The organism is Campylobacter concisus (genome assembly GCF_002092845.1).
Taxonomy (GTDB): Bacteria; Campylobacterota; Campylobacteria; order Campylobacterales; family Campylobacteraceae; genus Campylobacter_A; species Campylobacter_A concisus_AQ.
The window spans coordinates 1-50709 of sequence record NZ_LVXF01000004.1 but is presented as its reverse complement, the minus strand read 5'-3'; the positions used below and the strand labels follow the sequence as shown (position 1 = coordinate 50709).

Annotated in this window: 43 protein-coding genes and 3 pseudogenes; 37 read left to right on the top strand and 9 right to left on the bottom strand. The window is 38.8% G+C overall.

Features of this window, described 5'->3' with window-relative positions:
• Positions 1 to 444 (top strand): annotated as a pseudogene (locus A3854_RS02235) (UDP-3-O-(3-hydroxymyristoyl)glucosamine N-acyltransferase); the annotation flags it as partial.
• Positions 445 to 590: 146 nt separating this feature from the next.
• On the opposite strand, the gene A3854_RS02230 reads toward A3854_RS02235, so the two are convergent.
• Positions 591 to 1787, bottom strand: coding sequence for an acetate kinase (locus A3854_RS02230; RefSeq protein ID WP_084041141.1), 1197 nt, complete (start codon positions 1785 to 1787; stop codon positions 591 to 593).
• A gap of 1 nt (position 1788) precedes the next feature.
• Positions 1789 to 3156 (bottom strand): phosphate acetyltransferase, encoded by a 1368-nt coding sequence (gene pta, locus A3854_RS02225; RefSeq protein ID WP_084041140.1) that lies wholly within the window; start codon positions 3154 to 3156, stop codon positions 1789 to 1791.
• A gap of 68 nt (positions 3157 to 3224) precedes the next feature.
• Here pta and flgH point away from each other — a divergent pair, with 68 nt between their 5' ends.
• The 16 genes from flgH (at position 3225) to hypA (ending at position 18513) form a co-directional block, all read left to right on the top strand.
• Positions 3225 to 3932: a flagellar basal body L-ring protein FlgH gene (gene flgH, locus A3854_RS02220; protein ID WP_084041139.1), complete on the top strand. Its 708-nt coding sequence runs from the start codon at positions 3225 to 3227 to the stop codon at positions 3930 to 3932.
• 344 nt (positions 3933 to 4276) lie between these two features.
• Complete coding sequence (locus A3854_RS02215; protein WP_084041138.1) at positions 4277 to 5422, top strand: hydrogenase small subunit; 1146 nt, start codon at positions 4277 to 4279, stop codon at positions 5420 to 5422.
• A gap of 9 nt (positions 5423 to 5431) precedes the next feature.
• The gene (locus A3854_RS02210; protein ID WP_084041137.1) at positions 5432 to 7150 is read left to right on the top strand and encodes a nickel-dependent hydrogenase large subunit; all 1719 of its coding nucleotides are present in this window, start codon (positions 5432 to 5434) and stop codon (positions 7148 to 7150) included.
• Between the two features lie 9 nt (positions 7151 to 7159).
• The gene (gene cybH, locus A3854_RS02205; RefSeq protein WP_021091370.1) at positions 7160 to 7840 is read left to right on the top strand and encodes a Ni/Fe-hydrogenase, b-type cytochrome subunit; all 681 of its coding nucleotides are present in this window, start codon (positions 7160 to 7162) and stop codon (positions 7838 to 7840) included.
• On the top strand, positions 7840 to 8382 hold the full coding sequence (locus A3854_RS02200) for a HyaD/HybD family hydrogenase maturation endopeptidase (protein WP_084041136.1): 543 nt from the start codon (positions 7840 to 7842) through the stop codon (positions 8380 to 8382). Before cybH ends, A3854_RS02200 begins: the two co-directional genes overlap by 1 nt.
• Positions 8379 to 9851, top strand: coding sequence for a hypothetical protein (locus A3854_RS02195; RefSeq protein ID WP_084041135.1), 1473 nt, complete (start codon positions 8379 to 8381; stop codon positions 9849 to 9851). The genes A3854_RS02200 and A3854_RS02195 overlap by 4 nt, the downstream gene beginning before the upstream one ends.
• Positions 9835 to 12060 carry a carbamoyltransferase HypF gene (hypF, locus tag A3854_RS02190; protein WP_084041134.1) on the top strand — a complete coding sequence of 742 codons (2226 nt, stop codon included), beginning with the start codon at positions 9835 to 9837 and terminating at the stop codon, positions 12058 to 12060. Before A3854_RS02195 ends, hypF begins: the two co-directional genes overlap by 17 nt.
• A gap of 45 nt (positions 12061 to 12105) precedes the next feature.
• A complete protein-coding gene (nikR, locus tag A3854_RS02185) occupies positions 12106 to 12519 on the top strand; it encodes a nickel-responsive transcriptional regulator NikR (protein WP_084041133.1) in 414 nt (137 codons plus the stop codon).
• A gap of 16 nt (positions 12520 to 12535) precedes the next feature.
• On the top strand, positions 12536 to 12904 hold the full coding sequence (locus A3854_RS02180; protein ID WP_084041132.1) for a Na+/H+ antiporter NhaA: 369 nt from the start codon (positions 12536 to 12538) through the stop codon (positions 12902 to 12904).
• 95 nt (positions 12905 to 12999) lie between these two features.
• On the top strand, positions 13000 to 14259 hold the full coding sequence (locus tag A3854_RS02175) for a DUF2157 domain-containing protein (RefSeq protein WP_084041131.1): 1260 nt from the start codon (positions 13000 to 13002) through the stop codon (positions 14257 to 14259).
• On the top strand, positions 14256 to 14861 hold the full coding sequence (locus A3854_RS02170) for a GDYXXLXY domain-containing protein (protein WP_084041130.1): 606 nt from the start codon (positions 14256 to 14258) through the stop codon (positions 14859 to 14861). The genes A3854_RS02175 and A3854_RS02170 overlap by 4 nt, the downstream gene beginning before the upstream one ends.
• Positions 14862 to 15031: 170 nt before the next feature.
• Entirely contained in the window at positions 15032 to 15844 is an 813-nt protein-coding gene (hypB, locus tag A3854_RS02165; protein WP_084041129.1) for a hydrogenase nickel incorporation protein HypB, read from the top strand.
• Complete coding sequence (locus tag A3854_RS02160) at positions 15844 to 16083, top strand: HypC/HybG/HupF family hydrogenase formation chaperone (RefSeq protein WP_054196671.1); 240 nt, start codon at positions 15844 to 15846, stop codon at positions 16081 to 16083. The genes hypB and A3854_RS02160 overlap by 1 nt, the downstream gene beginning before the upstream one ends.
• Positions 16083 to 17171 carry a hydrogenase formation protein HypD gene (gene hypD / locus A3854_RS02155; protein ID WP_084041128.1) on the top strand — a complete coding sequence of 363 codons (1089 nt, stop codon included), beginning with the start codon at positions 16083 to 16085 and terminating at the stop codon, positions 17169 to 17171. Before A3854_RS02160 ends, hypD begins: the two co-directional genes overlap by 1 nt.
• 8 nt (positions 17172 to 17179) lie before the next feature.
• Positions 17180 to 18172 (top strand): hydrogenase expression/formation protein HypE, encoded by a 993-nt coding sequence (gene hypE / locus A3854_RS02150; protein WP_084041127.1) that lies wholly within the window; start codon positions 17180 to 17182, stop codon positions 18170 to 18172.
• Positions 18172 to 18513, top strand: a complete 342-nt coding sequence (gene hypA / locus A3854_RS02145) for a hydrogenase maturation nickel metallochaperone HypA (RefSeq protein WP_084041126.1) — start codon at positions 18172 to 18174, stop codon at positions 18511 to 18513. The genes hypE and hypA overlap by 1 nt, the downstream gene beginning before the upstream one ends.
• 244 nt (positions 18514 to 18757) lie before the next feature.
• On the opposite strand, the gene A3854_RS02140 is transcribed toward hypA, so the two are convergent.
• Positions 18758 to 21223 carry a YhdP family protein gene (locus tag A3854_RS02140; RefSeq protein WP_084041143.1) on the bottom strand — a complete coding sequence of 822 codons (2466 nt, stop codon included), beginning with the start codon at positions 21221 to 21223 and terminating at the stop codon, positions 18758 to 18760.
• Positions 21224 to 21296: 73 nt separating this feature from the next.
• Here A3854_RS02140 and mltG point away from each other — a divergent pair, with 73 nt between their 5' ends.
• The 18 genes from mltG (at position 21297) to A3854_RS02060 (ending at position 43471) form a co-directional block, all read left to right on the top strand.
• On the top strand, positions 21297 to 22241 hold the full coding sequence (mltG, locus tag A3854_RS02135; protein WP_084041125.1) for an endolytic transglycosylase MltG: 945 nt from the start codon (positions 21297 to 21299) through the stop codon (positions 22239 to 22241).
• 84 nt (positions 22242 to 22325) lie between these two features.
• Positions 22326 to 24500 carry an NADP-dependent isocitrate dehydrogenase gene (locus tag A3854_RS02130; protein WP_084041142.1) on the top strand — a complete coding sequence of 725 codons (2175 nt, stop codon included), beginning with the start codon at positions 22326 to 22328 and terminating at the stop codon, positions 24498 to 24500.
• A gap of 4 nt (positions 24501 to 24504) precedes the next feature.
• Positions 24505 to 25398: a lactate/malate family dehydrogenase gene (locus A3854_RS02125; RefSeq protein ID WP_084041124.1), complete on the top strand. Its 894-nt coding sequence runs from the start codon at positions 24505 to 24507 to the stop codon at positions 25396 to 25398.
• 8 nt (positions 25399 to 25406) lie between these two features.
• A complete protein-coding gene (locus A3854_RS02120; protein WP_021091402.1) occupies positions 25407 to 25718 on the top strand; it encodes a 4Fe-4S dicluster domain-containing protein in 312 nt (103 codons plus the stop codon).
• Complete coding sequence (locus A3854_RS02115) at positions 25715 to 26845, top strand: 2-oxoglutarate synthase subunit alpha (RefSeq protein ID WP_084041123.1); 1131 nt, start codon at positions 25715 to 25717, stop codon at positions 26843 to 26845. Before A3854_RS02120 ends, A3854_RS02115 begins: the two co-directional genes overlap by 4 nt.
• Positions 26835 to 27680, top strand: a complete 846-nt coding sequence (locus tag A3854_RS02110; RefSeq protein WP_084041122.1) for a 2-oxoglutarate ferredoxin oxidoreductase subunit beta — start codon at positions 26835 to 26837, stop codon at positions 27678 to 27680. The genes A3854_RS02115 and A3854_RS02110 overlap by 11 nt, the downstream gene beginning before the upstream one ends.
• Positions 27677 to 28228 carry a 2-oxoacid:acceptor oxidoreductase family protein gene (locus A3854_RS02105; RefSeq protein ID WP_084041121.1) on the top strand — a complete coding sequence of 184 codons (552 nt, stop codon included), beginning with the start codon at positions 27677 to 27679 and terminating at the stop codon, positions 28226 to 28228. Before A3854_RS02110 ends, A3854_RS02105 begins: the two co-directional genes overlap by 4 nt.
• A 302-nt stretch (positions 28229 to 28530) precedes the next feature.
• Complete coding sequence (locus A3854_RS09750; RefSeq protein ID WP_257639860.1) at positions 28531 to 29817, top strand: TonB-dependent receptor plug domain-containing protein; 1287 nt, start codon at positions 28531 to 28533, stop codon at positions 29815 to 29817.
• On the top strand, positions 29814 to 30716 hold the full coding sequence (locus tag A3854_RS09745) for a TonB-dependent receptor (RefSeq protein ID WP_257639859.1): 903 nt from the start codon (positions 29814 to 29816) through the stop codon (positions 30714 to 30716). The genes A3854_RS09750 and A3854_RS09745 overlap by 4 nt, the downstream gene beginning before the upstream one ends.
• 86 nt (positions 30717 to 30802) lie before the next feature.
• Positions 30803 to 31642, top strand: a complete 840-nt coding sequence (locus A3854_RS02095) for a class I SAM-dependent methyltransferase (protein ID WP_084041120.1) — start codon at positions 30803 to 30805, stop codon at positions 31640 to 31642.
• Entirely contained in the window at positions 31635 to 32645 is a 1011-nt protein-coding gene (locus tag A3854_RS02090) for a FecCD family ABC transporter permease (RefSeq protein WP_084041119.1), read from the top strand. Before A3854_RS02095 ends, A3854_RS02090 begins: the two co-directional genes overlap by 8 nt.
• Entirely contained in the window at positions 32642 to 33418 is a 777-nt protein-coding gene (locus A3854_RS02085; protein ID WP_084041118.1) for an ABC transporter ATP-binding protein, read from the top strand. The genes A3854_RS02090 and A3854_RS02085 overlap by 4 nt, the downstream gene beginning before the upstream one ends.
• Positions 33419 to 33429: 11 nt before the next feature.
• Entirely contained in the window at positions 33430 to 34188 is a 759-nt protein-coding gene (locus A3854_RS02080; protein ID WP_257639858.1) for an ABC transporter substrate-binding protein, read from the top strand.
• Positions 34112 to 34444: a hypothetical protein gene (locus A3854_RS09740; protein WP_257639857.1), complete on the top strand. Its 333-nt coding sequence runs from the start codon at positions 34112 to 34114 to the stop codon at positions 34442 to 34444. The genes A3854_RS02080 and A3854_RS09740 overlap by 77 nt, the downstream gene beginning before the upstream one ends.
• Before the next feature lie 396 nt (positions 34445 to 34840).
• Positions 34841 to 36703 (top strand): 8-methylmenaquinol:fumarate reductase flavoprotein subunit, encoded by a 1863-nt coding sequence (sdhA, locus tag A3854_RS02075; protein ID WP_084041117.1) that lies wholly within the window; start codon positions 34841 to 34843, stop codon positions 36701 to 36703.
• A gap of 9 nt (positions 36704 to 36712) precedes the next feature.
• Entirely contained in the window at positions 36713 to 37678 is a 966-nt protein-coding gene (gene sdhB / locus A3854_RS02070; RefSeq protein WP_054196659.1) for an 8-methylmenaquinol:fumarate reductase iron-sulfur subunit, read from the top strand.
• Between the two features lie 2 nt (positions 37679 to 37680).
• Positions 37681 to 38538: an 8-methylmenaquinol:fumarate reductase membrane anchor subunit gene (sdhE, locus tag A3854_RS02065; protein ID WP_084041116.1), complete on the top strand. Its 858-nt coding sequence runs from the start codon at positions 37681 to 37683 to the stop codon at positions 38536 to 38538.
• A gap of 226 nt (positions 38539 to 38764) precedes the next feature.
• Positions 38765 to 43471, top strand: coding sequence for a hypothetical protein (locus A3854_RS02060; protein ID WP_084041115.1), 4707 nt, complete (start codon positions 38765 to 38767; stop codon positions 43469 to 43471).
• A gap of 58 nt (positions 43472 to 43529) precedes the next feature.
• On the opposite strand, the gene htpG is transcribed toward A3854_RS02060, so the two are convergent.
• The gene (gene htpG / locus A3854_RS02055; protein ID WP_084041114.1) at positions 43530 to 45386 is read right to left on the bottom strand and encodes a molecular chaperone HtpG; all 1857 of its coding nucleotides are present in this window, start codon (positions 45384 to 45386) and stop codon (positions 43530 to 43532) included.
• Positions 45387 to 45632: 246 nt separating this feature from the next.
• Between htpG and A3854_RS09980 the strand changes: the two are divergent.
• Together A3854_RS09980 and A3854_RS09975 are read left to right on the top strand one after the other, a co-directional pair.
• Positions 45633 to 46529: pseudogene (locus tag A3854_RS09980) on the top strand (Cache 3/Cache 2 fusion domain-containing protein); the annotation flags it as partial.
• Between the two features lie 27 nt (positions 46530 to 46556).
• Positions 46557 to 47609 (top strand): annotated as a pseudogene (locus A3854_RS09975) (methyl-accepting chemotaxis protein); the annotation flags it as partial.
• Positions 47610 to 47751: 142 nt separating this feature from the next.
• Here A3854_RS09975 and A3854_RS02045 read toward each other — a convergent pair.
• From A3854_RS02045 to A3854_RS09455, 5 genes are all read right to left on the bottom strand, one after another.
• A complete protein-coding gene (locus A3854_RS02045; protein ID WP_257639861.1) occupies positions 47752 to 48426 on the bottom strand; it encodes a lysophospholipid acyltransferase family protein in 675 nt (224 codons plus the stop codon).
• Entirely contained in the window at positions 48407 to 49702 is a 1296-nt protein-coding gene (locus A3854_RS02040; protein WP_084041111.1) for an SH3 domain-containing protein, read from the bottom strand. Before A3854_RS02040 ends, A3854_RS02045 begins: the two co-directional genes overlap by 20 nt.
• A complete protein-coding gene (purQ, locus tag A3854_RS02035; RefSeq protein ID WP_084041110.1) occupies positions 49696 to 50361 on the bottom strand; it encodes a phosphoribosylformylglycinamidine synthase I in 666 nt (221 codons plus the stop codon). The genes A3854_RS02040 and purQ overlap by 7 nt, the downstream gene beginning before the upstream one ends.
• A complete protein-coding gene (gene purS, locus A3854_RS02030; protein ID WP_021091323.1) occupies positions 50358 to 50594 on the bottom strand; it encodes a phosphoribosylformylglycinamidine synthase subunit PurS in 237 nt (78 codons plus the stop codon). The genes purQ and purS overlap by 4 nt, the downstream gene beginning before the upstream one ends.
• Positions 50595 to 50602: 8 nt before the next feature.
• Positions 50603 to 50709 (bottom strand): phosphoribosylaminoimidazolesuccinocarboxamide synthase (locus A3854_RS09455; RefSeq protein ID WP_374057393.1); only part of this gene is annotated, 107 nt, incomplete at its 5' end.

The window sequence follows — 50709 nt, the reverse complement described above, 5'->3', positions numbered from 1 at the left end:
GGCTTTGGCTATGCGCATACAAAAACTGGTGAGCATGTGAAAATTTACCACAATGGCAATGTGGTTTTAGGCGATTTTGTCGAGATCGGTGCTTGCACGACTATAGATCGTGGCGTTTTTGAAAGCACGATGATCGCAAACTACACAAAGATAGACAATCTCGTTCAAATAGGCCACAACTGCGAGCTTGGAAATGGCTGCCTAATCGTCTCACAAACTGGCCTTGCTGGCTCAACAGTACTAGGCAGAAACGTCGTTATGGGCGGACAAAGCGGCTCAGCTGGTCATGTAAAAGTGGGTGACTTCGCGCAGATCGCTGCACGTGGAGGCGTTAGCAAAGACCTGTCTGGCGGCAAAAAATACGCCGGAGCTTATCCAATAATGGAGCTTTCAGATCAGTTTAAACTCCAAGCAAAAATTTTGAGATTTTTTAAGAAAAATTGATTGCAAGCTTTTGCGAGCTTAAAATCGCAAAAGCTTTTTATATCGTAGCCTAAAAATGCTAATTCTATTTTAAAATGAGCTAGACTTAAAATTTATATGTTGAGTTTGGCAAAACACAAATTAATCATTTTATTTTAAACATCTATTTATTTGGCTTTGTTCTCTTTTATTACTCTAGCCGTTTCTATTGCGATTTCTAGCTCTTCGTTTGTTGGTATGATGAGCGTTTTTATCTTAGCGTCATCCCCGTCTATGCATCTCTCGTCTCGCATGTCTTGGAAATTTAGATCGTGATTTATGTGAATGCCAAGATGCTTTAGTTCATCACAAATTTTTTGCCTTGTATTTGGTGCATTTTCGCCGATACCGCCAGTAAATATAAGTGCATCAACGCGTCCTAAAATGGCGTAATATGAGCCAATATATTTTTTCACTCGGTAGCAAAACATCTCAAAAGCAAGCTTTGCTCGCTCGTCGTTTTGCATTTTAGCTACAACCTCTCTCATGTCGCTTGAGCCACAAATTCCAAAAAGTCCGCTCTTTTTATTTAAAAAGTTATCGATCTCATTCCACTTTAAAACGCCGATATTTAGCAAGTAAATGACCACAGCTGGATCCATATCGCCGCTTCTTGTACCCATTATGAGCCCTTCAAGTGGGCTAAGTCCCATCGAGGTATCGATACTTTTGCCATTTTGTACTGCACAGGCTGAGGCGCCGTTGCCTAAGTGAAGCGAGATAGCGTTAAATTTATCAAATTCTATGCCAAGCATTTTGGCCGCTTGCTTACAAACATATCTATGTGATGTGCCATGAAAGCCGTATTTTCTGATGTGATGAGTCTTGCAAACGTCATAAGGTAGAGCGTAGCGGTAAGCGTACTCTGGCATGCTTTGATGAAATACCGTGTCAAAAACGACCACGTGAGGCACATTTTTGCTCTCTTTCATCGCGTTTTTAATGCCAGCAAGATGCCCTGGATTGTGAAGTGGGGCAAGCGGACTTATCTCCTCGATCTTTTTGATGACACTTTCATCAACGATCATTGAGCTAAAAAAGCTCTCGCCGCCGTGAACTATCCTGTGTCCGATGCCATCAAGCTCGCTTAGATCGTGCAAGGTGTGTGATGTAACAAAGAGCTCGTTCATCGCCTCAAGTCCGTCATGGTGGTCTTTTATAAAGCGTTTTATCTCGTAGGTTTCGCCATTTGCTTTTAGTACCGCTCTTGAGCTGGAGCTACCGATTTGCTCGACTAGACCGCTTGCTAGACTGGTTTTGGTATCCATTGCAAAAAGTTGAAATTTTATTGAGCTACTACCCGAGTTTAAAACCAAAATTCTCATATTATTCTCCTGCTTGTATGGCGCTGATTAAGATAGTATTTACCACGTCTTCAACGAGGCAACCGCGGCTTAGGTCATTAACTGGCTTTTTTAATCCTTGAAGTATCGGACCCACAGCTAGGGCGTTTGCACTTCGCTGAACTGCTTTATAACAGATATTTCCGCAGTTTAAATTTGGAAAGATAAAGACATTTACATGCCCAGCCACATCAGAGTTTGGCATTTTTTTACTAGCCACGCTTAGATCAACTGCCGCATCAAACTGAATAGGCGCAGCTATTTTTAAATTTGCATCAAGCTCGCTCGCCTTTTTAGCAGCCTCTTTTATAAATTCTACATCAGGCCCACTTCCACTATCAGCCGTAGAGTAGCTTAGCATAGCGATCTTTGGACTAATACCAAAGGCACTTGCTGTTTGAGCACTACTTAGCGTGATACTAGCTAGCTCATCTGCGCTTGGATTTGGCGTGACGGCGCAGTCAGCAAAGAGCAAAATTTCTTCTTCAAGTGCCATGAAAAATGCCCCACTTACCACGCTTACACTTGGCTTTGTTTTTATTATTTGCAAGGCTGGGCGGATCGTATCAGCCGTGCTCATCGTAGCGCCGCTTACCAAGGCATCGGCTAAGCCTTCATGAATTAGCATCGTAGCAAAGTAAATTTTATCTTTTGCAAGCGTATTTGCCTTGCCTTCATCCACGCCTTTATGTTTTCTAAGCTCATAAATTTTCTTTGCAAATTCATTTGTTAGCTCGTTTTGTTCTGGATTGATCACTTTGGCTTTGCTTAAATTTAGCCCCAAAGCGGCCGCTTTTTTTGAAATTTCATTTTCAAGTCCTAGCAAGATTATATTTGCCGCGTCTTTTTCTAGTACGATATGAGCCGCTTTTAAAATTCTCTCATCGTCGCTCTCTGGTAAAACGACGGTCTTGTTTGCCGCTTTAGCTCTTTTTAGAAGCAAGCTTTGAAATTTAAAAGGAGTGACGATCTGGGTTTGATAGTTTAAAATTTCATCGATCTTATCGGTGATTAGAAGCTTTGAGTTTGGATTTAGCGCTTTTAGCTCGCTTGCGTTTTCGTCAAAAATTGGAGCGTTTAAATTTCTGGCTAGTTTTAAATTTAGCTCGCTTTTGCCAAAGACGCTAAAGTCCTCACAGCCAAGAACTATGACAAAGTCGCTTTTGGCTTTTAGCTCTTCAAATTTATCAATAAATTTTAGAAAAAATTCTTTTTCATTTGAATTTATTAAGTTATTTTTATCGTTTTCATCTGGGATTATCTTAAAAATCTCAACTTTTTTGAATTTTGTAGCTATAATTTCTTGCAGATGTGCTAAATTTTTGTCTGTAAAAACGTAACAACTTTTCATTTGCGACCTTTTTAGGAACTTAAATTGCTTAATTTTAGCACAAAGATACTTATTTTAAGGCATTTTTTATGAACCATAAAACGATTTGGCTCGTCTTATCTGCGGGCATTATTTGCACTGGCTGCACACCAAGTGCTGATCCTCATATCAATATGAAACCCCCAGTTTATGTCGAGCAACTCCCTTCAAAAGATAGTGGCAGCGGTCAAAGCAACGCCGGCAGCCTCTTTGGTAAGGGCGAGAATCCTCTTTTTTCAGATAGAAAAGCGATGAATGTAAATGATATCGTGACTATCGTCATCTCAGAAAATGCAAGCCAAACTTCAACTGGTAGCAAAAGTACCAACAAAGATAGCACCATTTCGCTTGGTGGCGGTGTTTTCACAGCTGGGGCTGCACCGCTTTCAACTGTGGCTGATAATCTAAACAAATACGGCGATATCGGCTTTAAAGCAGGCGGTGGCAATAAATTTACAGGAAGTGGCACGAGCAACAGAAGCGAGAAATTTACCGCAACCATTTCAGCCAGGATCATAAAAATACTAAATAACGGCAACTATTTCATAGAAGGTAGCCGCGAGCTACTTATAAACGGCGAAAAGCAGATCATGCAAGTAAGTGGCGTTATCAGGCCTTACGACATCTCACAAAACAATGAAATCGACTCAAAATACATAGCTGATGCTAAAATTTTGTATAAAACAGAGGGCGAGCTAGACAAATCTACCAAAAAACCTTGGGGCACAAGGCTTATGGAGGCTATCTGGCCATTTTAATGCAACTTTAAAAGCCTAAATTTCATCCATTTGGGCTTTTAAAAATTCATATCTCAAAAATTTCTCTCGCCTTAAATATGCTAAATTTTTAAAAATTATTAAAAATTATAATTGATATTTACTTTCAGAATAATGTACTTAAAATATTGAAAATTCATCAAAACAAAATAAAATTTTTCAAAATATTATTTTTTATATTTTGAAAATATATCGCAAAAAAGGGATTTTAAATTTTTTAGTTAAAATTTATTTAATTATAAATACTAATTTTATAAAATAATTTTTTACTTCTTTAAACAAAGATATTATTAACAAAAGTAAAATTTTCAAGCAAAGGAGCTTATATGAATAATGACTTGCGTCAAAAGATAGATAGACGCTTAAGTGAGCTTAGTGCGTTGCCTAAGATGAAAAGCGACTCGAGTATTGCGCAGCTTTTAAAAGAGAAGGGCTTTACGAGGCGTGATTTTATGAAGTGGGCTGGTGCGATGACAGCTTTTATGGCTCTACCAAGTGCGATGACACCGATGGTTGCTCGTGCTGCTGAGCTTAGCGATAGGCTTCCTGTGATATGGCTTCATATGGCAGAATGCACAGGCTGTAGCGAGAGCTTACTAAGAACCGATGCTCCAAGCATAGATAGTCTTATATTTGACTACATAAGTCTTGAATACCACGAAACTATCATGGCAGCCTCTGGTTGGCAGGCTGAAGAAAATTTAGAGAGTGCGATCGAAAAATACAAAGGCAGATACATCCTGCTAGTTGAGGGCGGTATCCCAACTGGTGCGACTGAAAATTTTCTAACAGTTGGACCTCATGGCACAACAGGTAAAACACATGCTGTGAATGCTTCAAAAGACGCAGCTGCTATCTTTGCGATCGGCACCTGTTCTAGCTTTGGTGGCATTCAAGCTGCAAGGCCAAATCCATCAAATTCAGTGGGACTTTCAAAGGTAACTGATAAACCAGTTATTAATGTTGCGGGCTGTCCACCAAGTGAGAAAAATATCGTTGGCAACGTGCTTCACTTCTTGCTTTTTGGCACACTTCCAGCACTTGATGTTTACAATAGACCAAAATGGGCTTATGGCTTAAGAATTCACGATCTTTGCGAAAGACGTGGTCACTTTGACGCTGGCGAGTTTGTCCAAAACTTCGGTGATGAAGGCGCAAAAAATGGCTACTGCTTATACAAAGTAGGTTGCAAAGGTCCATATACATTTAATAACTGCTCACGCGAGAGATTTAACCAGCACACATCGTGGCCAGTTCAAGCAGGTCACGGCTGTATAGGCTGCTCAGAGCCAGACTTTTGGGATACGATGGGACCATTTGAAGAGCCTATGGCAGATAGACTCTTTGATACTGTTTTAGGTCTTGGAGCTGATAATGTCAGCGACAAAGTTGGCATTGGAATTTTAGCTCTTACAGGCATTGGCATAGCAGCTCACGCTGTCATAGCTTCTATGAGTAAAGATAAAGAATAAGGCGAAAAAATGAGTGAAAAAAGAATAGTAATAGACCCTATAACACGTATCGAGGGACACTTAAGAATAGAAGTTGTTGTAGATGAAAATAATATCGTAAAAGAGGCGTATTCTGGCTCAACTCTTTGGCGTGGCTTAGAGCAGATCGTAAAAGGCAGAGACCCAAGAGATGCTGGCTTTTTCATGCAAAGAATTTGTGGCGTTTGTACATACTCACACTATAGAGCAGGCATCATCGCAGTTGAAAATGCCCTTGGTATCAAGCCTCCATTAAATGCAGAGCTAACTAGAACGCTTATGAATGCAGCTTTATATCTTCACGATCACATCGTGCACTTTTATCAGCTCCACGGCATGGACTGGGCGGACGTAGTCTCCGCACTAAGCGCAGACGTACATAAAGCTAGCGAAGAGGCGTTTAAATACACTGATTTGCCATTTGCCACAGGAGCTGACAAGCTAAAAGAGGTAAAAGAGAGAGTTGAAGCCTTTGTTAAAAAGGGCAACCTTGGACCATTTGCCAACGCATACTGGGGACATAGTACATATAAATTTACGCCAGAGCAAAATTTAATCGTCCTCTCACACTACTTAGAGTGCTTAAGGATTCAAAGAACAGCAGCTCAGATGATGGCTATCTTTGGTGCTAAAAACCCACATCCACAAAGCCTAACAGTTGGCGGTGTGACTTGCGTGATGGACCTTATGGATCCAGCTAGAATGGGCGAATATATGAGCAAATTTGCTGAGATTAAAGAATTTGTAGATAGAGCTTACTATCCAGATATCTTGATGGCAGCTAAAGCTTATGGTAATGAGCCAAGCGTTCTAAACGATGTTGGTGTGGCAAATTTACTTTGCTACGATGAGTTTTTGATTGGTAAAAATGATCATCTATTTAAAGGTGGCTATATCTTAAATGGCGATCTTAACAAGGTTTATGATATCGATGAAAATAAAATCACTGAAGAGGCTACTAGGTCTTGGTATAAAAACGACAAAGCTCTTCATCCATATGATGGCGAGACTGAGGCAAACTACACTGGCCTTGTTGATGGCGAAAGCATAGACGCCGAGGGCAAACTAGCCCATAGTAAACTTTTTGATACAAAAGGCAAATACAGCTGGATCAAAGCACCAAGATATGATGGCTTGCCTATGCAAGTGGGTCCAATAGCAAGTATCGTTATAAACTACGCTAGAGGCAACGAGAGAGTTAAAAAAGTAGTTGATGAGTTCTTGTCAAAGAGTGGCTTGCCACTAAGCGCAGTTTTCTCAACTCTAGGCAGAACCGCTACTCGTATGCTTGAGGCAAAAGTAGTTGCAGAGCATACAATGGATGCATTTAATGCCTTGGTAGAAAATTTAAAATCAGATCAAGAGACCTGCGCAAAATATGTAATCGATAACAAAAAAGAGTACAAAGGAAATTTCCAAGGCAATGCCCCAAGAGGTGCGCTTAGCCACTGGTGCCGCATAAAAGATGGTGTTATCACAAACTGGCAAGCAGTCGTGCCAAGCACATGGAACGCCTCTCCAAAAGACGCACAAAATCAAATGGGAAGCTACGAAGCGTGCTTAGTTGGTTTAAAGATCGCTGATCTTTCAAAGCCACTTGAGATAATACGAAAAATTCACTCTTATGATCCTTGCATCGCATGCGCTGTGCATGTTATGGATACAAAGGGAAATGATTTGAGTACTTATAAGATAAATCCAAATTTGTAAGGAGAGAATATGTCACATAAAAATGCTGACAGGATCAGCGAATACGAATTCTCCATCGGCGTTAGGCTGACACACTGGATTAGATTTGCAGCGATCACACTTTTAGTTGTGAGTGGCTACTATATCTCGTACGTTTTTGTGAGTCCAGAGATAACGAGCGAGCCTACAAATTTTATGCAAGCAAAGTGGCGTATGGCTCATCAGATCGCTGGCTTTGTGCTAATAGCGGCGTTTATCTTTAAATTTTATCTATTTGTCTTTGATAAACACAGCAAAAAAGAGTGGATGAGTGTGGTTGATTTTCTAAATCCAAAAATTTGGATCGCGCAGATCAAATACTATCTTTTTATGGGGCCACATCCGCATTTAAGGGGCGTTTATAATCCTTTGCAGTTTGCCTCATACTTTTTCTTTTATCTTATTTTGACTCTTATTTGCCTAAGTGGTCTTGTGCTTTATGTTCATGTTTATCATGAGGGACTTGGCGGAGCGCTTTATGAGCCAGCTAGGTTTTTTGAAGAGCTTATGGGCGGACTAGCAAATGTTAGGACGATACATAGAATTTGTATGTGGGTCATTATGATATTTGTGCCGATTCATGTTTATATGGCAGTATTTAACGCTGTTAAAGGCAAAAATGGAGCGATGGACGCTATCGTTAGTGGCTATAAATTTGTAAAAGAACACTGATGAGAGTGCTGGTTCTTGGTATCGGTAACGTGATGTTTGCCGATGAGGGCATAGGTGTTCATTTTGTAAATTTGATGACTAAAAACTATAAATTTACAAGTTCTAAAAACGAGCTTACTCTAATGGACGGGGGCACTTTAGCCCTCGCCCTAACTCACATAATAAGCGAATTTGACTATCTTATCGTCGTTGATTGCATTAGCGCAAATGGCGCAAGCGTGGGCGATGTTTATTTTTTTGATTTTCTAAATGTACCAAATTTCATCAGCTGGGACGGCTCGGCTCACGAGATAGAGATGCTCCAGACCCTTCATCTAATGGAGCTTGCAGGCGATAGGCCTACGACTAAAATCTTAGGCATCGTGCCTAGCCGCATAGAATCATCAAATTTTAGCCTCTCAGATGAGGTTATAAACGCTTCTACAATTTTAGAAAAAACGCTGCTTGATCATTTAAAAGAGCTTGATTTTAAGTGTGAAAAAGTAGCAAATTTCACCCTAAATGATATCGTTGATGAATACGCTAAAAAAGGTTTAAAATGATACTTGCTTTTAAATTTACTTGCCACAAGGACGCTTCGTTTCTAGTGCCATTTTTGCGCTTGCTTGCTGGCGATCTAGCTCATAGTCTAAAGTGCAAAGATGATGAAATTTGTCTAAAGGTAAGTGGTAATGCCAGTGAGCTTGAGAGCGTAGCAAATAGAGCAAGCGCGCTCTTGCCATTTAGTCTTTTTATAAAGCACAGTGAAGTCTTGGCTGCAAGTGAGCTTGACGAAGATAGCAAGATAAATGAGATAAAATTTGGCGGCCTAACTCCGACTCAAGCGAGTGCCTTTTTGGCTAGCGAAAAGGCTATCTTAAATGAAAGTGGCGTGCTATGTGAGAGTAAATTTGAGGGTGAGATAACGCTTGGTAATTTTAATGAAAAGCTTAAAATCTGCCTAAATTTATTAAAAAACGGCAAGGGCGTTTGCGTAGAGCAAGATAAAAATTTATATGAAATTTCTCTTGGCGTAAATTTTGACGCAAATTTCTTGATGCCTGTAAATTTAAAGCAGCTACCAAAAATTTTTATTGCCGATGATAGAGCTTTGACATTTTTAGCTAGCTTTGAAAAGCCACTTTTGGCACTAAAGACAACAGCCATTTATAGGCAAAATCACGAGGACGCGTCGCTATTTTTTGACGTAATGGCACCAAATGATCTTTTTCTTTACGCCGTTTGCGAACAGCTAAATAAAGAAAATTTTAGCTTTTTAAGCATTAAGGTAAAGGAGCAAAAAAATGCTCTTTCAAGACTATCTTTGCTTGAAAGTAGCGCAGTTTTAAGCCCATTTTTCTATGCAAAAAACGAGGAATTTGAGCTTAGTAATTTTGGTGATATAGCTTTGGGGCTAAAATTTAGCAAATTTAGCGATGACGAAATTTGCCTGCTTTCAAAATCAAGCAAAACGCAGCTTCTATTTTTGCCAAAATTTAGTAGCTTTGAAGAAATTTACGAGCTCATAAGAGCCGATGAGGGCGGCGAAAGGCTACTTGAAAACTTCAGTAAAGAGCATACTTTGCCAAGTGGTAAATTTAGCTCAAACGCTAGCTTTTTCTCGTTATTTTGCATAGCTGGGTGCATACTTGGCTTAAGTGATGAGTTTAAAAAAGCAGGGGAGAATTTGCTTCTTATGGCAAGCGATTTTAGCGGTCAAAAGGGTGTTAGGATCGATTATAAGATGAAAGATGACTTTGGTTTAGACGGGGTTAAGTTTGTAAAAAGTATCATTTCGTTTGTCCTTGCTGGCGCTGGAGAGAAAAACATCAGCTTTGGTTGCACCGAGTCTTTGGCGCATTTTTTGAGCGATTTTAGCTATGAAAAACGAGATAAATTTCACATCAAAAATGTTACTTTAAGCGGGAATTTATTTTATAATAAGGTAGTTAGCAACTTGATAAAAAAGCACCTAAACCCAAATATAAAAACAAATTTTGACCCCGGATTTGGCGTTGAGATCAAGCTTTAGATATGAGATCAAGGGCTTAGTTCAAGGTGTGGGCTTTAGACCTTTTGTCTATACTTTGGCACACAAATTTAAGCTCGTTGGTGAAATTTACAACGACGATGAGGGCGTGAAGCTAAATTTTAGCGGTGATGAGGCTAGCTTTTTGGCTTTTGAAAAGGAGCTTTATGAGAAGCTGCCAGCCATTGCTAGGATCGATGAGCTAAAGAAATTTAAGATAGATAAAATTTATGAAAAGCTTGAGATCATCGCTTCAAAGAGAGCGACCAAACAAGCGCCTATTTTGCCTGATTACGCACTTTGTGACGACTGCTTGCGCGAGTTTTATGACTCCACAAATCCACGCTACAAATACCCATTTATAAACTGCACTAACTGCGGACCGAGATTTTCGATCATCAAAGCATTGCCTTATGATAGGGTAAATACGACGATGAACGAGTTTAAAATGTGTAAATTTTGCGAGAGCGAATACAAAGACCCGCTTAACCGCCGCTATCATGCAGAGCCGATATCTTGCCCAAACTGCGGACCAAAACTCTATCTAAAAGATAAATTTGGCAAAGTCTTGGCTAGTGGGAACGAATCGGCAAAAGAGGCGGCTAAACTCATAAACGAAGGCAAAATTTTAGCCATTAAAGGGCTTGGTGGCTTTCATCTAGTCTGCGACGCGACAAATGAAGCCGCAGTTTGCGAACTAAGAGCTAGAAAACACCGCCCAAGCAAGCCCTTTGCTCTGATGAGTAAAAATTTACAAAACGCTAGAAAAATAGCGCAAATTTCAGAAGCAGAGGCGAAGCTTCTTAGCTCAAATTTAAAGCCGATCGTCTTGCTTGAAGCAAAAAATGGCTCAAATATCGCAAAAAGCGTCGCACCAAATTTAAATAAGCTTGGCGTTATGCTCGCATTTAGTGGCATACATCTTTTGTTGTTTGACTATTTAGAACACGACATCATCGCAACTAGCGCAAATATCTCAGGCGAAGTTGTCATAAAAGACGAGAGTGAGCTAAGAGAAAAACTAGGTGATGTCATAGATTTTTATCTTGATCACGACCGAGAAATTTACTCGCCAAGTGACGATAGTATCGCATTTCGCGTTGGCGATGAAGTGATTTTTACAAGGACGAGCCGTGGGCTAAATCCAAATTTCATTCATACAAATTTCAAGCAAAAAGGGACATTTTTAGCCCTTGGAGCGGAGCTAAAAAGCTCATTTTGTATTTATAAAGACGGGCTTTTGATGATTAGCCCGTATATCGGTGATCTAAAAAACGTGGCGACTTTTGATAGGTTTAAGGACATTTTCACCCTTTTTGAAGCGACTTATAACCTAAAAATCGAGAAGGTCATAGCCGATTTGCATCCAAATTTTTTAAATACAAAATGGGCAAAGGATCAGGGCTTTGAGCTAGTTCATTTGCAGCACCACTACGCGCATTTGCTAAGCGTGATCTTTGAAAACAATCTAGCAGATAAAAAGTACCTTGGCTTTTGTTTTGACGGCACTGGATACGGGGAAGATGGCAAAATTTGGGGTGGCGAGGTCTTTAGACTAGATAAAAAGAGTTACGAGCGAGTTTATCATTTTGATGAATTTAGCCTATTTGGGGGCGAAAACAGCATCAAAAATATTTATCTAATCGCATATTCTATTATTTTAAAATACTCTCTTGAGGACGGAGCTGGTAAATTTTTAGTAAATTTTGATGAAAAAATGCTTGCAAATTTTAAAAAAATGGAGCAAAAAGAGTTAAACTTAGTAAAGACTAGCTCAGTTGGTAGGATATTTGACGCATTTGGGGCGATTATTTGTGGGCTTTTTCACTCGAGTTTTGAGGGCGAGAGTGGTATGAGACTTGAAGCACTTTATGATAAAAATTTAGATGTGTGTTACAAATTTAGTTTAAATGACGGAGTTATCGGCTTTAAAGATGCTTTTAAAAGTGCTTTAAAAGATGAGCCAAGAGTGGCTGCAACGGCATTTATAAATGGCTTGGCTGATATTATTTTTGAAATTTCAAAAAAAGAAAAAATGGAAATTTTACTAAGCGGTGGAGTTTTTCAAAATAAGACTTTACTCGAACTTATTTACAAAAAATTTACTAAAGTAAATTTGAAATTTTATGTCAATAAAAAATTCTGTAGCAACGATTCTAACGTAAATTTAGGGCAAATTTATTATTATTTATCCACATTTTCTAATAAGTGATGTATAATGATTATAAACGGTAATCAAACGAGAAAGGAGCAGAAAATGGATAGTGTTATACGTTTTAGTGTTTCTTTACCTAGTCAGTTACTAGACGAACTAGATAAAAAGGTTAGCGAACAAGGCTACGCTTCTAGGAGCGAATTTACGAGGGATTTAATACGCGAAAAGATCGTAAGTGATAGCTGGAAGGACGCTAGTGAGGAGTTGATCGGGGTTTTGACGCTCATTTATATGCATCATCACAACGATTTGGTGAATAAAAAGATGGATATAGAGCATAGCTCTGATGTGAAAATCATCTGTACAAACCATGTTCATGTCGATCACCATAACTGCTTAGAAACGATTTCAATAAGAGGCGAGGCTAGCAAAATTGAACGCTTTGCTGAAAGGATCGCCGGCTTAAAGGGTGTAAAATTTTCTAAACTCACAAGGGCAGCTATTCCTAGGTTTTAGTTTTTTAAGGGTCTTTATGGGTTTTAGGAATTTTTGGGATTTTTTTATAGGTGAAGCTAGCGGTGGTATCTTTCTTATCGCCGTTGCTTTAGCGACATTTATCTTTGAAAATATTTTTTTAAGCAGTTTTTATAACTCATTTTTACAAATCGATACAAGGCTAAATTTTGGCAGATCGCCGATACAAAAGCCCCTTATCCTTTTGGTAAATGATAGTTTGATGGCCGTTTTTTTCTTTTTACTTGGGTTTAGACTTAAGCGAGAAATTTTTAAAGCAAAGCTTAGGAGTCTGACCCAAGCTACCTTGCTAAAAATTTTTATCATCGGTGGCATTTTAGCTTCTGTATTTTTTTATATTTTAAATCACAATTATATTTTTTGTTGAAAGACTAAGGCAGTGTCAATGGATATAGATACGGCATTTAAGACACTGGTTAGAAATTTGGTGTTTTGTATATCTTATAAAAGAGAGTGTGAATAATGAACTTTTTAAATAGAATTTTTCTAACAAAAGAGCTGGATCGGTGGCAAAGTGACGGAATAGTCGATAAAGAGACCGCTATAAAAATAGCAAATTTATATGACATCGATCCTGACGCTCATAGTGACAAGATAAGTTTTGTCCTAAAGCTCGTAGCATATCTATTTTTTGCACTAGCCTTTTTTACGCTCGTTGGTGCAAACTGGGAAGAGATACCAAGACTAGGGCGTTTAGCACTTGTGTTATTTGTACTCGGACTTGTAAATTTTGGTGGAATTTACTATCTCGCAAAGGGAAAGGAAAATCTATCAACGGCGATGTTTTTTCTGGGAAATTTCTGCTTTGGTGCGGCGATTGCTCTTATTGCTCAAATTTATAACATTAGCGATGAGCCAAGCGGCGGTATCTTGCTTTGGAGTATCGGAGCGTTTGCGGTTTCTTTTACTAGTAAGAAAGGTGTATTGGTAGCCCAAAGTCTTATTTTTGCGACAGTTTGGTTTTTTATGATAGCTTATCAGGGTGATTTTGGCTTTGGCTTTATCATTTTTATAGCACTTGGCGCATATACGCTTTACAAAGACGATTCAAAATGGCTTGCTTTTGTGCTTTTTATAGATATTTTTATATATATCATTTCATTTTGCGGCTACATTAGCGGTTTTAGGGCGATATTTGATTATGGATTTTTGTTTGGACTTCCGATGGTTGCGATCGTATCGCTATCTTATGCACTTTTGCTTATTAGTATTTCGCCGCTACTAGATAAATTTAGAGTAGGGCTTGGCGCATTTACGAAAGAATTTGGTAAAAATTTTGGCGTTTTTGTGTTGTTATTTTGTCTATTTTTATTTGAAGAAAGAAATTTATTTGAAGTTGGAGATGAAGAGCTTTGGTTTGTGAAGTCGTTTTTTAAGAGCAATTTTGGCTTTGCTTTTATTCTATTTAGTGTTGCTTATTTTGCACTATTTTTTAAAGAAAAAAACAAGAGTGGTTTGCTACTTGGGGCACTGCTCGTGTCGTTGCCATTTGTCTTTAGCTACGGGCCTGGCTACGCAAATATATTTTTTTCGCTCGCAAATATCATAACAGCTGCGGTTCTTATCAAAAAGGGTGAGTTAAAACTTGGTCTTTGTATGATATTTTTGGTTGCAGCCGTGAGGTATTTCCAGCTAATAGGCGATTATATTGGTGCTACGGCGCTATTTATGGTGTTTGCTTTCATAGTGCTAGTTGTTGCTAGAAAAGGACGTAAAAAATGAAGATAAAAGTCTTAATAGTAGCTGTAGTTTTTCAAATTTTGCTTATTGGCATTATGCTTGGCTACGCGCTTATGCCACTTTATTTTGGGCAAGAGGTAAGAGTAAGGGTTAATCTTTATGATCCAAGAGATCTTTTTCGCGGAAACTATGTTGATTTAAACTATGAATTTTCAAATTTTCACTCAAGAAATTTTGACGAAAATGATGAAGATAACCGCTATATCGACCAATACGATGATAGAGTAAGAGATGGGGCTAGAGTTTATGCTGTTTTAAAGCCAGATATTAATGGCACTTATAGCTTTGCTAAATTTAGTATAAGCAAGCCAGAAAATGGAGTGTTTTTAGCTGGTAGATATGATGGCTACTCGCTCGTAAAATACGGCATAGAGCACTTTTATATGTCGCCTGATAGTGCAGCTAATACCGAAGATGAAATGAGAGAAGAGGATGTTCATGCGTATGCGATTTTGATGGTGATGGATAATGGCAAGGCTAGATTAAAGGATCTAATAATCCAAAAGAATGCCCAAAAAAATAGCAAAAAACTACTCGGTGATGAAAATTTTGATAAGTTGGATGAGATTAGGCAAAAAGAGTAAAGTAAATTTAGTCAAAATTCTTGTGCAAATTTCATTTATATTTTTAAATTTAAATAAAAATTTAAATAAATTAATTAATTTTGATCTATTTGCAAAAACTCCTAAATTTTAATTTTATTTTTAAATTTAAGAGTTAAAATCTCCATAAATTAATAAAAAAGGATGAAAAAATGTGTAAAGATTGCGGTTGTTCAATGGGTAATCACGCCCACGCCCACACTCACGCTGATGGCACCACTCACTCGCACCCACACACTCATGATGGGCATACGGACCACGCTCATGACGCACATGAACACAGTCACGAGACTCACGCACACCCTGTGCTAAACGAGAGTAAAACCATAGACGTGATAGAGAAAATTCTCTCTGAAAATGACAAAGAGGCCGCCCACAACAGAGCGCATCTTGATGAGAAAAAGATACTTTGTGTAAATTTGATGAGTAGCCCAGGCGCTGGTAAGACGACGCTTTTAGAGGCTACAATAAAGGCTGGTAAATTTAAAATAGGCGTTGTTGAGGGCGATTTAGAGACAAATCAAGATGCTGATCGCATAGTAAAAGCTGGCGCAAAGGCTCATCAGATAAGTACAGGTCAGACCTGTCACTTGGACGCATTTATGGTGCATGAAGGGCTTCATCACCTGCCACTAAATGAGCTTGATCTAGTCTTTATAGAAAATGTTGGAAATTTAGTCTGTCCTGCAAGCTACGACGTTGGCTCACACTTTAACGCTGTGCTTCTTTCAGTGCCAGAGGGCGATGATAAGGTCAGCAAATATCCAGTGATGTTTAGGGCTGCTGACGTACTTCTCATCACAAAAGCTTCGCTTGCGCCACACTTTGACTTTGACATCGAGCGAGTGAAAAACGACGCTAGAAAGCTAAATCCAAAGGTCGATATCTTTGTGGTAGATAGCAAAACAGGCGAGGGCATCGATAAATGGATAAGTTATTTGGAATTTAAAAAAGAGCTAAGATAATGTGTCTTTCAATCCCTTCAAAAGTAATAGAAATAGATGAAAACAACGTAGCTACCGTTGAGACTTTGGGCGTTACTAGAAAGGTAAGCCTAGATCTAATCTCTGAAGAGGTAAAAGTTGGCGAATACGTGCTAATCCACGTTGGATACGCCATGCAAAAGATCGATACGCAGTTTGCGCTTGAAAGCTTAGAGGTCTATCAAAAGATCGCTGATGATATGAATGCGGGGAAAATTTGATGGATCTTATCAATGACTTTCGCGATAAAAATTTAATCCTTGCCCTTTCAAAACTGATACAAAAAGAGAGCACAAAGCCCCTAAATATCATGGAAATTTGCGGTGGTCACACGCATAGCATTATGAAATTTGCACTGCCAAGCTTAGTTGGAGAGCATATAAATTTCGTCCATGGCCCAGGCTGTCCAGTCTGCGTGATGCCAAAGAGCCGCATAGATGAGGCCTGTAAGCTAGCTAGCATGGATAATGTGATCTTTTGTACGCTAGCTGACATGCTAAGAGTGCCTGGCTCAAAGACAAGCTTGCAAAAGCTTCGCGGAGAAGAGCACGACATAAGAGCACTTTACACGCCACTTGATGCGCTAAATATCGCTAAGCAAAATCCAGACAAAAAGGTCATATTTTTTGCGATCGGTTTTGAGACGACGACTCCGATGAGCGCAAATTTAGTTGAAAAAGTACTTCAGCAGGACATTAAAAATTTATACTTTCATATAAATCACGTAACTGTTCCAGCCCCAGTTAGAGCCATAATGAGCGATGAAAACGTGAGGATAGACGCATTTTTGGGTCCAAGTCACGTAAGCGTCATTACTGGAAGTAAAATTTATAAAGAGCTAGCAAGCGAATTTAAAAGACCCATCGCCATTAGCGGTTTTGAGCCGCTTGACATCATGGCAAGTGTGCTAAATTTAGTCCGTCAGCAAAACGCAGGCACTTATGAAGTCTATAACGAGTACGCAAGGGCGGTCAAAGAAGAGGGCAACCTCAAGGCAAAAGAGCTCATCGCTAAGTATTTTGAGCCGTGCGACTTTGTTTGGAGAGGTCTTGGCGAGATAGCGCAAAGTGGCATGAAACTAAAAGATGAGTTTGCCTATCTTGACGCTAGAGTGCAGTTTGACTGCAGCGTAGAGAGTGCTGGCGAGAGCAAGGCTTGCATTTGTGGGCAAATTTTAAGAGGGCTAGCAAAGCCGACTGATTGCAAGGTCTTTGGCAAGGTTTGCAACCCACAAAATCCGATAGGATCGTGCATGGTCTCAAGCGAGGGCGCTTGTGCGGCATATTTTAAATACGCAAGAGTTGGTTAAGGAATTTAATGAAAAAGATAATGCTAAGCCACGGCGGTGGCGGCGAGGAGATGAACTCGCTTATAAACGAGACGATATTTAAAATTTTTGATAACGAAATTTTAAGGCAGAGCAACGACTCAGCGATACTAAATTTAAACGGCAAGATCGCATTTAGCTCTGATAGCTTTGTGGTAACTCCCATTTTTTTTAATGGTGGCGACATCGGTAAGATCGCGGCTTGCGGCACGATAAACGACCTAGCAATGGTTGGAGCGAGCGCAAAATACCTAAGCTGCTCGCTAATCATCGAAGAGGGACTTAGCATAGAGGAGCTTGAGCACGTGCTTGGCTCGCTTGCAAAAACTTGTAAAGAGAGTGGAGTGAGCGTAGTTTGTGGCGATACAAAGGTCGTACCAAAGGGCAAATGCGATAAAATTTTTATAAACACAGCAGGCATCGGCGAGATAGTTTGCGAAGGCGTGGAGCTTAAAAATTTAAAAGCAGGGGCAAAAATTTTAATCTCTGGAGATGTTGGCAGACACGGCGGCGTGGTGCTTGCAGCAAGAGAAGAATTTGAGCTTGGGCTTGATCTGAAAAGTGACTGCAAGAGCCTAAAAGAGGTTGCCTTAAAGCTATTTAGCGCTGGTATAAAACCGCAGTGCATGCGTGATGCGACTAGAGGTGGACTAAGCGCAGTGCTAAATGAATGGGCCAAATTTGCTAAATTTGACATCTTAGTTTTTGAAGAAAATATCAAGGTCGCAGACGAAGTGATGGGCGTTTGTGAGCTATTTGGATTTGAGCCTTATGAGCTTGCAAATGAGGGCACTTTTGTGATAGCAGTTGATGAGAGCCAGGCCGAGGATGCACTTAAAATTTTAAGAGAATTTGATAAAAATGCGATGATAATAGGCGAAGTAATGGAAGCTAAAAACGAGCGTGTCATCATCGAAAACGCCTATAAATCAAGAAGATTTCTCGAGCCGCCAAAGGGCGAGCTACTACCAAGGATTTGCTAATGCACGAGCTTAGTATCGTTCAAAATTTAGTCAGCCTTTGCGAGAAAAATGCCGCCAAAGAAAATGCTAAAGAGATAAGCAAGATCGAGATAAAAGTTGGCCGTTTAAGCGGAGTGGAGCCTCATTATTTGCAGAGTGCATTTGATGTTTATAAGGCTGGCACGATCTGCGAAAACGCCGAGCTTGTGATAAATTTGCAAGCTGTGGTTATTGAGTGTTTGGATTGCGGATTTGGCGGAGAGCTTAATGAAAATGACTTCACCTGTCCAAAGTGTAAAAGTCAAAATTTAAAGGTGACTGACGGCGAGGATATGTATCTGATGCGCCTTGAGATGAAGTAAATTTTACATATTTTTATATGTAAAATTTTATGTTTTTATTTAAATATTTTAATAGCACTAGTATCAAAAAAATAGCTATCAAAACCTTGATCTTTAGCTTTTGATATCTTTTGACTAGTAAAATTTAAGCATTACGCACTTTACGAACCTAGGTTAGTATAGATAATCAAAAATGAGCACCACTCTCTTGGCTTTAGAAGCAGCCAATAATTTTTCTATAATTTTCGTGCTTTGTAGATTTAAACTACTCAAATATCAAAAACGGAGCCTGAATCACGTTCCTTATTATCTTTAGTGGCGAGAGCAGGGCGTCTTGCAGGATCTGCGTCGAGTACTCAGGCTTATTGGTAGTGCCACGTATGGCGATGACGGTTGAGAGCGAGCGGTCCTTGCCAAGGATTATTTGATTTACCAGTGGAATTTTATCAATGATACTGCTAGCGTCTTTTAGTAGCTTTAGCTCAAGATCGATGTTTATTTTTTTACTCTTTAGATCGATCGTGCCACGCCCGCCGATATCAGCACTTGTTCCTATCATCTCGATTGCCAAAAACTCGATCATATCGCCATTTCTGGTGAGTAAAATTTTACCATTTTTAACGGTAAAGCCCTTGTCATTAAAGTCAGGTGTTTTAAAGCTAAGAAGCGATGGAACCGAGTTTAAAAAGCTAAGTAGCCTTTGATAAAAGATATAATCCTTTAAAAAAGTATCAAAAAATCTCACCTCTGCCTTGAAATTCTTCGAGTTTTCTCCAAGCATTTTTAGGCGAAATTTACCGCCTTCAAAGCTCTTGATGCCAAAAAGGTCGTTGATAAATTCTCCGCTTATGTCGGTTGCGTCTAAATTTATACTCTTTTCATCGTTAAAATAGCCAACTCTTCCTTGCTGCGCCAGCCCATTTAGCGAGGTGCTTTTGCCCTTTTTCTCGGCGCTAAAGCTGGTAAATGGCAAGGTCTTGTTTAGATCCCTTAAAATGATATCGCCATTTTTTGCTAAAAGCTCAAGCGGCGTGCTTTGCTCGCTGGTTTTGTTATCGTCAAGCACTAGCAAATTTAGATCTTTAGTTTTTACGTTTATGGCTTTTTCTTTTATGTCTAGGCTTAGCTTTTTACTTGCACTATCTACCTTCACACCAGCTTTTGAGACTAAAATTTTAAGATCATCGTTTTCATATTTTGAGCCATTTTTATCTAAAAACGGCAAGTCAAAGTTTACCTCTTTAGCAAAAATTTCAAGATCAGTAAAATCCTTGCTTTTTATACTAAGTTCATCAAAACCACGCACACCGTTTTGCTTTAAAACAGGCGAGCTCTCTATGAAAAATTTACTATTTTTTGTTGATATTTTACTTTCACTGCCAAAGCTCATATCAAGCCCAAATGGCTCTATCTTAAGTAAAGTTTCACCAGCCTTGCTAAAGTCCAAAAATGCGCTAAATGGCTCATTTTTAAATGCTAAAATTTCATCATTTTTCTCTTTTAGATCAAAGCTTTCTATCACACCTTTTATCTCGCCAGTACTTTTTTGTAAATTTATATCAGCCTTGGCATTTGCCTTAAAAAACTCAAGCCCAAAGCCAGTAGCATCGATGCTTAAATTTGTCGTATTTATAAGCTTTACGAGAGCATTTTTGGTATTAAATTTACTTCCAGCAATCTCTAAAACCGCATCACTTAGCTTAAATTCCCCATTTGCAATGACGCTTTTTTCATCAAAATTTTCTAAGCTTTTCTCGTCTAGTTTTATTAAAATTTTTAAGCTAGCATCCATTTTTCCGCTAAGCTGCCTTACTGGCACGATGATTTTATAAGCTTTTAATATCTCATTTATAGCTTCATCATAGATCGATTTTGTCTTTATAAAAAGCTCTAAATTTGCGCTTTTTTCATCAAAGATATTATTTATCACAACGCTTGAGCCATCAAGCTTTTTGCCCTTGTAAATAGGCGAAATAAGATCAAATTTAAGCTTTGAGTTTTTAAGCGTGATATTTGCCTCACCTACATTTACGGCTGGCAAGCCTTTTTCAAATTTAACGAGCAAATTTTTAGTATTTGCGGTGGCATTTAGATCATTTAGATAAAAGTTATTTTTAGCTAGATCAGCCTTACCATTTATCTCTTTAAGCTCGTAATCATCAGCAACGATGTATCCATATATCCAGTTTTTAACTTCACTATTTAGCTCTATGCGTCTGTCAAGCTCGTCAATGAAGTTTTTGATACTTCCAGCCTCGACATCATAAGCTTTGTAAGTTAAAAATGTATCTTTTAGAGCAAAATTTAGCTTACCGTGCAGCTCATGAGAGGTAAAATTTCCTTCAAATTTATAGTCATTTTTATCAAAATCTGCACTCCCTTCGCCGCTAATGCTGACGTTAAAATCCTTAAAGCTTAAATTTCTAACGCTAAAAAGATCTATTCCGTCTTGCTGTTCGTTTTGGAATTTTATATCCACGTTTAAATAAGGGCTATCAACAAAAAATATATCATCTAAAAATAGAATTTTTAGTTTAAAATCATCTCCTATTTGCACATTTTCAAGTGAAATTTCTTGAAAAATCGTATCTATAAAATCTACACTTTTACTAAGATTTAAAAGGCGCTCATCGCTGCTTTTTTGTTTGCTCTCTTTCTTAAAATTTGGGAGCTTTATATGCTTTGCTCTTGCAATTATTTTTTTATCTAATTTTATATATAATTGCTCCAATTTTACGCCGTAAAACTCGAAATCGTTAATTTTTATGCCGTATTTTAAAAGTAAGATAAATGAAAGAATCAAGATGATAAAAAATTTTATGAAAAAGCCATATTTAGACATTTTTTTTGATATCGTAGCCATCATTTTCCTAAGTGTTTTTGTCTATTTGGCACGCCCTATAAACACAAGCAAGGTCGTTTTTATACCAAAGGGAAGTGTGGGCGAGATTATATCTTATTTAGCTAATCGCAACTTTAACTTAAGCGTGATAGACAAGTACGCTATACTTTTTATCGGCTCTCCACAATCTGGCTGGATAGAGATCGGTCAAGATAAAATTTCAAGGGTTGATTTTTTAAAAAAACTTGCAAAATCAAAAGCGGCTTTAACCGAGATAACGCTAATACCAGGCGAAACGACTATCGTTTTTTTAAACCATATCGCCGCCCAGCTAGGACTTGATCCAGTTAAGCTAAATAGCGAATATAACGCCCTTGCTCCAGTGAGTGATGGCTTTTTGATGCCAAATACATACAAAATCCCAATAGGTATCAGCGAAAGGCACCTTGCTTTTTATCTTGTAAATTCATCAAGAAAGGCTCAAAGCGAGATCAGCAATAAAATTTTTGGCGAATACAACGAGAAAAAATGGTTTAAAATTTTAACGATCGCTTCGATCATCCAAAAAGAAGCGGCAAATGATGCTGAGATGCCACTTGTCGCATCAGTCATTTATAACCGCCTAAATAAAGGCATGAGGCTGCAAATGGACGGCACATTAAACTACGGAATTTATTCGCATGATGTGATCACGGCTGAGCGCATAAGAAGCGATATGAGCGAGTTTAATACCTATCTAAACGACGGCATTCCACCAAGTCCAGTCTGCTCGGTCTCGATAAGTGCGATCAAAGCAGCGATAAACCCTGCAAAGAGCGATTATTTATACTTTGTGCTTGATAAAAAGGCGAAAAAGCATATTTTTTCAAAAACCTTAAGCGAGCACAACCAAAATATAGGAAAATAGAGCTAGAATTTGCAGCAAATGCCTAAAATACAACGAGATTTAATAAAGAAAGTGATAAATTTTAAAAAAACTAAAAGGGCTAAAATGAGTGACATTATCTGGACCAAAACTGACGAAGCACCGCTTTTTGCAAGCTACTCTCTTTTTCCTATCGTAAAGAGCTTTTTATCACGTGCTGACATTAGCATAACAAGGGCCGATATTAGCTTAGCTGGGAGAATTTTATCTCTTTTTAGCAAAGAGCTTGGACTAAATAAGGCCGATGAGCTAGAGCTTTTGGGCGAACTGACCGCTCACAAAGAGGCAAATATCATAAAACTGCCAAACATTTCAGCCACGCTTGTTCAGCTAAAAGCAGCGATAGAGGAGCTTAGAAGCAAGGGAATAAATGTGCCTTTTTATCCAGATGAGATCATCACAGACTACGACGAAGAGGTTACTAAAAAATACCAAAAAGTGCTTGGCAGCGCGGTAAATCCAGTGCTTAGGCAAGGAAACTCAGATAGAAGAGTCTTGCCTCCGGTTAAAGAATTTGCCAAAAAGCATCCTCACAGCAACGGCGACTGGGACAAGACAAATAAGACAAAAATTTGCTACATGCAAAAGGGCGATTTTTATGAGAATGAGCGCTCAATTATCGCTAATAAAGATGAGAAATTTTATGTAAATTTCATAAGTAAAGAGGGCAAAAAAGAGCTTTTAAAAGAGCTTGCCGTACAAAGTGGCGAGATCGTAGATGTTACATATTTAAGCGTAGATGAGCTAGATAAATTTTATGAAAACTGCTTTGATGAGGCAAAAAAAGAGAATTTGACCTTGAGTCTGCACCTAAAATGCACGATGATGAAAGTTAGCGATCCAGTCATCTTTGCTCACGCGATAAAGAGCTATTTTAAAGAGGTTTTTGAGCTGTTTGGCAATGAGTTTAAAACTCACGGCGTGGAGGCAAAAAATGGCCTAAAAGATATGTTTTCTAAAATTTCGCAGCTTAAAAACAAAGATGAAATTTTGGCTAAATTTGATGAAATTTTGAGCAAAAAGGCAAAAATTTGGGCGTTAAATGAAAATGCTAGCAATTTTGACGTACCAAATGACGTCATAATAGACGCCTCCGTGCCAGCACTCATTAGAAGCTCTGGCAAGGTAAAAGATAGAAGCGGCGAGCTAAATTTCTCGCTTTGCATGATCCCAGATAGAACATACGCTAGGGTTTATGAGGCTTGTGTGGCGGACTTTAAGGAGCATGGCGCGCTTGATGTGAGCAAGATCGGTAGCGTAGCAAACGTGGGGTTAATGGCTAAAAAGGCCGAGGAATATGGCAGTCACGATAAGACTTTCATCGCAAAAGAGGACGGAGAATTTGTAGTTTTTGACGAAGCGGGCAAGAGCGTCTTTAAATTTAGTGTTAAAAGTGGCGACATTTTTAGGATGACGCAGGCTAAAGACGACGCAATAAATGCGTGGTTCGAGCTTGCTTTAAAAAGAGGCGAAATCTCAAAAGATGAGCTTATTTTTTGGCTAGATAGTAGCCGTGCTCATGATAGAAATTTGATAGCTAAATTTGAAAAAAATAAAGAAAAATTTGCTAGCGCTAGCGTAAAATTTGAAATTTTAAACTACGAGCAAGCAACTACAAAAACGCTTAGCTTGATAAGAGCTGGCAAAAACGTTATAAGCGTAACTGGTAACGTTTTAAGAGACTATTTAACCGATCTTTTCCCGATCTTTGAGCTAGGTGGCAGCTCAAAAATGCTCTCAGTTGTGCCACTACTTGCTGGTGGAGCGATGTTTGAGACTGGTGCTGGCGGGACAGCTCCGACGCTTGTAAAAGAACTAAAAGAGAGAAATCACCTGCTTTGGGATAGCTTAGGCGAGTTTTTAGCGCTCAGTGCTTCGCTCGAGCATTTGGCATTTGCTAAGCAAAAAAAAGAGGCAAAAGAGCTAAGTGATGCGCTAAATAGAGCGGTTGCTAGCTATTTGGACGAAAACAAAACGCCAAATGCCACTCTTGATACCAGAGAATCGCACTTTTATCTGGTACTATTTTGGGCAAGAGAAATGTCAAAAAGTGGCGGGATTTTAAGCAAAATTTTTGAAAATTTAGTAGACGAGCTAGAGAAAAATGAGAATGAGATTTTAAAAGAGTTAAGACAAAATGATGGTGCAAGCGTGGAATTTGGCGGATGTTATTTGCCAGATGAAGTGAGGGCAAATGAGGTCATGAGACCAAGTAAAATTTTAAATCAAATAATAGGATGAGAAAATGAAAATAAGTATAGTTGGAGCTGGAAACGTCGGTGCGAGCATAGCTTATGCGCTTTGTATGAGGGAAGTTTGCGATGAGATCGCGCTTGTGGATATATTTGGTGACGTGGCACGCGCAAAGGCTATCGATCTAGCGCAGTCAAGCTGCGTTTTTAACGCAAAAACTATCGTTTGTGGTGGCGATGATTTTATGCTAATAGAGGGCAGTGATATCGTAGTGGTAACTGCTGGAAGCCCAAGAAAAGAGGGTCAAACAAGAGAGGACTTGCTTCTTAAAAATGCCGTTGTTGTAAAACAAACAGCTCAAAATATCGCAAAATTTGCACCAAATGCGGTGATAATCGTCGTGACAAATCCGCTTGATGTGATGGTCTGGACGGCTCATAAATTTAGTGGTTTTAGCAAAAATAAAGTGATCGGCATGGCTGGTGAGCTTGATGGTGCAAGATGCAGATATGAGCTAGCGCTTCTAAAAGATAAAGATGCAAAAGAGCTAAAGACAAAGATAATTGGCGCTCACAACGACGAGATGATCGTATCTGCTAGTAACATTAGCGAAAGCTTAAACGAAAATGAGCTAGCAATTCTTAAAAAAGAGACAAGCACAGGTGGCGCAAAGATTGTTAAGCTCCTTGGTACTTCAGCTTACTACGCACCAGCGGCTGCAGTTGTGAAAATGTGTGAAGCGATCATGGGCAAGAGTGATGAAATTTTAAGTGCTAGCGTGCTTCTTGATGATGAGCTAAGTTGCGGAAGGCTAGTAAGGCTTGGACGTGATGGCTTAAAAGAAATTTTAGAGCTAAATATAAATGAAAGTGAGCAAGAGCAGCTAAGTAAAAGCGAAGCTGATATTAGAAAAAACATTAAATTTTTAAAAGAAAATTTGGATTAGGAATATAGATGATAATAAAAGAAAACGTACCTGTTTGGGTCGATGAGAGCAGGTGTAAAGCCTGTGATGTCTGCGTGAGCTACTGCCCAGCAGGCGTACTAGCGATGAGACTTGAGCCAAAAGCGGTGCTTGGTAAGATGATAGAGGTCGTCTATGCTGACTCATGTATAGGCTGTCGCGACTGCGAGCTTCACTGTCCTGATTTTGCTATTTATGTGGCTGAAAAAGGCTTTAAATTTGCAAAGCTAACGCCAGAAAGTAAAGAGCGAGCTGCGGCCGTAAAGGCAAATAAATTTGCAAAGCTTGGAGAGAGCGCATGAGAGAGCTAGTATCAACTGGAAATGCCCTAGTAGCAAGGGCTGCGGTCGAGTGCGGCTGTAACTTCTTTGGCGGATATCCGATCACTCCAAGTAGTGAGATCGCCCACGAGCTAAGCGTGCTTTTGCCAAAACATGGCGGTACATTTATACAAATGGAAGATGAGATAGCTGGGATTTCAGTTTCTATTGGCGCAAGTGCGAGTGGCGCTAAGGCGATGACTGCTAGCTCAGGTCCAGGAATTTCACTAAAGGCTGAGCAAATAGGCCTTGGCTTTATCGCTGAGATACCGCTTGTCATCGTAAACGTAATGCGTGGCGGCCCATCAACTGGTCTGCCTACCCGCGTCGCACAAGGTGATATCTTGCAGGCTAAAAACCCAACTCACGGCGATGTAAATATGATAGTTTTGGCCCCTAGTAGCCTAGAGGAGTGCTATACGCAGACCGTGCGTGCGTTTAACCTCGCAGCTAGGTTTATGACGCCGGTTATGCTGCTACTTGATGAGACGATAGGACACATGCAAGCAAGGGTGCGTTTGCCTGAGATTGGCGAGCTAGAAATTTATAAAAGAAAAGAATTTATTGGTGAGCCAAAAGAGTATAAACCTTACGAGGCCGCAGCAGATGAGCCAGCCACGCTAAATCCTTTCTTTAAGGGCTATCACTACCATATCACTGGGCTTCATCACGGAGTAACTGGCTTTCCAACAGAAGATGGTAAGATCGTTGAATACTCTATGAATAGGCTATTTGATAAGATAAATTTACACACTAATGAGTGCGAGAAATTTGAAGAGTTTATGCTAAATGACGCTGAAATTTGCATCATCGCCTTTGGTAGTGTGGCGCTTTCAGCTAAGCAAGCGATATTAAATTTACGCGAAAAAGGGCTAAAAGTAGGGCTATTTAAGCCACTCACACTTTTTCCAGCTCCAGCTAAAAAGCTAAAAGAGATATCAAATAAATTTAAGAAAATTTTAGTCTGCGAGCTAAATTTAGGTCAGTATAGTGGCGAAATTTCAAAGATCATATTAAGAGATGACTTTGCAAAACTGCTAAAAGCAAACGGCAGACCAATAAGCCCAAGCGAGATCGAGGCGAAGATAGGAGAAATTTATGGCTTTTAATTACGATAAATATTTACGAACAGATAAAATGCCTACTCTTTGGTGCTGGGGCTGTGGCGATGGCGTCATACTAAAGGCACTCATCCGCGCTATCGACACCATGGGCTGGGATATGAACGACGTTTGCGTAGTCTCAGGCATAGGCTGCTCTGGCCGCTTTAGTGGATACCTCGACTGCAACACCATCCACACAACTCACGGCAGAGCCGTAGCTTACGCAACTGGCGTAAAGATGGCAAACCCAGACAAGCACGTCATCGTAGTAACTGGCGATGGCGACGGACTAGCGATCGGAGGCAATCACACGATACACGGATGTCGCCGAAATATCGGGCTAAATCACATCCTAATAAACAACTTCATCTATGCGCTAACCAACTCTCAAACCAGCCCAACCACACCAAAGGGCATGTGGACGGTCACAGCGCAGTATGGCAACATCGATCCTAGCTTTGATGCCTGTAAGCTTGCAACCGCCGCAGGTGCTAGCTTTGTCGCGCGTGGTAGCGTTATCGAGCCAGAGAAGCTTACAAAGCTCTTTGTGGAGGGCTTTAGCCACGATGGATACAGCTTTTTTGATGTATTTTCAAACTGCCATATAAATTTAGGCCGCAAGAACAAAATGGGCGAGGCAGTGAAAAATTTAGAGTGGATAAAGGGTCGCACGACGAGCAAGGTCAAATTTGACATGCTAAGTGACGAAGAAAAAAAGGGCATTTTCCCACTTGGCGTGCTTCATAAAGATGAAGAAAAGATCGAATACACCAAAGCTTACGACATGGTAAGAAAGGCTGCTATGAATGGTGAAGCGATAAATTTTGAGGAGCTAGTATGAAGTCACAATTAAGATTTGTCGGCGTTGGCGGACAGGGCGTCATACTAGCAGGCGAGATCCTCTCAGCTGCTAGGATAAAAGCAGGCGGATACGGCGTCAAGGCCTCTACCTACACATCTCAGGTGCGTGGCGGCCCAACAAAGGTTGATATTATACTTGATGAGAAAGAGATTTTATACCCTTATGCAAACGAGGGCGAGATAGAATTTATGCTAGCAACCGCTCAGATAAGCTACGATGCCTTTAAAAGTGGTGTAAAAGAGGGCGGTGCGATCGTTGTCGAGCCAAATTTGGTAAAAGTGAGCGATGAGGATAAAAAGCGCTGGAAAATTTATGAAATTCCTATCATCTCTATCGCAAAAGACGAGGTTGGTAACGTCATCACTCAAAGCGTTGTAGCCCTTGGTGTGGCTGTGGCGATAAGTGGGTGCATGGATGAAAATTTAGTGCGTGAAGAGATGCTAGCAAGCGTGCCAGCTAAGGTCAAAGAGGCAAATGCTAAAGCTTACGAGCTAGGTCTAAAATACGCAAAAGAGCTTTTAAAATAAATTTTGGCTAATTTTTAGCCAAAATTTCTACTAAAAATAAAAAAATTAGCCTTCGTTATATTTTTATCAATTATTACTTTTCTTAAAATTTTAAGCATCACTTATCGATATAAAAGATTATATTTATAGTATTTATTTATCTTGCCAAAGCTATGAAATTTTTTAAAAATCGTTCTTATGATGCCTTATTTTAGCTTTATTAAATAAAATGTATTTTTAAATATTTAATAAATTAATAAATTATATTTAAGATTTGTTTTAGTAACATTTCAGACGTAAAATTTTTGTAAAAGGAGTAAAAATTGAGTTACAAAATCTCAGTTGCAACATGTGCTACACTTTTGATGTGCAGTGGTTTTTTAAGTCAAGTTTTTGCTGTGCAAACGACAAAGCTTGAGGGCATTGAAGTAAATTCAGTCGGTGATAACATCAGCGAGAGTGGTATCGATGAGGGAATTTTAAACAAAAGAGTAGCCGCTGGTCCTTTGGCTGATAAAAAAGTTATAGATATGCCTTATCAAGTAAATACGATCTCAAAAGAGGTTCTTGATAACCAAGGTGTTCAAGGTTTTGAAGATGCAGTTAGGTACTTCCCTTTAGCACAAATTCAATATCGTGGCGGTGGCGATGTTGGTCGTCCGCAAACTCGTGGCTTTCAAGGCTCAGTCGTAGGTAACGTCCTTTGGGACGGCTTTTATGCTTCATCAATCACAGCTATACCTATGGCTATGTTTGAGAGTTTGCAAATCCAAAATGGACTTGCTGGCTCACTTTATGGCGGTGCTACGCCTTCTGGATATTTCCTCTACTCTCGCAAGCGCCCAGTCCCACTTCAAAATATAATCTGGACTGATTACAGCTCAAGGTCAAATTTAGGCGTCGGACTTGATACTTCAAATAAATTTGAAAAAGTTGGATATAGAGGCGTCTTTTACTACTTAGGCGGTGAAAAAAATGCTAAAGATAGTAAATTTTCTCGTCGTCTAGCCTCACTTGGACTTGATTTTTACCTTACAGAGAATTTAACACTTGAGACAAACTTTAGCCACTATGAGCATAAAAACTCAGGTATGCCAGGTGGATTTAGCATGCCGCTAACAAACGGAGTTGCAGACTTTGATGTGCCAAGCCCTGTAAAAGATACTAAAAGAGGACTTGAGCAGTCTTTTGGTGGCAATCACCTTAAAACAACAACAGCTAGTGTGAAACTAAAATACGCCCCAACAGAGAACTGGTATTTTGAAGGTGGCTATCAGTGGCAAAAGGCTATCAGAGATATGTATGGCACCGATGGAAAATTCTTAAATCAAAATGGAGATTATGAAGTTACTAAAAGTGGTGGCAGTGGCGCATCTGGTAGATTTGATGTAGACAGCTGGTTTTTAAAAGGTTTGACAAATTTTGAAACAGGTCCTCTAGCGCATAATTTTGCCGTAGCTACAAATGGATATCGTTGGACTATTTATAGTGCTAGAAATAGTGGCGGTGGAGCAAATCTTGGCACGTCAAATTTGTATAACCCAAGAATCTTTAACGATCCACATGTAAAAAAGGAAGCGGTAGATATAAAAGTAGTAGTAGTGATATGAAAAATATTTCTGTTGTTGATGATATTAAATTTAATGACTACTTCAGCACTATCTTATCAGTTTCAAGAAGCTGGTTTATAAGCTATAAGCTAGATCCATCTAAAGAGAAAAACTATGATAAAAGTGGCTTTAACTACGGTGTAAGCCTTGTCTATAAGCCAGTTGAAAACGTAAGCCTTTATGCTACTTATGCAGATAGTATCTCAAATGAACAATCAACTTATACTTTTAGAAGAGGACCTAGAGCAGGCGAGACTTTAACAGTAGAGCCTATTAGAAGTAAACAATATGAGATCGGTGCAAAAGCAAGACTAGGTGAGCTTGATCTATCAGCTGCGATCTTTGAGATCAAACGTCCAGTAGCATACCTATTTGGAAATGGAGCAAGTGCAGAGTATAAAATTCAAGGCACACAAAGAAACCGCGGCTTTGAGCTAACTACTGGTGGAAAGCTTGTTGATACTTTAAGTATGTATGGTGGTGGTTTTACACTTCTTGATGCTAAGATAAAAAATGCTAAAGATGGCGTATCTGAAGGCAAAACGGTTATTGGTGAGCCAAAATTTCAAGCAAATGTCTTGTTTGACTACGCAGTTCCTAGCACAAACAAACTTGCATTTACAACAAATTTCCACTACACAGGCAAACGCTACATCGACAATGCCAACGCTCATAGCGTAAATGGCTACTTCACAACAGATGTTGGAGCTAGATACACTACAAAAGCTTGGTTAGGCAAAGAGACAACTATAAGATTTGACATAAATAACCTCTTTGACAAAAAATACTGGGCAGGAATGTTTCCATCTGATGTGGATGGTGCAGTTGCTGGACGCGGAACTTCACTTTTCTTAGGACAAAGCAGAACCTTCATGCTTTCAGCTCAGGTTAAATTCTAAAAACCAAAGCCAAATTTATTTTGGCTTTAGGCTCTTTAAATTTGTCCTTTTCGTAGGGCAGATTTAAATAACCAAAGGGAGAAAAGATGCAAGGGCTGGTTGATTATCAAGCGATTTTGGAGCGTGTGTTTTTGCCTACTTTGCAAAAGGTAAAAGGCAAAGATGGTGGCGTAAACTGGGATGATTACGCAGATATGTATAACGAGATGACCGGCATGGAGACGGCTTCTACGCTAAATTTACTCTCAAATTTACCTATCACAAAAGATGACAGTGTGCTTGACGTGGGATGTGGTCCAGCAAGGCTTAGCGTGCCACTTGCAAAGCTAGCAAAGAGCGTTAGCGCGCTAGATTTGTTTGCAAAAATGCTTGAATATGCCAAGAAAAATGCAAAAGAGGCTGGGGTAAAAAATATAAATTTCATCCAAAAAGACTGGAGTGATGAGCAAAGCATAAAAGACTTACCAAAACACGATATTGTGCTAGCATCACGCTCGGTTGGGCTTTTTGATATAAAAAAGCTTTGCAGATTTGCTAAAAAATATGTCGTGATGACCTCGTTTTTGCCAGATCATCCGAGCCTAAAAGATATCTGGCAAGACTTCTTAAAAGGGATAAAAGATGAAAAAGAGGCAGGTTTTAGCGACAGGAGATTTGGCTACAACTTTATCTTTAATATCGCCTACGACATGGGGGCAAATCCAAATTTAAAGATAATCGACACCATTTATGAGAGGGATTTTGCTAGCCTTGAAGAGGCGTTTTTTTATTTTAGATTTGTCGGTGAGATCGCGCCTGAAAAAGAAGAAATTTACAAAGAAAATGTAAAAAGCTACCTCACAAAGACCAAAAGCGGCTTTAAATTTAAAAGAGAGACAAAAAGCTATCTTATCTGGTGGGACGTGCGGGAGATGAAATTTGAGTAGCCAAAAGATCATTTTCGCATTATTTGCGCTTCTTTTGCTGGTGCTCTTTTTTTCATTAGGTATCGGACGCTACGAGATAAGCTACGCTCAAATTTTTGAGTTTATAAGATCAGCCATTTTAAATGAGCAGCCAAGCGACGAGCAAGGATATACGGTCTTTACGCTCATTCGCTTGCCAAGGGTGCTTTTTGCCGTCCTTATCGGTGCAGCGCTTGCTAGCTCTGGAGCTGTTTATCAAGGTCTTTTTAAAAATCCTTTAGTCTCGCCTGACATCCTTGGCGTCTCAAGTGGCGCAGCTGTGGGAGCGAGCGTGGCTATCATCTTAAATTTTAACTACATAGGCGTGCAGCTTAGCGCATTTGCTTGCGGTCTTTTTGCTGTTTTTGCCGTCGTTTTTATAAGTAGCGTCATCGCAAAGGGCAGGCTAAATTTACTCGTGATGGTGCTAACTGGCATCGTCATCTCATCTCTTTTTGGAGCGCTTAGCTCGCTTATAAAATTTCTAGCTGACAGCGAAGATAAGCTACCAGAAGTTACTTTTTGGCTGATGGGAAGCCTAGCAAGAAGCGGCGGATATAAAAATTTAGCTCTACTTTTTTGCGTAGTTATAATCTGTCTTGTGCCACTTTTCATGCTTCGTTATAAGCTAAATACACTTAGTTTTGGCGAAGAAGAGGCTAGGGCGATGGGGCTAAATGTGAAATTTTATAACATCATAATCATCATCGCTTCAACGCTTCTAACCGCTACTTGCGTCTCATTTTGCGGTATCGTTGGCTGGGTGGGGCTCGTCATCCCTCACATCATGCGCTTTGTCGTGGGGGCAAATTTCATCACGCTCTTTCCAGCTTCGCTGCTTGGCGGAGGGCTATTTTTGCTTATAGTTGATACCACTTCACGTAGCCTAATGGCAAGCGAGATCCCGCTTGGCGTCATCACTTCGCTAGTTGGCGCACCTCTTTTTGTCTATCTGCTCTATAAGAGCAAAAAGGGTTTTGCGTGAAATTTGAGATAAAAAATTTAAACTGTGGCTACGACAAAAAGGTCATTATAGAAAATTTCAATGCAAATTTACAAGATGGCAACATCTTTTGCCTGCTTGGTAGCAATGGCGTTGGCAAAACGACGACGTTTAAGACGATACTTGGCTTTTTAAAGCCACTTGGGGGAGAAATTTTAATAGACGGCAAAGACGCGCTAAAGATGAGCGAGAAAGAGCGAGCAAGCTTTATAAGCTACGTCCCGCAAGCTCACACACCGCCATTTGCCTTTAGCGTTTTTGACGTGGTGATGATGAGTGCAAATGCAAGGCTTGGTATATTTGAGCGCCCTAGCAAAGAGGATGAGAAGATAGCACTAGATGCGTTAAAGACGCTAAATTTAGAGAGTTTTAAAGATAAAATTTACACCGATCTAAGTGGCGGCGAGCGGCAAATGGTGCTGATAGCTAGGGCTTTAGCGCAACGCTCAAAGGTGATGCTACTTGACGAGCCAACAGCAAATTTAGACTTTGGTAATCAAATGCGAGTTTTAAAAGAGATAAAAAAGCTCGCAAAGCAAGGCTACATCATCATCCTAACCTCACATCAGCCAGAGCAGGTCTTTTATCTAAATGCAAAGGTCGCGATGCTTGGGCGTGATAAAAACTACATCTACGGCAAGGCTAGTGAGGTGATGAATGGCGAAAATTTAAAGAAAATTTACGGCGTAGATATACGAGTAGTGAAAAATATCATCGATGAGCGCGAGCATTACTCTTGCGTGATGGTGGATTGAAAGGAGAAAATATGTTTAAGAAAATTTTACTTTTGGCTTTTTTGCTTGTTAGTTTGCAAGCAAGAGTGGTGCTTGATAGCGACGATAAAAAAGTAGAAGTACCTGATGTGATCGAGCGTGCGACACCTTTGATAGGGGCTTTTGTGCAAGTCTCTGCGATGCTTGGTAACGAGGATCATATAATTAGCGGTGCGCCAAAACTGCCTCCACTTATGTCAAAAATTTTTCCAAATATAAAGAGTAACAACAACAAAAGTGGCATGCTAAGTAGCAGCGTCGAGACTATTATCGCGTCAAAAACGCAAGTTGTTTTTGGGTCAGTTGGCATGATGTTTGATGAAAATAGCAAGGCTCAGCTAGAGAGCGCTGGCATCGCGGTTGTGAAGATAGATAAATTTCAAAGCATCAAAGAGATACAAGATAGCTTTAGCAAGATCGCTGAAATTTGGGGCAAAAAGAGCGTAAAAAGGGCGCGTGAGTTTAATGACTATTTTAACGAGAATATAAAATTTGTAAGCCAAAAAACAGCAAATTTAATGCCAAAAAAGAGAGTTTTGGTGCTTAACTATAGCTCAGGAAACTTTAGCACCATTAGCTCAAAAGATATCGGCGCTGAGTATATTAGCGTAGCTGGCGGCATAAATTTAAGCTCAGAGCTAAGCGATGGTGATTTTAAAATTTCAAAAGCGATAAATGAAGAGCAAGTTATCATCTTTAATCCAGACATCATCATCACAAATTCACAAAAAAAGTGCCGATGCTATCGCTAAAAACGCATCATTTGCCAAGCTAAAAGCTGTGCAAAATGGAGAAATTTTTGTAGTGCCAAGTGGCGTTTATCTTTGGAGTGTAAGAAGTGCCGAAGGTGCGCTTTATCCGCTTTGGCTGGCTAAGACATTTTACCCAGAGCAATTTAGCGATCTAAATTTAGAGCAAAAAACAAGAGAGTTTTACGAGAGATTTTATAACTACAAGCTAAGTGATGGCGAGCTAAAAGAAATTTTGCACCCAAAGGGTGGATTTTGATAATAGGACAAAAATAATGTTATTTATTATATTTAATATATTTATTTAAGTATAAAAGTAAATTTATTTTTCTAATATCCTAAAAAAGAGCTTTTAAAGCTTAAAAACTCAAAAATAAAAATAAACTTCAAATCGGTAGAAATTTTTATATATCTTATAAAATTTTTACCGCTAAATTTATATAAACTACCTTTAAAAGCCCATTCTATCCTTTTTGATTTTAATATCAGCTCTCATTTCTTAATCTAAAATAAATCTTTATGTTTCTTTTAAGTAAATTTAATGTAATGTTTCATTATTAATTATTTAATTAATGTAGTCGTTTTAAAAAATATTAAGAAATGAACTGGCGGTGCGTTTTAAACGCTAAAAATTTACTAAGATAGGAAGTTATCAATGAGTGAAAAATTTACCAGAAGAGAATTTCTACAAAGTGCCTGTATCAGCGTAGGTGCGCTAGCTACAACAGCTGGTGCGACCAATGTTTTTGCTGGTGAGTTGCCAAAAGGCAATGAAAGTGGCTTGCCATCTGTTGATGTGCTAATAATCGGTTCTGGTGGTGCCGGACTTCGTGCAGCAACAGCCGTTCGCAAGCAATATCCAAACTCAACCGTCGTTGTTGCTACAAAGATGATGCCATCACGTAATGCGACCTGTATGGCAGAGGGTGGAATAAACGGCGTTACTGACTTTAGTAATGGCGATAGCTTCAAGCTTCACGCTTATGACACAGTTAAAGGTGCGGCTTATCTTGCCGATCAAGATGCAGTTATGAAATTTTGCGAGGCAGCAGGCGCAGTCATACATGAGCTAGATCACAATGGTATGCTCTTTTCTCGTATAGATAATGGCGACGTGTCCCGTAAAGATAACGGCGACGTGGCATTTCGTTTCATGGGTGGCGCTAGCAAAAAACGCTGTAACTATGCAGCTGATAAAACTGGTCACATTTTGATGCACGCTTGTCTTGATGACGCTATCACAGCTGGCGTTAAATTTTTAATGGATCATGAGCTGCTTGAGATCGGTCTTGAGGACGGCAAGGTCGAAGGCGTCGTTCTTCGCAATATCCAAGATGGTCAAATTTACCCAGTTCTTTGCAAATCTCTTGTTATCGCAACTGGCGGATACACTAGAATTTTCTATAACCGTACATCAGTTCCATTTATAGCAACTGGTGATGGCATCGCTGCTGCGCTTAAAGCGGGTCTTGGTTTTGAAGACCCTGAGATGCTTCAGTTTCACCCAACTGGCGTTCAAAATGGTGGCACACTAATCACAGAAGCTGCTCGTGGCGAGGGCGGATACTTGTTAAATAACAAGGGTGAGCGCTTTATGAAAAACTATCACGAAAAGATGGAGCTAGCTCCTCGTGACGTCGTTGCTCGTGCGATCGAGACAGAAATTCGTGAAGGCAGAGGCTTTGGCGAGGGTATGAGCGCTTATGTGCTTTGTGACGTTCGCCACCTTGGCAAAGATACTATTATGAAAAAGCTTCCAAAAATTCGCCACACTGCTATGCTTTTCCAAAATATCGATCTAATCGAGCAACCAGTGCCTATCCGCCCAACAGCTCACTACTCAATGGGCGGTATAGAGGTAGCTAAATTTGATGATATGAGCACAAAAATTCCTGGAATTTACGTAGGTGGTGAGGCTTCATGCGTATCTATCCACGGTGCAAACCGCCTTGGTGGAAACAGCTTAACTGACGCAGTTGTAACTGGCGATCTAGCTGGCAAGGGTGCTGGCGCTTACGCTCAAAATGCAAAATTTGCAAGCGGCAAAAAGACTTCTGAGCTAGCAAAAATGTGGCAGGATAAATTTAAATCTATCGCAACAGGCGAGGGCGGCGTAAATGATATGTACGCACTTCGTGAAGAGCTTGGTAAAAACAACTGGGATCTAATGGGTATCTTTAGAACTGGTGCAAAACTTGATCAGCTCTCTAAAAATTTAGAAGCTATCCAAGCAAAATATGACACCCTCAAAGTGCCAAATCAAAACCCAGTCATGAACACAGCATTTACTGACTATGTCGAGCTTGGCAACCTTATACTTCTTTCTCGTGCAGCATGCCTTGCAGCGCAAAATCGTCTTGAAAGCCGTGGCGCTCACACAAGAGAAGACTATCCAAAAAGAGATGATGTAAATTTCTTAAAACACAGCATAGTCACACTAAAAGACGGCAAGCTTGAACTTAGCTACAAAGACGTTGTGACAGGCATATTTTCACTTGACGGCAAGAAGCCAGAGTAAGGAGCTAGGATGAAAATTATTATCGACCGTTTTGACGGAACTAAAAAATATGAATCAACTTATGAGCTAACAAATGAAGAGATCAAAGGTAAAACTCTTTTAACAGTGCTTCTTGATATCAAACAAAAAAAGGATGCGACGCTAAATTTCACAGCATCTTGCCGCTCGGCGATATGTGGAGCGTGTGCTGTTAGAGTAAATGGCCACTCATACCTAGCTTGCGATACGAAGATGAACGAGCTTTTGGCTGAGTATGATAACCCAGAGAGCATAAGAATTTCTCCACTTGGAAATTTCAGAGTTATCTCTGATCTTATGGTGGACTGGGAGCCAAGTATCGAAAATTTACGCAAGATTAGGCCTAGCATCACAGCTAAGTCAGAATTTAGCGCAGAAAAAGGCTGTAAGCAAAGTCAAAAAGAGTACGAAAAAGTAGCACTTGAATGGGACTGCATACTTTGCGGGGCGTGCGCTAGTGAGTGTAATAAACTTGAAGCTGATGCGAGCGATTATATGCAGCCATTTGTATTTGTTCATGCTTATAGAGCGGCCTTTGACTCACGTAGTAAAGATCCTATGCCGCACCTAAAACCAGCTATCGATAATGGCCTTTGGATGTGTGTAAAATGCCAAGAGTGCGCTGATCGCTGTCCAAAAGGCATAAGCGCATGCAAAGACATAACTGATCTTCGCATTATGGCTATACAAAAAGGCTTTGATGATGGCATGGGGCCAGATCACGCTGAGGCGTTCTTAACCGATCTAGTTGATGGCTCAGGCAGACTAAATGAGATCAAGCTTGCGCTTCGCTCTGAGGGAGTGTTTAAAAATATGGGCAAAATGGATATCGCTGCAAATTTAATGCTTGCAGGTAAGATGAATCCGCTTCATATTTTCGGCGAAGAGGATATAGAAGGACATGATGATCTAGTAAAAATGATAAATGCGGCTCGCAAAGCTGCTAGTAAGGAGTAATTATGCAAAACGAATTCGCTTTTTTCCCAGGATGCGTACTCTCTCAAGCAGCTAAAGAGGCTAAGATGTCGCTTGAGGCTATCGCTCCGATACTTGGCTGGAAGCTTCACGAGATAAAGGGCTGGAGCTGTTGTGGTGCCCAACAAGCACAAGACGTCGATCCTATCGCTACGCTTGTGGCAAATGCTAGAAACATAGCGCTTGCTGAACAGATGAATATGCCGATGCTTACGACATGCTCAACTTGTATGCTAACTTTAACAAGAGCTAAAACTACGCTTGATAAGGGTGCAAAGGACCGCATAAATACTTTCTTGGCTGAGGGCAATATGAAATATAATGGCTCAACCGAGATCACAAGCCTTCTTTGGGTGCTTTATCAAAACGTAGAAACGCTAAGAGCAAAGGTTGTTAAGCCACTTAGTGGGCTAAAAGTAGCGCTATTTTACGGCTGTCATAGCCTAAGACCTGAAAAAGATATTCATAACAGGGAAAGCTCAGTCAATCCAAAGAGCTTTGAAACCGTTGTAGGCGCACTTGGTGCTACTATCGTGCCATTTGAAAAAAGACTTGACTGCTGTGGTTTCCACGCTAGCTACCCAGCTGGCACATCTGTAAGGAAAATGTCAAGCCAGATCGTAAATAATGCCGATGAAAACGGCGCTGACGTAGTTGTCACACCATGTCCACTTTGCCAAATGCAACTTGACATCTACCAAGAGAGATATCAAGATGAAAACCACTCAAATGTGAGAAAGCCAATCATTCACCTATCTCAGCTTGTAGGTCTTGCACTTGGACTATCTGTTGAAGATCTTGGACTTGATCTAAACATCATCGACGCTACCAAGATAGCGTAAATTTTACCCCACGTCTTTTGGCGTGGGAAATTCTTAAAATTTATTTTTCTATTACAAACAAAGCAAATTTGGCATTTTATAAAAATTTTAATTTATTTTTTAATATAAAAATGGGTCAAAAATAATAAAATTTATTATGTAAATTCTTTTATTTATATAAAATATTTTTTAGCTATAATCGCGTGAAATTTTAAATGGATTGATTATTAAATTTAAAGGACTAAATATGCAAAACGTTGGTATAGTCGCAAAAATAAGTGGAAAAGTATTTGTAAAACGCAATGGAAAGTTGATCACACTAAAACAGGGAGATGAGATATTTTTAGGCGACGAGATCATAACACAAAGCAGCGGTGATACAGTCGTTATAAATTTCTATCACGCTTCGCCTATTGCGCTACTTGAGCCCCAAACTATCGTCATCACAAAAGAGCTATCAAAAGTAAATTTCAATACGCAAGGCAGCGAAGCCCAGATAGAAGAAGATAAGAGAAATTTTCTTGTTGAGAATGAAGAAACAAAAAACAAAGGCGAAGACTACAGCCCTCATAACGCAAGTCATAGTTCTCATGGCTCAAACCACGGTAGTAGCTTTGCAAGCATAAATGGTTTAAATTTTGATACACAAGGTCATATCTCAAATATTATTAGTGTTGATGGTGGTGCGGTTGTACTGCCAGTCATATTAAAAGAGTCGGCATTGGCACATAGGTCTATTAGCGGTGCGGTAGCAGCGGTAGAGCAAAAAGAGATCGCTCCGGTTATTGCAGCACCAAGTGTTAGAATTTTAAAAGATATTGATGGCGACGGCTATATAAATATTGCAGAAGCAGGTGGTGATCCAAACCATACAAGTATAGCGGTTGCTTTTAATAATGACTTCAAACCAAATGATAAAGTGACATTAGAAGTCATAAATAACGGTGTAAAGACTATGCTTGTTTATAAAGTTGATCAAGCTGGTACAAGCGTGATAAATATAAATAATCCAAGTGAAATTTTACCTATTGTGCCAAATGCTATAAACCCAGAGCAAAAAGAATTTATCATTTCAAGTGTCACTGTCGCTCCAAATGCTACATTTAGTGTAAATTCTAGTATCACTCTAGCAAATGGCACTAATTCATCTGTGGCAAATATAGCCACAAGTGTTGATACTATCACTCCAACTCTTGCTTTTAAAAAGGTAGTTTTGGGTAAAGATTTAAACCGAGATGGCGTCATAGATGCAAGCGAAAATAGCTTTAATCCAGCAATTAGCACACCAAGTGATGATGCAAAGGTCATCTTATCACCAAATATGAAAATAGGCGATAAGATAAAACTAACTACCACTGATCCTGACGGAACTTTACATGAAAAAGTGCTGGTTAAAACATCTGGTAATATGCTTGTAGATAAAGAGAGCAGTGAGAGCTATCCGCTTACAAGTGAAAGTGGTGGAAATGTCGGTTTTAACCTAGCAAATGCGGTTAAAATTTCATCTTCAACTCCAACAAATGTAAATATCCAAATGATAAGTAAGTCGGGTAATCCAGGTGCAACTGAAACCATAACCATAGCAAACAATAACGACCCAATCGCTGTTTTTACACTTGATGAGAATAAAGATGGCATGATAAATTTAGCCGAGCTCGCAAAAAGTGGTGGCACAGCCTTGATGATAGATATTTATGTGCCAAACAATGCTACAGCTGGCGATAAGATCCGTATCAAAGTTGATGATCCAGCTAGTACACCAACAAGCGTAACAAAGACATATACCATCTCATCTGACGGACTTACCGCTACGCTTGATGGCGGCACAGAGATTATCCCTATAGAAAATGGCAAGATTACAATTGCTGATCCAACAAACTCGAGCGATCCAAGCATAAAAAGGCTAAGTACGACGATCATTGATGGCACGACTGGCACCCCAAAAGCTTCAAGCGTGAGTGAAATTTCAAGCGATACAGTTGCACCTATTAAATCCCCGCATGTACAGTTTGCAAAAGATAGCGATAAAGATGGTGTTCTAACCAGCAAGGAGAGTGGCTTTAGCCCTGATGGCGTAAAGACACCGATAAAGATAAAAATTCCAAACGATGCAAAAGATGGTGATAAATTTGAGATAGATATCGCAGGAAGTGACGGTAAAACAGATAAAATCACTATTAAAATTTCTCAAAACGCGTCTGGTGTATATAGTGTCACGAGAGATGATGGTGTGCCTATCAGTGTAAATAATGGCACTATAGAGACCACCACAAGGCTTTATGGGCTTACGACAAATTTTACAACTACATTTACTGACAAAGCTGGCAATAAAGCGGCCCCAGTCACAGACAAGATAACTCTAGATAATAGCATAAAGGTGCAGTTTGCAAGGGATAATGATGGTGATGGACTGATAGATAGTATCACAACTCCTTCTGGCTCGTCATCTACTCAAAGCGATCTTGATATCTATCTACCTAATAATACAAAACCAGGAAGCAGCATAAATGTCACGATATCAACTCCTACCATACCATCTGTTACAACAACTGTCAAATATATCATAAGCGACGATGGATTAACAGCCATACCAAGTGATGGTTCAGCACCGCTTCCAATAGCTGGTGGTAAATTTAGCATACCAGACGTTCCTATTTCTATGGATCATTCTACGCCGGTTAGAGCGACTATCACAACACCTGGCGAGGCTACAACGACTGATGGTATCCGTGGTAGATTGTTTGACTTTGGAATTTTAGAGTATATTGACGATGTAAAGCTTGCCACGCAGATAGATGGAGGAGTTATAAATATCGCAAAATACTTAAGGGCAGGAGATAATGAAAAAGTTATTCAGAAAAATAACTTTGATAATGAGAGCAAAACTATAAAAGAGTACAATATTTCGCTTACTAATGATGAGCAGCCAAATATAGTCTTTGGTGTAGACCGTACTCCTGGAACCAAGCTTCGTTTAGCTCTTGAAGATGATCATGGTAATGCTAAAATTTTACCAAACGGACAAAACTATATAGACCTAGTTGTAGGTGCGGACAAGCGTGTAAATATGGATTTTGAAGCGCTTGGGATAAAGCTAGATGAAAGATATTCAAATATTAGAGCGACTGTTTTAAAGAGTGATGAAACAAAAGATGATGATCTCTTGGTTCGAGTCGATCTTGATGCTACTCCAGATGCGATAGCTACACCAAATGCCACGTCTAATGTTACTAGTGTAGATATTTCAGGCAGTATCGGAACCGACTCAAATGGTAACAACACTCTTAATAAAAATACCATAAATAAAGTTGATCTTTATGACTTGCTAAATTCTGTTCACAAAAGCTCGTCTCTTGATAATACACATAGCTATTCTGAAAATTTTGCCCTATCAGCCAATAGCACTGGGGCAAATTTTATGATAAAAAATTCTGACGCCGCAGGAAACGTATCTATTAGCACTGTTACATTTATTGGCAACAGCGGTCTTGATGCTGATATGTGGTTTTACAACTACGTAGATCCGTCATGGAGAGCTAGAGTTGGTAACAATTCTGGTGTTTATAGTACGCGAGGAGGTAAGTCTATTTATAAAGACTATATGGAAATTTATTCCCCAAGTGCCTCTACTACCTATGATGTTGTGCAGTTTGCTTCAGGAACACACTATAAGACTTTGTCTAATCAAGGAAATATGCATGCAGAGGATTTAGCTAGAGTTGGTAGACATGGAGATAGTGCCTTATACGATGCATCTAATCCATATGCACCAAAGAAATTTAGAAATGGTGTCGATACTGCTGCTGGCACTGGTGATAACATAGGCTTTGCAAATGGTGTTTTAAAAGGTAGATCCGGCAATTATACTCTTGGTGAGTCAAATCCTGTTGGATCTGATCTTGTTATGAAGATGAATGGCTGGATATATGTAAGTGCACCTGGAATATACTCTGTAAGAGCAGCAGACTTGCATAACTATGCAGAGCTTACTATAAATGGAACGACACAAAAATTTGGAAGTCCAACAACATATATAAACCCAGCTACCGAAGCATCATATGGTAAAAATGGCCAGTGGTGGAGTAGAGATTTTACATTTGATAAAGCTGGTTTTTATAAACTTGATATGGAGTATATGGACGGAACTGGTGAGATGAACTTATCTTTATATATGCTTCCAAAAAGTGTAGCAAATACTTATGGCCCCCAAGATCCATATCCTTCATCTATGCTAGTTGGAGCACAAGGTAGCGGCACGCATCTATTTAGTAATAATTATGTTGAAGCACTTATTCAAAATGGACATTTAAAAAAGATAGGGACTACAAATTCTTACGAGCTAAGTGACGCTAGTAAATACGGCGAATCAAATTTTGGCGATCTAGTATATCTAAGACAAGAGGGCGATATAAAAGGTGGCAACCTAGACGATGCTTTTGTTTATAGTAAGGGTAGAATGATAGATGGCAGAGGCGGCGTGGATACTCTGATAGTCGTTGATGATGTGGATTTTTCAAATTTAGATAACGTTAAAAAGATAAATAACTTTGAAAAGATCCAGCTAGGAAGTGCCGATCAGGCGGTATCTATAAAATTTAGCCCAGATGGTGTCTTTGATATTATTGATAGCAGAAACACAAGGGATGCAAGCAATAGTGCAGCTAGTGAGAGCGTAAATACAGTTCTAAAAGTAATAGGCGACAGCAAGGACCTAGTACAGCTCACGCATGACTTTGTAAAAGCTACAAAAGCTGATGTTGCTACGCTAAATAGAAAACATAGCGTTGTCGGTGACATGTACAACAAGGTAGATGTTACAAGTGAGGGTGACGCAGTAAATCAAGTATATAAAGCGACATTTAATCGCCAAGAAACCATCAATGGAAATACAATAAACACAAGACACACCGTCTTTCTTGAGATCCAAGATGGCGTACAGGTCGATTTATTATAAGAAATTTAAATTTATAGAAGCAGGTTAAAGCCCAAAATTTCTCTTGGGCTTTATAAATTTAGATAGCTTTTAACATGACTTTCGTTAATAGCTCTGAAAATTTAGCAGGATTTTCTAGGCTCATGCCCTCATTTAGCCTTGCCATATCAAGAAGCAAAGGCGCTATGTCATAAACCATCGCCTCATTTTTCTCAAGTTTTGCAAAGATTTCATGATCAGCGTTGATCTCCAAGATCGGTTTAACTTTTGGAGCATTTACGCCTTGTCCCATTTGTTTTAGCATCTCTTGCATAGCGTAATCAGGATCGTTTTTATCGTAAATTAGCACCGCAGCCGAGCTTGAGAGTCTTGAGCTTAGTCTTACATCTTTGACTTCATCTTTTAAAATTTCTTTCATTTTAACAAGCGTGTTTGCAACCTTGCTCTCATCGACCTTCTCACCGCTTTTGATCTCATCATTTATATCAGCGTGTGAGACTGATTTTAGAGGTGTTTTGTCAAATTCATTGACCATTGGCATAACGATCGTATCGATCTCTTCATCCATAATAAGAACCTCAATATCATTTTTCTTAAAGCTCTCAAGAAGCGGAGAATTTCTTAGCATATTTTCATTGTTACCGCTGATGTAGTAGATCGACTTTTGATCCTCTTTCATCGCTTCTTTGTACTCTTTTAGGCTGATTAGTCCATCTCTTTTTGAACTTTTAAATAGGCAAAGATCTAAAATTTGCTCTTTTTCAGCGTTAAATCCATAAAGCCCCTCTTTTAAAACCTTGCCAAATAGTTTGTAAAATTTTATGTATTTTTCGCGGTCGTTATCTTTTAACTTTGCAAGCTCGCTTAAAATTTTCTTCACGCTTTGCTCTTTGACACTTCTCATGATCGCATTTTCTTGTAAAATTTCACGGCTAACGTTTAGTGGCAAGTCTTCAACATCGATTACGCCTTTGATAAATCTTAAATATGGCGGCAAAAGCTCTTTTGCATCATCTGTGATGAAAACTCTTTTCACATAGAGCTTCACGCCACTTTGGTAATCAACTCTAAATAGATCAAATGGCTCGGTGCTTGGCGCATAAAATAGAGTTGAGTACTCGATCTTACCCTCAGCTTTTGTGTGGATGTAAAGGAGCGGGTCGCTGCTATCGTGAGAAATTTGCTTATAAAAGTCGTTATAATCTTGCTCTTTAAGGCTAGCTTTGTTTAGCCTCCAAAGCGCATTTGCCTTGTTTATTTGCTCATTTTTAGTCTCATATGTGCCTTCTTTTTCGCCTTCTTTTGGAGCGACATAGCTTTGTTTATCCATAAATATAGGATAAGGAATGTGATTTGAATACTTCTTGACTATCTCTTCGATACGCCAAGAATTTGCAAACTCATCGTCATTTAAATGTAAGATGATGTCCGTTCCAAAGCTATCTTTTTGGGTGTCTTCGATCTCATAGCTTTTTGCATCAGATGTCCATTTATAGGCTTTGTCGCTAAGTGCTCGTTTGCTTATGACCTCGATCTTGTTTGCCACCATAAATGCTGAGTAAAAGCCAACACCAAACTGACCGATCAGCGAGCTATCTTTTTTGGCATTGCCGCTTAAATTTTTCATAAAACCTTTTGTGCCACTTCTTGCTATCGTGCCTAAATTTGCGATAAGCTCGTCTTTATCCATGCCGATACCATTGTCGCTGATGGTTAAAGTCTTAGCCTTATCATCTACTTTGATGTCGATCCTTGGAGTGTAGCTTAAGCTTTTATACTTTTCATCAGTTAAGCAAAGATAGTTTAGCTTGTCAAGAGCGTCATTTGAGTTTGAGATGAGCTCTCTTAAAAATATCTCTTTATTTGAGTAAAGAGAGTGGATCATCAAATTTAAAAGGTCATTGACCTCGGTTTGAAATTCAAATTTATCTGCCATTTTTCTTTCCTTGTTTTAAAATTTTTGGCAGATTATAACACAAAGTGATAAAAATATACTTAACCTTGATAGTATTACTATCAAGGTTTTTAAATTAATTTTTTAAAATAATTTCAAAAAAGTTATAGTTTATGAATAAAATAATAATGATAATTTATTAATTATTATTAATTATGCATTCTTGTATAAAGTTTATTTAAAATGGTGCTATAATCAAGACGAAAATTTTTAGAAAAAGGAGACAAAATGAATTTACGAAGCATTTTGGTAAAAGTTTCAGCAACGATTGCTACGGTTTTGGCAGTATCTATGACATGTTTTGTTGTATATACATCAAATATTTTAGAGCGCGAGATAAAAGATGGTGTGCTTACAACAGTAGAACAAAACGTCCAGCTTGCTATGAATACGGTTAAATTATTTGAAAAAGATAATGTAAGTAGTGCAGAGCTGATAATGAGTGTTTTTAAAGAGATGATTGGAAAAATTTCAACTAATCACCAGATGAGCAAGACTGACAAATACGAGGCGATAGATCTAATATCTCAAAGTGGTATTTTAAACAACAACTACGATATTCTAGATAAATTTAATAAAGCTACAAAAGGTGGAATTTCAACCATTTTTGCAAAATCAGGTGATAATTTTTTAAGAGTTAGTACATCGGTGACGAAGGCTGATGGTAGTAGAGCTGTTGGTACGATGATTGACAAAAACGGTCAAGCCTATAAAAATATCATGAATAAAGAGAGGTATATAGGCGTTGTAAATTTATTTGGACGCAACTATATGAGTATTTATGATCCTATTATTGAAAATAACGAGGTAATAGGAATTTTATTTGTTGGTTATGATCCTACCGAGGGATTAAACAATATGAAAAAGACTTTTTCTGAGATGAAACTTGGTAAGCATGGATATTTTTCTCTTTACAATACTAAAACTGGAAAATTTGACTTCCATCCAACTAAGGCAAATCAAGAGCTAAGTAGTGAATTAAAAACTACTATGGATAATATTGTTAAAAAAGGAAAGGGTATTGAGCCTATTATAATTGATGGGGTTGACTGCATAGTTGCTTTTGAGTCATTTGATAAACTAGACTGGATGGTTTTAGGTTCAGCTGTTACTGATGATTTTTTAACACCACTAAAAGTAGTTAGTAAAAATTTCATCATAGCAAGCGTCATAGTTACCTTACTTTTGATAGCTGTTTCGATGTTCTTGCTTAAGAAGATGGTTGCAAATCCTATTGATAGACTAGGAACAAATTTAAATGCGATAACATCTGATTTTACAATTAAAATTCCTATTTATGGTAAAGATGAAATAGCTAAAATAAGTAAAGATATAAATGATTTTATTGAAAGAATAAGAGTGTTAATAAGTGATACAAAGCACCTTTCAAGTGAAAATAGCTCCGTTGCAAATGAGCTTAGTTCTACATCTCTTCAGACAGGCAAACGTGTAGAAAAATCAACTGAAATAGTAGAAGAGACAAATCAAAGATGTAAAGTAATGCAAGAAAATATGAAAGAATCTTTAGCAGTAGCTCAGGCCGGCAAAGATGACCTTCAAAAAGCAAGCACACATATAAAAACGGCAACTGAAGCCATAAGATCACTATCAGCGCAGATTATTGACTCTGCTAATGTAGAAAATCAAATGGCTGATAAGATCGATCAGCTTAGCCGTGATGCCGAGCAGGTAAAATCAGTCCTTGTTGTTATCAATGATATAGCTGATCAGACAAATTTGCTTGCACTTAACGCAGCTATCGAGGCTGCAAGAGCAGGTGAGCATGGACGTGGCTTTGCTGTTGTTGCTGATGAAGTTAGACAGCTAGCCGAGAGGACTCAAAAGAGTTTAACTGAGATAAATGCTACTATTAACGTCATCGTTCAAGCGATCAATGATAGTAGTGAGCAAATGGGTATCAACTCTAAACAGATCCAAGAGCTAACTCACGTGGCAAGCGACGTTGAAAAAACTATAAATGTTATGAGTGAGACAATGAATAACGCTATAGCAATGTCTGATAAGACTATGCAAGACTACATCGCAACTGGCAAAAATGTAAATGAAATCATGGAAGGTATCTCAAATATTAACCAAATTTCATCTGAAAATGCTAGAAGTGTCGAAGAGATAGCTTCAGCAGCAGAACACCTAAACAAGATGACAGATGCATTAAATTCAAAACTTAGTGTTTTTAGGACTTGAGAGCTTACCTCTTAAGCTAATATTTTAGGTCTAGCTCTTGCTAGACCTTTTTAAATTTATTGATAAAATTTCTAGTATATAAAATCAAATTTTTATAGATAATAATATAGAGTAGGGGCTTTGTAAATTTGCAAAGCCAAATTTATTTTCTATTTTCGTCTAGGACTTTTTGCATACTCTCTCTAGTTGCCTCTAGCCAGTTTTCTTTTGAAGTATCGACTAAATCAAGGCAAAAGAGCTTGATATCCGCTTTTTTAAAGCTAAATTCTTTTACTTTCATCGCATCGCTTCCTACTATAACGATAGGTTGAACTTTTAAATTTAGTTTTTCAACTAACATCTTTGCGCCACCCTTAAAAGGCAAAAGTTTATTGGTTTGAGATCTAGTTCCTTCGGGAAATATAGCTAAGACGCGACCATTTTCAACTCTATCTTTTGCTTCACTTAAAAGCTTTATAAGTGAGTGTTTATTTTCACGTTCAACCGCTATCATTCTTGGTAAGCTTAAAATTTTACCAATTATAGGAATTTTACCGATCTGTGCCTTTGCGATCCAGCAAACATTTTTTGGGTGTAGCTCTTCTATGACTATGATATCAAGCATGCTTTGGTGGTTTATAAGTAAGATATTTGCTTCATCACTAAAATTACCTATCACTTTAAGCTTATATCCACCAAAAAACCTTTGCGATCTTCCCCAAAATTTTCTTATGGCTCTATTTTTATCATTAAATAGCCACATAAAAAAGACGACTAGAACAACGCTAATAACAAACTCAATAGCAAAAAATAAAGCTCTAATTTTTGACAAGATTATCCTTTTTTACCCAGCCAATTTTACCATCAGCAAATAAAATTTTTGAGTAGTCACCTTTTGTGTCTAAAATTTCTACATTTTCATTTTTACGGGATGTATAAAAGATGGTTGAGTTTTTTGTAGGCAAGATCGAAACGCTAATATCTGGTTTTAGAACAGCCTTACCAAAAGGGTTGTAGGTATAAATTCCAAGTGCTATAAAAATGGTTGCTACGAAAAAGTAGCTAAGTCTTCTGCGCCAAATAGCTAATAATATAAAAATTACCGCACAAGAGTAGATCGTGATATCTTTATAAGTGCTAAACTCGCTTTGTTTTGGGTTTAGTCCGATTTGTGTGCTGACATCGTCATCTTCGACACTCACTGGCAAAGAAAAACTTTCAAATTTGGCCTTTTTTAGGTTGTAGTAGTTAAAGTCAAGCGATTTTTTGTTTGGCTTAAATACTGCAAAATAATATGCGCTTTGTGAGTTAAAGTCGCCATTTATCGTATCTACGCCTTGCTTTAAGATTGTCTTATTTTCTATATTAAAAGCACTTAGATCTACGTTGTTACCATAAATTTCTACAACCATGATATTGTTTATATCATCAAATTTTGTTGTCTTAAATTTCTTAACTTCAAGATTATCGGCCACGATATGGTTGTAGTTCTCATCGCTTCTAAGCTCTTTTAGCTTTGGCAAGAAGATATTTATGCTAGAGTTTTGATAGTTTTCGCCATTTCTTTTTAGGGTTAAGCTAACTTTTAAAGTCTTTGCGTCAATGCTTGTTGCCTCAAGATAAAAAGTACCTACATATTTGTTGTCTTCGCTTTTTACCCATTGAAAATTTTTCTTATTTAGCCATTTGATATTTGTTTCATCAAGCTGTGTCTCAAACTCAAACTCAAAGTCATTTTGTGTATCAGCCACTATCTCAACACTAAAAATTTCTCCTATAACAACATTTTTTGGTACATTTGTGGCTTTTAAAAGAAGCTCTTTTACCTTGATCTTATCATATACTTGATTGTCTGGGACGCTAATATCTGGCTCGTTTGTTGGAACGATGTTTCGCATCTGCTCTGGAGTGATACGCTCTGGCTGTGGTGATACAAATTTTCTTGAAAAATCTTGTTCTTTTGGTGGTTTTTGAGTTTTTGGATTTGAAGTAGGGCTATTTACAAATTTATCCTCCCTAGCTTCGTCCATCATATCAAAAACGCTTACTTCGTCGGTATTTACAGCAAATAAATTTAGTACGAGTAGGGAGATAAAAAGAAAATGTTTTACCAAACTAGACCTTTTAGCATCTTCATGCCATCATCTGTACCTAAAATTTTCTCACAAGCACGCTCAGGATGAGGCATAAGACCAAAAATCTTTTTGCTTTCATCGCAGATTCCAGCTATATTGTCGACCGAGCCATTAGGATTTATTTCGTTGCCTTTAGCATCGCAATATTTCAGCAGTACTTGCTCATTGTCATATAGGCTTTTTAGCGTATTTTCGTCGGTGTAGTAGTTACCTTCTCCGTGAGCGATAGGTATATTCACTACTTCATTTTTGGCTAAATTTGCTAAGAATTTATTGTTATTTGAGATTACCTTTAGGTGGTGATATTTTGAGACGAAATTTAAATTTTCATTTCTTCTCATCGCACCCTTTAAGAGTCCAAGCTCAAGCAGCATCTGAAAACCATTGCAAATTCCTAAGATATAGCCGCCTTTTTTTGCATGCTCTTTTACAGCCTGCATCGCTGGGCTAAATTTAGCTATCGCAGCTGTTCTTAGATAATCTCCATAGCTAAAACCGCCTGGAAGTACGACTAGATCAGCATCAATCTTATCTTCTTTGTGCCAAATGATCTGTGTTTGGCATCCAAGTAATTTAAATGCGTGAGCTGTGTCTTCTTCGCAGTTTGTGCCAGGAAAAAGTATTATCGCTACTTTCATAGCACGATCTCATAGTCTTCGATGACGGTATTTGCTAAAAGCTCTTCGCACATCACTTTTAGCTGCTCATTCGCTTTAGCTTTATCACTCTCATCAATATCTAAAACAATTTGTTTGCCTATCCTGACATTTGATACGCCGCTAAATCCGAGAGAATTTAAAGCGTGCTCTACTGCTTTGCCAGCAGGGTCAAGGACCCCACTTCTTAATGCTATATTTACAACAGCTTTCATCTTTGTCCTTATGATAAAATTCTTCTTAAAACTTCTTCATAAGCAACTTTTACGCTACCAAGATCTTGTCTAAATCTATCTTTGTCAAGTTTTTCATTAGTTTTAGCATCCCAGA

Excerpts from the sequence above, each read along its gene's own strand:
- A3854_RS02230 (WP_084041141.1), bottom strand. The coding sequence starts at position 1,787 with ATGAGAATTTTGGTTTTAAACTCGGGTAGTAGCTCAATAAAATTTCAA.
- pta (WP_084041140.1), bottom strand. The coding sequence starts at position 3,156 with ATGAAAAGTTGTTACGTTTTTACAGACAAAAATTTAGCACATCTGCAA.
- flgH (WP_084041139.1), top strand. The coding sequence starts at position 3,225 with ATGAACCATAAAACGATTTGGCTCGTCTTATCTGCGGGCATTATTTGC.
- A3854_RS02215 (WP_084041138.1), top strand. The coding sequence starts at position 4,277 with ATGAATAATGACTTGCGTCAAAAGATAGATAGACGCTTAAGTGAGCTT.
- A3854_RS02210 (WP_084041137.1), top strand. The coding sequence starts at position 5,432 with ATGAGTGAAAAAAGAATAGTAATAGACCCTATAACACGTATCGAGGGA.
- cybH (WP_021091370.1), top strand. The coding sequence starts at position 7,160 with ATGTCACATAAAAATGCTGACAGGATCAGCGAATACGAATTCTCCATC.
- A3854_RS02200 (WP_084041136.1), top strand. The coding sequence starts at position 7,840 with ATGAGAGTGCTGGTTCTTGGTATCGGTAACGTGATGTTTGCCGATGAG.
- A3854_RS02195 (WP_084041135.1), top strand. The coding sequence starts at position 8,379 with ATGATACTTGCTTTTAAATTTACTTGCCACAAGGACGCTTCGTTTCTA.
- nikR (WP_084041133.1), top strand. The coding sequence starts at position 12,106 with ATGGATAGTGTTATACGTTTTAGTGTTTCTTTACCTAGTCAGTTACTA.
- A3854_RS02180 (WP_084041132.1), top strand. The coding sequence starts at position 12,536 with ATGGGTTTTAGGAATTTTTGGGATTTTTTTATAGGTGAAGCTAGCGGT.
- A3854_RS02175 (WP_084041131.1), top strand. The coding sequence starts at position 13,000 with ATGAACTTTTTAAATAGAATTTTTCTAACAAAAGAGCTGGATCGGTGG.
- A3854_RS02170 (WP_084041130.1), top strand. The coding sequence starts at position 14,256 with ATGAAGATAAAAGTCTTAATAGTAGCTGTAGTTTTTCAAATTTTGCTT.
- hypB (WP_084041129.1), top strand. The coding sequence starts at position 15,032 with ATGTGTAAAGATTGCGGTTGTTCAATGGGTAATCACGCCCACGCCCAC.
- A3854_RS02160 (WP_054196671.1), top strand. The coding sequence starts at position 15,844 with ATGTGTCTTTCAATCCCTTCAAAAGTAATAGAAATAGATGAAAACAAC.
- hypD (WP_084041128.1), top strand. The coding sequence starts at position 16,083 with ATGGATCTTATCAATGACTTTCGCGATAAAAATTTAATCCTTGCCCTT.
- hypE (WP_084041127.1), top strand. The coding sequence starts at position 17,180 with ATGAAAAAGATAATGCTAAGCCACGGCGGTGGCGGCGAGGAGATGAAC.
- hypA (WP_084041126.1), top strand. The coding sequence starts at position 18,172 with ATGCACGAGCTTAGTATCGTTCAAAATTTAGTCAGCCTTTGCGAGAAA.
- mltG (WP_084041125.1), top strand. The coding sequence starts at position 21,297 with ATGATAAAAAATTTTATGAAAAAGCCATATTTAGACATTTTTTTTGAT.
- A3854_RS02130 (WP_084041142.1), top strand. The coding sequence starts at position 22,326 with ATGAGTGACATTATCTGGACCAAAACTGACGAAGCACCGCTTTTTGCA.
- A3854_RS02125 (WP_084041124.1), top strand. The coding sequence starts at position 24,505 with ATGAAAATAAGTATAGTTGGAGCTGGAAACGTCGGTGCGAGCATAGCT.
- A3854_RS02120 (WP_021091402.1), top strand. The coding sequence starts at position 25,407 with ATGATAATAAAAGAAAACGTACCTGTTTGGGTCGATGAGAGCAGGTGT.
- A3854_RS02115 (WP_084041123.1), top strand. The coding sequence starts at position 25,715 with ATGAGAGAGCTAGTATCAACTGGAAATGCCCTAGTAGCAAGGGCTGCG.
- A3854_RS02110 (WP_084041122.1), top strand. The coding sequence starts at position 26,835 with ATGGCTTTTAATTACGATAAATATTTACGAACAGATAAAATGCCTACT.
- A3854_RS02105 (WP_084041121.1), top strand. The coding sequence starts at position 27,677 with ATGAAGTCACAATTAAGATTTGTCGGCGTTGGCGGACAGGGCGTCATA.
- A3854_RS09745 (WP_257639859.1), top strand. The coding sequence starts at position 29,814 with ATGAAAAATATTTCTGTTGTTGATGATATTAAATTTAATGACTACTTC.
- A3854_RS02095 (WP_084041120.1), top strand. The coding sequence starts at position 30,803 with ATGCAAGGGCTGGTTGATTATCAAGCGATTTTGGAGCGTGTGTTTTTG.
- A3854_RS02080 (WP_257639858.1), top strand. The coding sequence starts at position 33,430 with ATGTTTAAGAAAATTTTACTTTTGGCTTTTTTGCTTGTTAGTTTGCAA.
- A3854_RS09740 (WP_257639857.1), top strand. The coding sequence starts at position 34,112 with ATGAAGAGCAAGTTATCATCTTTAATCCAGACATCATCATCACAAATT.
- sdhA (WP_084041117.1), top strand. The coding sequence starts at position 34,841 with ATGAGTGAAAAATTTACCAGAAGAGAATTTCTACAAAGTGCCTGTATC.
- sdhB (WP_054196659.1), top strand. The coding sequence starts at position 36,713 with ATGAAAATTATTATCGACCGTTTTGACGGAACTAAAAAATATGAATCA.
- sdhE (WP_084041116.1), top strand. The coding sequence starts at position 37,681 with ATGCAAAACGAATTCGCTTTTTTCCCAGGATGCGTACTCTCTCAAGCA.
- A3854_RS02060 (WP_084041115.1), top strand. The coding sequence starts at position 38,765 with ATGCAAAACGTTGGTATAGTCGCAAAAATAAGTGGAAAAGTATTTGTA.
- htpG (WP_084041114.1), bottom strand. The coding sequence starts at position 45,386 with ATGGCAGATAAATTTGAATTTCAAACCGAGGTCAATGACCTTTTAAAT.
- purQ (WP_084041110.1), bottom strand. The coding sequence starts at position 50,361 with ATGAAAGTAGCGATAATACTTTTTCCTGGCACAAACTGCGAAGAAGAC.
- purS (WP_021091323.1), bottom strand. The coding sequence starts at position 50,594 with ATGAAAGCTGTTGTAAATATAGCATTAAGAAGTGGGGTCCTTGACCCT.